59 protein-coding genes and 1 pseudogene (2 of these 60 cut by a window edge) are annotated in these 56,766 nt (G+C 52.4%); 36 read left to right on the top strand and 24 right to left on the bottom strand.

Going from position 1 to position 56,766, the window contains the following annotated elements; translation table 11 throughout:
- On the top strand, window positions 1–22 hold the 3' portion of the coding sequence (asr, locus tag JQ822_RS07205) for an acid resistance repetitive basic protein Asr (RefSeq protein WP_213132988.1). 299 nt of this gene lie to the left of the window's left edge; only the last 22 of its 321 coding nucleotides appear in the window; its start codon lies beyond the left edge, outside the window; it ends in the stop codon at window positions 20–22.
- Here asr and JQ822_RS07210 read toward each other — a convergent pair.
- The gene (locus JQ822_RS07210; RefSeq protein WP_213132870.1) at window positions 7–177 is read right to left on the bottom strand and encodes a hypothetical protein; all 171 of its coding nucleotides are present in this window, start codon (window positions 175–177) and stop codon (window positions 7–9) included. The genes asr and JQ822_RS07210 overlap by 16 nt on opposite strands.
- A gap of 115 nt (window positions 178–292) precedes the next feature.
- On the opposite strand from JQ822_RS07210, the gene JQ822_RS07215 reads away from it, so the two are divergent.
- Window positions 293–1,114 carry a trypsin-like serine peptidase gene (locus tag JQ822_RS07215; protein ID WP_213132871.1) on the top strand — a complete coding sequence of 274 codons (822 nt, stop codon included), beginning with the start codon at window positions 293–295 and terminating at the stop codon, window positions 1,112–1,114.
- A 34-nt stretch (window positions 1,115–1,148) separates the two neighbouring features.
- Here the strand turns inward: JQ822_RS07215 and mdtI are convergent, their stop codons facing one another.
- The 3 genes from mdtI to JQ822_RS24620 form a co-directional block, all read right to left on the bottom strand.
- Window positions 1,149–1,478 carry a multidrug/spermidine efflux SMR transporter subunit MdtI gene (gene mdtI / locus JQ822_RS07220; protein WP_213132872.1) on the bottom strand — a complete coding sequence of 110 codons (330 nt, stop codon included), beginning with the start codon at window positions 1,476–1,478 and terminating at the stop codon, window positions 1,149–1,151.
- Window positions 1,465–1,830 (bottom strand): multidrug/spermidine efflux SMR transporter subunit MdtJ, encoded by a 366-nt coding sequence (gene mdtJ, locus JQ822_RS07225; protein WP_213132989.1) that lies wholly within the window; start codon window positions 1,828–1,830, stop codon window positions 1,465–1,467. The genes mdtI and mdtJ overlap by 14 nt, the downstream gene beginning before the upstream one ends.
- Before the next feature lie 107 nt (window positions 1,831–1,937).
- Window positions 1,938–2,108, bottom strand: coding sequence for a protein YdgV (locus JQ822_RS24620; protein WP_446715003.1), 171 nt, complete (start codon window positions 2,106–2,108; stop codon window positions 1,938–1,940).
- Between the two features lie 136 nt (window positions 2,109–2,244).
- Here JQ822_RS24620 and JQ822_RS07230 point away from each other — a divergent pair, with 136 nt between their 5' ends.
- Window positions 2,245–3,279, top strand: coding sequence for an AI-2E family transporter (locus tag JQ822_RS07230; protein WP_213132873.1), 1,035 nt, complete (start codon window positions 2,245–2,247; stop codon window positions 3,277–3,279).
- A 46-nt stretch (window positions 3,280–3,325) separates the two neighbouring features.
- Here JQ822_RS07230 and pntB read toward each other — a convergent pair whose 3' ends face one another.
- Together pntB and pntA are read right to left on the bottom strand one after the other, a co-directional pair.
- Window positions 3,326–4,714 carry a Re/Si-specific NAD(P)(+) transhydrogenase subunit beta gene (gene pntB / locus JQ822_RS07235; RefSeq protein ID WP_213132874.1) on the bottom strand — a complete coding sequence of 463 codons (1,389 nt, stop codon included), beginning with the start codon at window positions 4,712–4,714 and terminating at the stop codon, window positions 3,326–3,328.
- Between the two features lie 10 nt (window positions 4,715–4,724).
- Window positions 4,725–6,254: a Re/Si-specific NAD(P)(+) transhydrogenase subunit alpha gene (pntA, locus tag JQ822_RS07240; protein ID WP_213132875.1), complete on the bottom strand. Its 1,530-nt coding sequence runs from the start codon at window positions 6,252–6,254 to the stop codon at window positions 4,725–4,727.
- Window positions 6,255–6,779: 525 nt separating this feature from the next.
- On the opposite strand from pntA, the gene ydgH reads away from it, so the two are divergent.
- The 3 genes from ydgH to folM all read left to right on the top strand — a co-directional run bounded on the left by ydgH (window position 6,780) and on the right by folM (window position 10,053).
- On the top strand, window positions 6,780–7,724 hold the full coding sequence (gene ydgH, locus JQ822_RS07245) for a DUF1471 family protein YdgH (protein ID WP_135321752.1): 945 nt from the start codon (window positions 6,780–6,782) through the stop codon (window positions 7,722–7,724).
- Window positions 7,725–7,910: 186 nt separating this feature from the next.
- Window positions 7,911–9,293: an amino acid permease gene (locus JQ822_RS07250; RefSeq protein ID WP_213132876.1), complete on the top strand. Its 1,383-nt coding sequence runs from the start codon at window positions 7,911–7,913 to the stop codon at window positions 9,291–9,293.
- A 37-nt stretch (window positions 9,294–9,330) separates the two neighbouring features.
- Complete coding sequence (gene folM, locus JQ822_RS07255) at window positions 9,331–10,053, top strand: dihydromonapterin reductase (protein WP_213132877.1); 723 nt, start codon at window positions 9,331–9,333, stop codon at window positions 10,051–10,053.
- On the opposite strand, the gene JQ822_RS07260 is transcribed toward folM, so the two are convergent.
- Entirely contained in the window at window positions 10,050–10,385 is a 336-nt protein-coding gene (locus tag JQ822_RS07260) for a GlpM family protein (RefSeq protein WP_213132878.1), read from the bottom strand. The genes folM and JQ822_RS07260 overlap by 4 nt on opposite strands.
- Window positions 10,386–10,502: 117 nt before the next feature.
- On the opposite strand from JQ822_RS07260, the gene rstA reads away from it, so the two are divergent.
- Window positions 10,503–11,246, top strand: coding sequence for a two-component system response regulator RstA (rstA, locus tag JQ822_RS07265; RefSeq protein WP_213132879.1), 744 nt, complete (start codon window positions 10,503–10,505; stop codon window positions 11,244–11,246).
- 243 nt (window positions 11,247–11,489) lie between these two features.
- Window positions 11,490–12,842 carry an L-cystine transporter gene (locus tag JQ822_RS07270; RefSeq protein WP_213132880.1) on the top strand — a complete coding sequence of 451 codons (1,353 nt, stop codon included), beginning with the start codon at window positions 11,490–11,492 and terminating at the stop codon, window positions 12,840–12,842.
- Between the two features lie 55 nt (window positions 12,843–12,897).
- On the opposite strand, the gene JQ822_RS07275 is transcribed toward JQ822_RS07270, so the two are convergent.
- The 3 genes from JQ822_RS07275 to JQ822_RS07285 form a co-directional block, all read right to left on the bottom strand.
- Entirely contained in the window at window positions 12,898–13,926 is a 1,029-nt protein-coding gene (locus JQ822_RS07275) for a HoxN/HupN/NixA family nickel/cobalt transporter (RefSeq protein WP_213132881.1), read from the bottom strand.
- A 122-nt stretch (window positions 13,927–14,048) separates the two neighbouring features.
- Complete coding sequence (locus JQ822_RS07280; RefSeq protein WP_213132882.1) at window positions 14,049–14,879, bottom strand: aminoglycoside phosphotransferase family protein; 831 nt, start codon at window positions 14,877–14,879, stop codon at window positions 14,049–14,051.
- 293 nt (window positions 14,880–15,172) lie between these two features.
- On the bottom strand, window positions 15,173–15,625 hold the full coding sequence (locus JQ822_RS07285; RefSeq protein ID WP_213132883.1) for an SgcJ/EcaC family oxidoreductase: 453 nt from the start codon (window positions 15,623–15,625) through the stop codon (window positions 15,173–15,175).
- A gap of 411 nt (window positions 15,626–16,036) precedes the next feature.
- Here JQ822_RS07285 and rstB point away from each other — a divergent pair, with 411 nt between their 5' ends.
- On the top strand, window positions 16,037–17,338 hold the full coding sequence (rstB, locus tag JQ822_RS07290) for a two-component system sensor histidine kinase RstB (RefSeq protein WP_213132884.1): 1,302 nt from the start codon (window positions 16,037–16,039) through the stop codon (window positions 17,336–17,338).
- 73 nt (window positions 17,339–17,411) lie between these two features.
- Window positions 17,412–18,341 (top strand): DNA replication terminus site-binding protein, encoded by a 930-nt coding sequence (tus, locus tag JQ822_RS07295; RefSeq protein WP_213132885.1) that lies wholly within the window; start codon window positions 17,412–17,414, stop codon window positions 18,339–18,341.
- Here tus and fumC read toward each other — a convergent pair.
- Entirely contained in the window at window positions 18,338–19,741 is a 1,404-nt protein-coding gene (gene fumC / locus JQ822_RS07300; RefSeq protein WP_213132886.1) for a class II fumarate hydratase, read from the bottom strand. The genes tus and fumC overlap by 4 nt on opposite strands.
- A gap of 142 nt (window positions 19,742–19,883) precedes the next feature.
- Window positions 19,884–21,530, bottom strand: coding sequence for a class I fumarate hydratase (gene fumB / locus JQ822_RS07305; RefSeq protein WP_213132887.1), 1,647 nt, complete (start codon window positions 21,528–21,530; stop codon window positions 19,884–19,886).
- A 263-nt stretch (window positions 21,531–21,793) separates the two neighbouring features.
- Between fumB and manA the strand changes: the two genes are divergently transcribed.
- Together manA and JQ822_RS07315 are read left to right on the top strand one after the other, a co-directional pair.
- Window positions 21,794–22,969, top strand: a complete 1,176-nt coding sequence (gene manA, locus JQ822_RS07310) for a mannose-6-phosphate isomerase (RefSeq protein ID WP_213132888.1) — start codon at window positions 21,794–21,796, stop codon at window positions 22,967–22,969.
- A gap of 107 nt (window positions 22,970–23,076) precedes the next feature.
- On the top strand, window positions 23,077–24,585 hold the full coding sequence (locus JQ822_RS07315; protein ID WP_213132889.1) for a YdgA family protein: 1,509 nt from the start codon (window positions 23,077–23,079) through the stop codon (window positions 24,583–24,585).
- A gap of 68 nt (window positions 24,586–24,653) precedes the next feature.
- On the opposite strand, the gene JQ822_RS07320 is transcribed toward JQ822_RS07315, so the two are convergent.
- Window positions 24,654–25,682: a Mal regulon transcriptional regulator MalI gene (locus tag JQ822_RS07320; RefSeq protein ID WP_213132890.1), complete on the bottom strand. Its 1,029-nt coding sequence runs from the start codon at window positions 25,680–25,682 to the stop codon at window positions 24,654–24,656.
- A 170-nt stretch (window positions 25,683–25,852) separates the two neighbouring features.
- Between JQ822_RS07320 and malX the strand changes: the two genes are divergently transcribed.
- From malX to add, 3 genes are all read left to right on the top strand, one after another.
- Window positions 25,853–27,445 (top strand): maltose/glucose-specific PTS transporter subunit IIBC, encoded by a 1,593-nt coding sequence (gene malX / locus JQ822_RS07325; protein ID WP_213132891.1) that lies wholly within the window; start codon window positions 25,853–25,855, stop codon window positions 27,443–27,445.
- A 10-nt stretch (window positions 27,446–27,455) separates the two neighbouring features.
- The gene (locus JQ822_RS07330) at window positions 27,456–28,628 is read left to right on the top strand and encodes a MalY/PatB family protein (RefSeq protein WP_213132892.1); all 1,173 of its coding nucleotides are present in this window, start codon (window positions 27,456–27,458) and stop codon (window positions 28,626–28,628) included.
- 100 nt (window positions 28,629–28,728) lie between these two features.
- A complete protein-coding gene (gene add / locus JQ822_RS07335; protein ID WP_213132893.1) occupies window positions 28,729–29,730 on the top strand; it encodes an adenosine deaminase in 1,002 nt (333 codons plus the stop codon).
- A 47-nt stretch (window positions 29,731–29,777) separates the two neighbouring features.
- Here the strand turns inward: add and JQ822_RS07340 are convergent, their stop codons facing one another.
- Window positions 29,778–30,818: an oxidoreductase gene (locus tag JQ822_RS07340; protein WP_213132894.1), complete on the bottom strand. Its 1,041-nt coding sequence runs from the start codon at window positions 30,816–30,818 to the stop codon at window positions 29,778–29,780.
- A gap of 241 nt (window positions 30,819–31,059) precedes the next feature.
- Between JQ822_RS07340 and blr the strand changes: the two genes are divergently transcribed.
- From blr to gstA, 12 genes are all read left to right on the top strand, one after another.
- Window positions 31,060–31,185 (top strand): division septum protein Blr, encoded by a 126-nt coding sequence (gene blr, locus JQ822_RS07345; protein WP_213132990.1) that lies wholly within the window; start codon window positions 31,060–31,062, stop codon window positions 31,183–31,185.
- A 286-nt stretch (window positions 31,186–31,471) separates the two neighbouring features.
- The gene (gene ydgT, locus JQ822_RS07350; protein WP_135321732.1) at window positions 31,472–31,687 is read left to right on the top strand and encodes a transcription modulator YdgT; all 216 of its coding nucleotides are present in this window, start codon (window positions 31,472–31,474) and stop codon (window positions 31,685–31,687) included.
- 91 nt (window positions 31,688–31,778) lie between these two features.
- Entirely contained in the window at window positions 31,779–32,216 is a 438-nt protein-coding gene (locus tag JQ822_RS07355; RefSeq protein WP_135321731.1) for a DUF2569 domain-containing protein, read from the top strand.
- Between the two features lie 76 nt (window positions 32,217–32,292).
- Window positions 32,293–32,874 (top strand): electron transport complex subunit RsxA, encoded by a 582-nt coding sequence (rsxA, locus tag JQ822_RS07360; RefSeq protein WP_005121199.1) that lies wholly within the window; start codon window positions 32,293–32,295, stop codon window positions 32,872–32,874.
- The gene (rsxB, locus tag JQ822_RS07365; RefSeq protein WP_213132895.1) at window positions 32,874–33,452 is read left to right on the top strand and encodes an electron transport complex subunit RsxB; all 579 of its coding nucleotides are present in this window, start codon (window positions 32,874–32,876) and stop codon (window positions 33,450–33,452) included. Before rsxA ends, rsxB begins: the two co-directional genes overlap by 1 nt.
- The gene (rsxC, locus tag JQ822_RS07370; RefSeq protein WP_213132896.1) at window positions 33,445–35,373 is read left to right on the top strand and encodes an electron transport complex subunit RsxC; all 1,929 of its coding nucleotides are present in this window, start codon (window positions 33,445–33,447) and stop codon (window positions 35,371–35,373) included. Before rsxB ends, rsxC begins: the two co-directional genes overlap by 8 nt.
- Window positions 35,374–36,426 (top strand): electron transport complex subunit RsxD, encoded by a 1,053-nt coding sequence (gene rsxD / locus JQ822_RS07375; protein ID WP_213132897.1) that lies wholly within the window; start codon window positions 35,374–35,376, stop codon window positions 36,424–36,426. It abuts the gene before it with no gap.
- 9 nt (window positions 36,427–36,435) lie between these two features.
- Window positions 36,436–37,056, top strand: a complete 621-nt coding sequence (rsxG, locus tag JQ822_RS07380; RefSeq protein WP_213132898.1) for an electron transport complex subunit RsxG — start codon at window positions 36,436–36,438, stop codon at window positions 37,054–37,056.
- Window positions 37,057–37,059: 3 nt separating this feature from the next.
- Window positions 37,060–37,755 (top strand): electron transport complex subunit E, encoded by a 696-nt coding sequence (locus JQ822_RS07385; protein WP_213132899.1) that lies wholly within the window; start codon window positions 37,060–37,062, stop codon window positions 37,753–37,755.
- A complete protein-coding gene (gene nth, locus JQ822_RS07390) occupies window positions 37,752–38,387 on the top strand; it encodes an endonuclease III (protein WP_213132900.1) in 636 nt (211 codons plus the stop codon). The genes JQ822_RS07385 and nth overlap by 4 nt, the downstream gene beginning before the upstream one ends.
- A 613-nt stretch (window positions 38,388–39,000) precedes the next feature.
- Window positions 39,001–40,506: a dipeptide/tripeptide permease DtpA gene (dtpA, locus tag JQ822_RS07395; RefSeq protein ID WP_213132901.1), complete on the top strand. Its 1,506-nt coding sequence runs from the start codon at window positions 39,001–39,003 to the stop codon at window positions 40,504–40,506.
- 104 nt (window positions 40,507–40,610) lie between these two features.
- Complete coding sequence (gene gstA / locus JQ822_RS07400; RefSeq protein ID WP_213132902.1) at window positions 40,611–41,216, top strand: glutathione transferase GstA; 606 nt, start codon at window positions 40,611–40,613, stop codon at window positions 41,214–41,216.
- A gap of 85 nt (window positions 41,217–41,301) precedes the next feature.
- On the opposite strand, the gene pdxY is transcribed toward gstA, so the two are convergent.
- The 5 genes from pdxY to anmK all read right to left on the bottom strand — a co-directional run bounded on the left by pdxY (window position 41,302) and on the right by anmK (window position 45,875).
- The gene (gene pdxY, locus JQ822_RS07405) at window positions 41,302–42,162 is read right to left on the bottom strand and encodes a pyridoxal kinase PdxY (RefSeq protein WP_213132903.1); all 861 of its coding nucleotides are present in this window, start codon (window positions 42,160–42,162) and stop codon (window positions 41,302–41,304) included.
- Window positions 42,163–42,218: 56 nt separating this feature from the next.
- Window positions 42,219–43,493 (bottom strand): tyrosine--tRNA ligase, encoded by a 1,275-nt coding sequence (gene tyrS / locus JQ822_RS07410; protein ID WP_213132904.1) that lies wholly within the window; start codon window positions 43,491–43,493, stop codon window positions 42,219–42,221.
- Window positions 43,494–43,619: 126 nt separating this feature from the next.
- Window positions 43,620–44,276, bottom strand: coding sequence for a pyridoxamine 5'-phosphate oxidase (gene pdxH / locus JQ822_RS07415; protein WP_213132905.1), 657 nt, complete (start codon window positions 44,274–44,276; stop codon window positions 43,620–43,622).
- A gap of 60 nt (window positions 44,277–44,336) precedes the next feature.
- Complete coding sequence (mliC, locus tag JQ822_RS07420; protein WP_096757145.1) at window positions 44,337–44,660, bottom strand: C-type lysozyme inhibitor; 324 nt, start codon at window positions 44,658–44,660, stop codon at window positions 44,337–44,339.
- Window positions 44,661–44,753: 93 nt separating this feature from the next.
- Window positions 44,754–45,875, bottom strand: coding sequence for an anhydro-N-acetylmuramic acid kinase (gene anmK, locus JQ822_RS07425; RefSeq protein WP_213132906.1), 1,122 nt, complete (start codon window positions 45,873–45,875; stop codon window positions 44,754–44,756).
- A 273-nt stretch (window positions 45,876–46,148) separates the two neighbouring features.
- Between anmK and slyB the strand changes: the two genes are divergently transcribed.
- Window positions 46,149–46,616 (top strand): outer membrane lipoprotein SlyB, encoded by a 468-nt coding sequence (gene slyB / locus JQ822_RS07430; RefSeq protein WP_213132907.1) that lies wholly within the window; start codon window positions 46,149–46,151, stop codon window positions 46,614–46,616.
- Window positions 46,617–46,661: 45 nt separating this feature from the next.
- Here slyB and slyA read toward each other — a convergent pair whose 3' ends face one another.
- On the bottom strand, window positions 46,662–47,102 hold the full coding sequence (slyA, locus tag JQ822_RS07435) for a transcriptional regulator SlyA (protein ID WP_269473706.1): 441 nt from the start codon (window positions 47,100–47,102) through the stop codon (window positions 46,662–46,664).
- A 193-nt stretch (window positions 47,103–47,295) separates the two neighbouring features.
- Between slyA and JQ822_RS07440 the strand changes: the two genes are divergently transcribed.
- The 3 genes and pseudogenes from JQ822_RS07440 (at window position 47,296) to JQ822_RS07450 (ending at window position 50,435) form a co-directional block, all read left to right on the top strand.
- Window positions 47,296–47,532 (top strand): DUF1656 domain-containing protein, encoded by a 237-nt coding sequence (locus JQ822_RS07440; RefSeq protein ID WP_213132908.1) that lies wholly within the window; start codon window positions 47,296–47,298, stop codon window positions 47,530–47,532.
- Window positions 47,533–47,534: 2 nt separating this feature from the next.
- Window positions 47,535–48,398 carry an efflux RND transporter periplasmic adaptor subunit gene (locus tag JQ822_RS07445; protein ID WP_213132909.1) on the top strand — a complete coding sequence of 288 codons (864 nt, stop codon included), beginning with the start codon at window positions 47,535–47,537 and terminating at the stop codon, window positions 48,396–48,398.
- A pseudogene (locus JQ822_RS07450) lies at window positions 48,395–50,435 on the top strand (FUSC family protein). Before JQ822_RS07445 ends, JQ822_RS07450 begins: the two are co-directional and overlap by 4 nt.
- Here the strand turns inward: JQ822_RS07450 and sodC are convergent.
- The 3 genes from sodC to JQ822_RS07465 form a co-directional block, all read right to left on the bottom strand.
- Window positions 50,411–50,932 (bottom strand): superoxide dismutase [Cu-Zn] SodC, encoded by a 522-nt coding sequence (gene sodC, locus JQ822_RS07455; protein ID WP_213132911.1) that lies wholly within the window; start codon window positions 50,930–50,932, stop codon window positions 50,411–50,413. The pseudogene JQ822_RS07450 and the gene sodC overlap by 25 nt on opposite strands.
- Window positions 50,933–51,012: 80 nt before the next feature.
- Window positions 51,013–51,909, bottom strand: coding sequence for an aldo/keto reductase (locus JQ822_RS07460; protein ID WP_213132912.1), 897 nt, complete (start codon window positions 51,907–51,909; stop codon window positions 51,013–51,015).
- A gap of 49 nt (window positions 51,910–51,958) precedes the next feature.
- A complete protein-coding gene (locus JQ822_RS07465) occupies window positions 51,959–52,198 on the bottom strand; it encodes a DUF1289 domain-containing protein (protein ID WP_115258572.1) in 240 nt (79 codons plus the stop codon).
- Window positions 52,199–52,299: 101 nt separating this feature from the next.
- On the opposite strand from JQ822_RS07465, the gene JQ822_RS07470 reads away from it, so the two are divergent.
- From JQ822_RS07470 to rnt, 4 genes are all read left to right on the top strand, one after another.
- On the top strand, window positions 52,300–52,899 hold the full coding sequence (locus JQ822_RS07470) for a TetR/AcrR family transcriptional regulator (RefSeq protein WP_213132913.1): 600 nt from the start codon (window positions 52,300–52,302) through the stop codon (window positions 52,897–52,899).
- A 58-nt stretch (window positions 52,900–52,957) separates the two neighbouring features.
- A complete protein-coding gene (gene nemA / locus JQ822_RS07475) occupies window positions 52,958–54,055 on the top strand; it encodes an alkene reductase (RefSeq protein WP_213132914.1) in 1,098 nt (365 codons plus the stop codon).
- Between the two features lie 97 nt (window positions 54,056–54,152).
- Window positions 54,153–54,560 (top strand): lactoylglutathione lyase, encoded by a 408-nt coding sequence (gene gloA, locus JQ822_RS07480; RefSeq protein ID WP_213132915.1) that lies wholly within the window; start codon window positions 54,153–54,155, stop codon window positions 54,558–54,560.
- A 94-nt stretch (window positions 54,561–54,654) separates the two neighbouring features.
- A complete protein-coding gene (gene rnt / locus JQ822_RS07485; RefSeq protein ID WP_199954810.1) occupies window positions 54,655–55,302 on the top strand; it encodes a ribonuclease T in 648 nt (215 codons plus the stop codon).
- Between the two features lie 71 nt (window positions 55,303–55,373).
- On the opposite strand, the gene grxD is transcribed toward rnt, so the two are convergent.
- Window positions 55,374–55,721: a monothiol glutaredoxin 4 gene (gene grxD, locus JQ822_RS07490; RefSeq protein ID WP_213132916.1), complete on the bottom strand. Its 348-nt coding sequence runs from the start codon at window positions 55,719–55,721 to the stop codon at window positions 55,374–55,376.
- Between the two features lie 331 nt (window positions 55,722–56,052).
- On the opposite strand from grxD, the gene JQ822_RS07495 reads away from it, so the two are divergent.
- Window positions 56,053–56,766, top strand: partial view of a C40 family peptidase gene (locus tag JQ822_RS07495; protein WP_213132917.1) — the 5' portion only. It continues 117 nt past the right edge of the window; 714 of the gene's 831 nt are visible here — the first part of the coding sequence; it begins with the start codon at window positions 56,053–56,055; its stop codon lies beyond the right edge, outside the window.

The following is a 56,766-nucleotide window of genomic DNA, read 5'->3' on the forward strand; positions in this document are numbered from 1 at the left end:
GGCAACTCAACCCGCAGCATAATCCATCAGTAACAACGCTGGCGTCCCCCACGCCAGCATATACGGCGCTAAGTCTTCCTGGTTTAGCGCCGCGTTTCGGAGGGTAAAATGGTGTCCCATTACCGCTTTGAGTTCATTCTTATCACACTGATTATTTGCGGCCTTATTGCTACGCACTTCTATCTTTCCTGAGTGTAGTTACCTGATTTTACTCCCACTTTCCCGCCGTCCCGTCTATAGTATTCATTGAGGGTTTGCTTTTAATAATCATAATTCCCCACCAGAGTATGATATGCATAAAACCATTGCGGTATTACTGGGTTCTATTTGTCTTTCTCCTGTCATTGCGCATGCGGATCGGCCAGCAACGCCCGGCACTGAGGCTGAAGACATTAAAACGCTCTTTTTTGGCCATGACGATCGTGTACAAATTCCGGATCCGACCCAATCCCCCTGGGACGCTATCGGGCAGCTGGAAACCGCCAGCGGTAACCTGTGTACGGCTACGCTCATTTCGCCGCGCCTGGCCCTGACCGCTGGACACTGTCTATTAACGCCCCCTAAGGGCAAACCAGATAAAGCTGTTGCACTGCGCTTTGTGTCAAAAAAAGGCGTCTGGCGCTATGAAATCCACGGCATTGAGGGACGGGTTGACCCTTCACTTGGCAAGCGTTTAAAAGCGGATGGCGATGGCTGGATTGTGCCCCCTTCAGCGGCACCGTGGGATTTTGGTCTGGTGGTGTTGCGTTACCCGCCGTCAGGAATTACGCCGCTTCCCTTATATGAAGGCGATAAAGCCGCGTTAACCGCAGCGCTGAAAGCAGCAGATCGCAAAGTAACCCAGTCAGGCTACCCGGAAGACCACCTTGACGACCTGTATACGCATCAGGATTGTGTGGTGACTGGCTGGGCGCAAAACACCGTCATGTCCCACCAGTGCGACACGCTCCCTGGCGACAGCGGCTCTCCACTGATGTTAAAGACAGATTCGGGCTGGCAATTGATCGGCGTGCAAAGCTCCGCTCCGGCGGCTAAAGATCGTTGGCGGGCCGATAACCGCGCCATTTCAGTGACCGGTTTTCGCGATAAACTGGAAGCCTTAGCGAAGGGATAACAACATGCTGCCCGCGAATGCAGGCAGCGTTATATCAGGCGAGTTTAATCATGATCATGCCGGCCAACAGCAATACGACGCCGATCCAACCTTTATTATTCAGGCGCTGACCAAAAAGCACCCAGCCTGCGGCCAACGTGGCGGCAATCCCGAATCCCCCCCACAAGGCATAAGCCACGGAAAGGTCAATGCCTTTTACCGCCTGGGACAGCGCACTGAACGCTGCCAGCACAGCGACCAATGACAGCACACCATAGGCTTTACGGCGAAAACCATCGGAAAATTTCAAGAAGACGTTAGCGACAATTTCCAGCACGATGGCCATACCCAGCCAGGCACCGTGAACCCACTCAAACTGCTGCATGGGTCACCTCCCTCCTCGGTTTTGCGGGCTTTCGCGTGCCAGATTTAATCAGCACAATACCGAACACCAGCGAGACTAATCCCGCCACTTTCATCACCGACAAGGTTTCGTCAAATAACAGCACGCTAAACAGCGTAATAAATAAAATACCGATGCCTTCCCATAACGCGTAAGCCACGCCGAGGGCGATTTTTTTAACGGCAAAACTGAGAAAAATATACGATAAGGCGATCATTACCAGCATTAAAATAAAGCCTGTATTACCATGGCCTACGCTTGCCCATTTCATCGACAGCGTGCCTGTAATTTCAGCCGCAATGGCCAGACCTAATAAAATCCAGTAAAACATGATGCTTCTCCTGCTTGAGAATATAGTCCTTTGGGCTTACTGCATGCAGCAAACCAAAAAATAAAATCAGATAGCTCGGCGCGTAACGCCAGCTCAGGCAGAAGAAAGGACTAAAGCGCGTTGCGCCAGAGTTGCTCACCTGCAAGCAGGAAAGTAGAGGAGGTACGGAGAAGTGTGGGTAAACGCAAAAACATCCTGAACGTATTGTCCATAATATTACAATTATCCGCAGTGTTGCTTCTCGTCATCGCGGATGATAATTGTCCTCGGTAGTTATACACACGTAATTTGTATCATAGGTTCAACGCGAACTCAAAAACTTTGCACTTCTTTACCCTATCTGTTTGATTTTTGTTATAACCCTTCGACGCAAATCACACTATTATCCAGATTCAGGATAACTATTCAGGAATAAACATGGCGAAACCGATCATCACGCTTAGCGGTCTAAAATTAGTCATTATGTTGGGTATGCTGGTGATCATTTTAACCGGCATCCGCGTCGCGGCCGACATCGTCGTACCCTTTATTCTGGCGTTATTTATTGCCGTGGTGCTTAGCCCTGTGGTCCAGCGGATGGTCAAACTTCGCATTCCACGAGTATTCGCAGTGTCATTACTGGTTGTTATTATTGTGATGCTAATGGTGCTGCTTTTAGCGTATTTAGGGACATCCTTAAATGAATTAGCCAGAACGCTGCCGCAATATCGTTCTTCGCTGGTGATCCCGCTGAAAAACATTGAACCGTGGCTGCAGCGCGCGGGAATTGGCGTTTCTGTCGATGAACTCGTTAAATATATCGACCCTAACGCAGCAATGACGCTGGTGACCAATTTACTGACGCAATTGTCCAATGCCATGTCATCGATTTTTTTACTGCTGCTGACTGTGGTGTTTATGCTGCTGGAGGTCCCGCAGTTACCCAGTAAACTGAAACAGATGATGAGCCGACCGGCTGAGGGAATGGCGGCAATTCAACGTGCAATCGACAGCGTGTCACACTACCTGGTGCTCAAAACGGCCATCAGCATCGTCACAGGACTGGTCGCCTGGGGCATGCTTGCTGCACTGGATGTCCGCTTTGCTTTTGTCTGGGGCCTGCTGGCCTTCGCGCTGAACTATATTCCTAACATCGGCTCCGTGTTGGCGGCAATCCCCCCTATTGCGCAGGTACTGGTGTTTAGCGGATTTTACGACGCCCTGGTGGTGCTGGCGGGCTATCTGGCGATTAACCTGGTATTCGGTAATATTCTTGAACCACGCATCATGGGGCGCGGACTAGGATTGTCTACGCTGGTGGTGTTTCTGTCGTTGATCTTCTGGGGCTGGCTGCTGGGACCGGTAGGCATGCTGCTTTCCGTGCCGCTCACCATCATCGTTAAAATTGCGCTCGAACAAACCGAGGGTGGCCAAAGCATTGCCATTTTGCTGAGCGATCTCAACAAGGCGTGAAATAAAAAACGGCCTCCGCAGAGGCCGTTTCGCTTTTAGCTGACGATTACAGCGCTTTCAGAATTGCATCCACGCTGGCTTTAGCATCGCCAAACAACATGTGGGTGTTATCTTTAAAGAACAGTGGGTTCTGCACACCAGCGTAACCGGTATTCATCGAACGCTTAAACACAATGACGTTTTGCGCCTTCCACACTTCCAGTACCGGCATTCCAGCGATTGGACTTTTCGGATCGTCCAGGGCCGCCGGGTTGACGGTATCGTTCGCGCCAATAACCAGCACGGTGTCGGTGTCGGCGAAATCATCGTTGATTTCATCCATTTCCAGCACGATATCGTAAGGTACTTTCGCTTCCGCCAGCAGCACGTTCATATGCCCCGGCAGGCGCCCGGCAACCGGGTGAATACCGAAACGTACTTTGATGCCGCGAGCGCGCAGTTTCCCGGTGATTTCAGCCACCGGATACTGTGCCTGCGCCACCGCCATGCCGTAGCCCGGGGTGATGATCACCGAGTGCGATTCTTTCAGCATTTCTGCCGTTTCTTCCGCCGTGATCTCGCGATGCTCGCCCGCTTCCTGATCGTCGCCAGTAGAGGAACCGTCGGTACCAAAACCACCGGCAATGACGCTGATGAAGGAGCGGTTCATCGCCTTACACATAATGTAAGACAGGATCGCACCCGAGGAACCAACCAGCGCACCGGTGACGATCAGTAAGTCGTTGCTCAGCATAAAGCCCGCCGCCGCTGCCGCCCATCCAGAATAGGAGTTCAGCATCGACACCACAACCGGCATATCTGCCCCGCCAATGGACGCCACCAGATGCCAGCCAAACGCCAGCGCGATGAGGGTCATCACCAGCAACGCCAGAACCTGCAGGCCCACGCTTTCAGTACGCACGAACAGCACCAGCAGCAGGAACGAAACCACCAACGCCGCAAGGTTCAGTTTGTGACGGTTCGGCAGCATCAGCGGCTTAGAGGAGATCTTACCGCGCAGTTTACCGAATGCCACGATAGACCCCGTGAAGGTCACCGCACCGATGAAGATACCCAGGAACACTTCCGTCAGGTGAATGTTCACCAGAATCGGTTCCAGGCCCGCTTCGTGATACAGGTAGCTGTTAAAACCGACCAGCACCGCAGCCAGGCCGACGAAGCTGTGCAAAATTGCCACCAGCTCCGGCATCTCGGTCATCTCGACTTTCTTTGCCAGACGAATACCGATCGCGCCGCCGATGATCATGGCCACCAGAATCCACGCCACACTGCCGGTTTCCGGGCCAAAAATCGTTGCTATCAGCGCAATCGCCATCCCGGCGATGCCGAAGTTATTACCTTGCTGGGACGTTTCATGTTTAGAAAGCCCCGCCAGACTGAAAATAAACAGGATCGCGGCAACAATGTATGCAGCTGTAACTAATCCTCCAGACATGTGCTACCCCTTAGTTTTTCCGGAACATTTTCAGCATGCGCTGAGTCACGGTGAAGCCACCGAAAATATTAATGCTGGCAATAAGTACCGCGATAAAGCTCAGGAAACTCACCCAGCCACCCTGGCCTATCTGCAATAATGCCCCCACAACGATGATCCCGGAGATGGCGTTGGTCACGGACATCAGCGGCGTATGCAGCGCATGCGACACGTTCCATACCACGTAGTAACCCACCACGCAGGAGAGCGCGAACACCGTAAAGTGGCCAAGGAACTCTTTTGGCGCGACATCAGCAAGCCAGCCAAACAGAATCACGACCAGCGCCATCAGGGCGTATTTACGCCACGGTGAAACCGGTTTTTTCTCTTCTACAGGGGCAGGTGCGGCTTTTGGTGCTGACTGCGGTTGAGCAGAAACCTGGATCGGCGGCGCAGGCCAGGTGATTTCACCGTCGCGAACCACCGTCACACCGCGCACCACGACATCGTCGAAATCCACGGTGATATTGCCGTCTTTCTCTTTGCACAGCAGCTTAAGCAGGTTAACGAGGTTGGTTCCGTACAACTGAGAGGACTGCGTCGGTAAACGCCCCGGAAGGTCGGTGTAGCCAATAACCTTAACGCCGTTCTCGGTGGTGGTTACCTGATTCGCCACGGTGTACTCGCAGTTACCACCATTTTGCGCCGCTAAATCGACAATCACGCTGCCCGCTTTCATCGAATCAACCATTTCGCGGGTAATCAGTTTCGGCGCGGGTTTGCCTGGGATCAGCGCAGTAGTCACGATAATATCGACGTCTTTCGCCTGCGCGGCAAACAGTTCCATCTCGGCTTTGATGAACGCTTCGGACATCACCTTGGCGTAGCCATCGCCGCTGCCCGCTTCCTCTTTGAAATCCAGTTCGAGGAACTCAGCGCCCATACTCTGCACTTGTTCTTTCACTTCCGGGCGCGTATCGAAGGCGCGAACAATCGCCCCCAGACTATTTGCCGCGCCAATGGCTGCCAGGCCAGCAACGCCGGCACCGATCACCATCACTTTGGCAGGAGGAACCTTACCCGCTGCGGTGATTTGTCCGGTAAAGAAACGGCCAAATTCATGCGCGGCCTCAACAATGGCGCGATATCCGGCGATGTTGGCCATCGAACTGAGCGCATCCAGCGACTGCGCACGCGAAATACGCGGCACGGAGTCCATTGCCATTACCGTGACATTGCGCTCGGCGAGTTTTTTCAGTAACTCGGGGTTTTGTGCCGGCCAGAGAAAACTGACCAGCGTGGTCCCTGGATTGAGTAACGGAATTTCAAACTCTTCCGGTGCATTGACCTTGAGGATAATCTCTGACTGCCAGACAGCCTCGCCGTCAACAATTTCCGCGCCCGCTTGTACAAACGCTTTGTCGTCAAAACTCGCCAGTTGACCCGCGCCGCTTTCAACCACGACGCTAAAACCCAGTTTCAGCAACTGCTCAACCGTCTTCGGCGTGGCTGCAACACGGGTTTCATTGGTTAACCGTTCTCTTGGTATGCCAATTCGCATAATGTTCCCTTCCATCTGTATTTTTGATGATGGTTTATCAATGTTCGCAAGCGGCCTGCGCGCACTCACGTAAGAGGTCAGTATTACCCCAACAAAATTAAACAGTAACAAACTCTGTATAACCTACTGAAATTAGCGCCTGTGATCTAGCGCCAAAAAACAGTATTTATTATGAAATTCGCAAAACTGGGATGAATTTACCCGCAGACAGGGATAATGCCCTTGAAATAGCCCGCAAAGGCCGATAATTCGCTCAAGCGAAGCGGCAAAACATGATTAAGCGCCACCACAGAACAATTGGTTAACATTAAATTAACTTATGAAATTCAATCGGTTTATCAGTTTTAGCGCTCAAATGCCGAATTTTTAGACATATCACTAAATGTTATCGATGTTGTTACGACGGCTGGCACGATGAGTGAAAAATGACGCAGACACTGACACAATTTAAATGCAATAATCAGCGACGTTTCTAGTCAATAACAATACCAGTACCTGGTTTGCGCAAGGCGAAGGATTATTTTTATGAAGCTTAAGAACACTCTCCTGGCGTCCGCACTTCTTTCTGCGACTGCTTTTTCTGTAAATGCAGCGACAGAATTGACGCCGGAGCAAGCGGCTGCCCTGAAACCCTATGACCGCATTGTGGTGACCGGTCGTTTTAATGCTATCGGTGATGCGGTTGCCGCCGTATCCCGTCGTGCAGATAAAGACGGCGCAGCCTCCTTTTATGTTGTTGATACCTCAGATTTTGGCAGCGGCGGTAACTGGCGTGTCGTCGCCGACGTCTATAAAGCCGACGCTGAAAAAGCGGAAGCCAACAAGAATCGCGTCATCAACGGCGTTGTAGAATTACCTAAAGATCAGGCCGTTCTGATAGAACCTTTCGATACCGTTACGGTGCAGGGTTTCTACCGCAGTCAGCCTGAAGTCAATGACGCCATCACCAAAGCAGCGAGAGAGAAAGGGGCTTACTCTTTCTACATCGTCCGTCAGGTTGATGCCAACCAGGGCGGCAACCAGCGTATTACCGCGTTTATCTATAAAGAAGATGCGAAAAAACGTGTTGTACAAAGCCCTGACGCAATCCCGGCAGATTCCGATGCCGGACGCGCTGCGTTAGCAGCCGGTGGCGAAGCCGCTAAGAAAGTTGAAATCCCGGGCGTCGCCACTACCGCATCTCCAAGTGCTGAAGTCGGTCGTTTCTTCGAAACCCAGTCAACCAAAGGTGGGCGTTACACTGTCACGCTACCGGACGGTACGAAAGTAGAAGAACTGAACAAAGCAACGGCGGCTATGATGGTGCCGTTTGACAGCATCAAGTTCACCGGTAACTACGGCAACATGACTGAAGTCTCTTATCAAGTTGCTAAACGCGCCGCGAAAAAAGGCGCGAAGTACTACCACATCACCCGCCAGTGGCAGGAACGTGGTAACAACATGACCATCAGTGCCGATCTGTATAAGTAAGCGGCATTTGTAGTAAAATAAGGCGGCTTTTTGCCGCCTTTCGCTTTTTAAGTCACAAATTTTTCCGCAACCGTTGCATGCGCTCTCTTCTCTCCGTAAAATCCCGCGCCTTAGTGGCTTTCACCATTTTTATGCGGTTTGCCAAAATAATTATTCTCTCACTCTCGTTTTTGTCACTGGATACAAATGGAAAAGAAATTGGGTCTGAGCGCACTAACCGCGCTGGTTTTAAGCTCAATGCTCGGCGCGGGTGTTTTCAGCCTGCCACAAAATATGGCAGCGGTAGCCAGCCCGGCCGCATTACTGATTGGGTGGGCGATTACCGGCGCGGGAATTCTCCTGCTCGCCTTTGCCATGCTTATCCTGACGCGCATTCGCCCTGAACTGGACGGCGGTATTTTTACCTACGCGCGTGAAGGATTTGGCGAACTGATTGGCTTCTGCTCGGCGTGGGGTTACTGGCTATGCGCCGTTATCGCTAACGTTTCTTATCTGGTGATCGTTTTTTCTGCGCTCAGCTTCTTTACCGATACCCCAGAATTGCGGTTATTTGGCGACGGAAATACCTGGCAGTCTATCGTTGGGGCATCGGTGCTGCTGTGGGTAGTCCACTTTCTGGTTTTGCGCGGCGTACAGACTGCGGCCAGCATTAATCTGGTAGCGACGCTGGCGAAATTATTGCCGCTCGGCCTGTTCGTCGTGCTGGCCTTTATGCTATTCAAGCTCGATACCTTTACCCTGGATTTTACCGGCATTGCGCTGGGTGTTCCGGTCTGGGAACAGGTTAAAAACACCATGCTCATCACGCTGTGGGTATTCATCGGGGTGGAAGGCGCGGTCGTGGTTTCCGCGCGCGCGCGCAATAAACGCGATGTTGGTCGCGCCACGCTGCTGGCGGTTCTTGCCGCCCTGGGCGTTTATCTGCTGGTTACCCTGCTTTCTCTTGGCGTGGTTGCCCGCCCGGAACTGGCGGAGATCCGTAACCCGTCAATGGCCGGACTGATGGTCAAAATGATGGGACCTTGGGGGGAAATTATTATTGCGGCAGGCCTGATTGTTTCCGTCTGCGGCGCTTATTTAAGCTGGACCATTATGGCGGCCGAAGTGCCGTTCCTGGCCTCCACTCACAAAGCATTCCCGCGCATTTTCGCACGTCAAAATGCGCAAGGTGCGCCATCGGCTTCGCTGTGGCTCACAAACATCTGTGTGCAAGTATGTCTGGTGCTGATCTGGCTCACCGGCTCTGACTACAATACGTTGCTCACGATTGCCTCTGAGATGATTCTGGTACCGTATTTTCTGGTTGGTGCGTTTTTGCTGAAGATCGCCACCCGTCCGATTCATCAGGCAGTGGGTGTCGGTGCATGTATTTATGGCTTATGGTTATTATATGCCTCAGGTCCAATGCACCTGTTACTGTCAGTGGTGCTGTATGCGCCAGGGTTGCTGGTTTTCCTTTACGCCCGAAAAACGCACACGCATGATAACGTACTGAACCGCCAGGAATTGGTATTGATAGGTCTTTTGCTGGTCGCCGCTGTTCCGGCAACCTGGATGTTGATGGGATAAACGTCATACCCATCGTTTGCTGCTAATGGAGATTACGATGGGTAAAAACCCCCCTTTGCCAATACTTATCACCGGCGCAGGCCGTCGCATCGGCCTCGCTATCGCATGGCATTTTCTGAATCAAAAACAGCCGGTAATTGTCAGCTATCGAACACATTACCCGTCGATTGATAGTCTGCAAGGAGCGGGAGCGGTGTGCATCCAGGCCGATTTTTCGACCGACGCCGGCGTACTGGCCTTTGCCGACGACGTAAAAAACCGGACGGATGGATTACGCGCTATCGTGCATAATGCCAGCGCCTGGGTAGCAGAAAAGCCCGGTGCGCACCTGTCTGACGTGCTGTCCAGCATGATGCAAATCCATGTCAACACGCCCTACCTGCTCAACCATGCGCTGGAAAGCCTGCTTCGCGGTCACGGCCACGCAGCGAGCGACATCATCCATTTTACGGATTACGTCGTCGAGCGCGGTAGCGACAAGCATATTGCTTATGCGGCCAGTAAAGCGGCGCTGGACAACATGACCCGCTCATTTGCACGTAAACTGGCGCCGGAAGTCAAAGTCAACGCCATCGCCCCGTCGCTGATCCTGTTTAACGAAAGTGACGACGCCGAATATCGCCAGCAGGCGCTTAACAAATCGCTGATGAAAACCGCGCCTGGCGAGAAAGAGGTCATTGATTTAATAGATTATCTGTTGACCAGCTGTTTTGTCACCGGTCGCAGTTTTGCCGTGGATGGCGGCCGCCACCTGCGTTAGTGCAGTTTTACCCAACAGATAATCAGCAGCCACGCGCTCAGGCCCCAGCACACCACCGATCCGCCGAGCGCGACGGGCAGGCGCATAAATCCGGTGAAATACCACAGTGAAACAAGGTAGATAAAATAGGGAATAATCGACCACATACTGAAGACTATTGTGGTGCGTAATGCGTCGATCCCACGCTCGCTGGCCACGATATAGTGAGCGATCAGCGCAAATGTCGGGAACAGCGGAATTAACCCGGCAATATAGTAATTCTTTGTTTTAGCCAGCACACCAATCAGAACCACTACCAGCGCACCCAGCGCCGCTTTTATAACGAGCCCCATCATCCTGCCTTAACACATCGATAACATCAGCCTCTAGCATAACGGAAGCGTTGTTGTTTAGAAAAGATTAATGGAAGGAAAAACGAGGTCGGTGTATGTTGGCGCTTTATATTCAAAATGAATGATATGAACACCATCGTATTTGTTGAAGATGATCCTGAAGTCGGCTCGCTGATTGCCGCCTACCTTGCCCGGCACGATATCGAGGTTATCCTCGAACCGCGTGGCGATTTGGCCGAAGAGAAGATCCTGCACGTTCAACCCGACCTGGTGTTGTTAGACATAATGCTGCCGGGCAAAGACGGTATGACCATCTGCCGCGATTTACGCGGACGCTGGCAGGGTCCGATTGTTCTGCTGACGTCTCTCGACAGCGATATGAACCATATTCTTGCGCTCGAGATGGGCGCCTGTGATTACATTTTAAAAACCACCCCCCCGGCAGTTCTGCTGGCCCGCCTGCGCCTGCATTTACGCCAGAATGAGCATTCGACTCAGTCGAAAGGTATTCAGACGGCGACCCTAACGCCGCATACCACGCTGCGCTTTGGTACGCTGACTATCGACCCGACCAATCGTTCCGTACTGCTTGCGGGTGAACCGGTCTCTCTGTCTACCGCTGATTTCGAACTGCTGTGGGAACTTGCAACCCATGCAGGGCACATTATGGATCGCGATGCGTTACTGAAAAATCTGCGCGGCGTGAGCTATGACGGACTGGACCGCAGCGTTGATGTGGCGATTTCCCGTCTGCGTAAAAAATTGCTGGATAACGCCACGGAACCGTACCGCATCAAGACCATCCGTAATAAAGGTTATCTGTTTGCCCCTCACGCCTGGGATGACGAACCGCGCAAATAACTGCGACTGGCTGGTTATTTGACCAGCCGAATAAACTATAAACGTTACACTGTCACGTAAATTGTTTACAGGATAAGCATAAAGACCTTGCCCAAGGTTGATCCACACTTTTTGTGTGGCTGCCTGGTTCCCCTCTCCCTATAATCCGTCCCGGTCCTGAGTCCTGATGGCACGCAGGTTTATTTCAGATAATTACATCTCTTTCCGGCATTTCAGGTGCTGAATGAGGCAAGAGGCTACAATATGTTCGTTACTACCGCGTATATCGCGTTATTTTTGGTTTGTTCATGGGCAATATTCAGAATCGACCAAAAAAGTCACTCCCTTTCCAAAAGCGTCTTTATTGCCATTTTTATCGGTGCCGTTATTGGCTTATCACTTCATTTTATTGCTGCCGACAACAGTAAAACGGTTATCGACTGGTATAACATCATCGGTAACGGTTATGTAAATTTACTTAAACTGGTTGCAGTTCCGCTGATATTTATCTCTATTCTCTCGGCGATAAATAAGCTCGAAAACAGCGCCGGCATAGGAAAAATGTCGCTCACCATCGTGGGATGTATGCTCTGTCTGGTGATGATTGCCGGGTTTGTTGGTCTGTTGACCGCCCACATTTTAGGCCTGGACGCCAGCGCCTTTGGTCATATGCAATCCACGCTAACGGCTGATGATGTGAGTAAAACAGCGGCCGTTTCACTGCCTAAACTGGTCACCTCTCTGATCCCCACCAATATCTTCCTCGATCTTACCGGGGCCAGAAGCGTTTCTGTTATCGGTATTGTAATCTTCACTCTGCTCGCCGGAGTGGCACTATTAAAAGTGAAACAAGATGCGCCACAAGAAGGTGAAAAATTAAGCGCAGGCATTAACGCCATCCAGATTTGGGTGATGAAAATGGTGCGCATCGTTATTGCCCTCACCCCCTATGGCGTGATGGCATTAATGGCTGGCGTATTTTCCGCGTACAGGTTTGAACAATTTGCCAGCCTGTTAGGCTTTATTGCCGCCTGCTACATTGCCGTGCTGATGATGTTTATCGTGCATGCGCTGATTCTGCTGCTGAGTGGAAACAACCCCGTTCACTATTTTAAAACCGTATGGCCGGTTTTAACCTTTGCGTTTGTTTCACGCAGCAGCGCGGCCTCTATTCCACTGGCTATTACCGCGCAAGAAAAATTTGGCGTACAAAATACCATAGCGAATATCGCAGCCTCATTTGGTTCCAGTATGGGTCAGAATGGCTGCGCCGGGATTTACCCTGCCATTATGGTTGCGATGATTGCGCCAACGATGGGCATTGACCCACTGTCAGTGCACTTTTTGCTCGCGATGCTACCGGCGATTGCGCTGGGGTCGATTGGGGTGGCGGGCGTCGGAGGCGGCGGAACATTTGCCGCACTGATCGTGCTTTCAACGCTGAACTTCCCGGTCGCTCTGGTGGGGATTTTTATTGCCATTGAGCCGATTGTCGATATGGCGAGGACCGCATTAAACGTAAACGGGTCGATGATGTCGGGCGTGCTGGCTAACCGAATTTTGCATAAAGAAACAGTCGGACAGCCACAAGCAACGCAAGTCAGCGAAGCTGATTAACCGCTGAGAACGATGTCAGATAACAGCCTTCCTGCCAAAGGAAGGCTTTTTTATGCTAGCTGAGCGTTAATCCATCGTAGTTTTTCCAGCGATAATTCAGCGCGGAGAGGATCCAGCAGGAGAGAAATACGGCAATAATCATAAATCCGACATTGCCCATGTGATCGCTCAAATTGCTCACCGTATCCCACATTCCCCCCTGAAGTGAAAACGCATCTGACAGCAATCCCAGCGCTTCCAGTCCGCCAATAAATACCGCCACAATCACCGAGGTTCCGGTAATGGTCATATTGTAATACAACTTACGCTGCGGTTTATTAAAGGCCCAGCCGTAAGCCTCGACCATCAGAATACTGTCAAGGCAATCAATCAGCGCCATACCGCAGGTAAACAGCGCCGGGAACACCAGAATGGACCAGATGGACATTCCACTGGACGCACCTGAGGCAGAAATGCCTAACAGCGAAATTTCCGTGGCAGTATCAAAACCCAGTCCAAACAAAAAACCGACAAAATACATATGCCAGTCTTTTCCCACCAGCCTGAAGGCCGAGCGGAATAACCAGTTCAAAGGACCTGAAACCGTGACCGCTTCCGTGATTCCGTCGTAGGTGCCCGTGCGTTTCAGTTGGCGGAATGCTTTCCACACCTGAATGAAGATGATCAAATTGATGGTCGCCAGAATAAGCAAGAACGCAGCGGAGACGAACGTACCAATCACGCTCCCAACATTCTGAAACCACGTCATATGATGTTTAAACACGCTGGTGGTAAGGGCGATGCCAATACTTGCCAGAACCACTATTGTGGAGTGCCCTAGCGAAAACCACGCTCCCGTAGTCAATGCGCGCTTTTTCTGCTGCATCAGTTTACGCGTCGCGCTGTCGATGGCGGCGATATGATCGGCATCCACGGCGTGGCGCAAACCGTAACACCAGGCGACAAGGCACAGAGCCAGAAGCGAGGTGTGCTGGCTGAATGCTGTGAAAGCCCACAACCATGCCACAATATTTGCGCCAACCAAAAACGCCACCAGCAGCATAATATCCGGGCGCTTTTTACATACTGAAAACAACGGATTCATTGTTTTCGGCCCATTAACTTTTTAATAAAAAACACAACGTAACCTGCCATTTGCTGATTGGTGAATCAAATATTTATCAGCCTAATGATAACGTTTTAGAATTACTAACCCAGTGTCGTAGATCAAAGTTGCAGAGATCCTGAGGCCAGTTCGGTGAGCGCGAGTTCCGCCACGCGCAGGGTTATTTCTGCGTTGCCCCCTTCTTGCAGAAACCACGCTGAAGAGAGACCACACCAGGCCGCAATCCACAGCAGAAGACGCTCGCGTTCAAGCCCGGCTGCCTCTGAGACGATGCTGACGCGTTGGGTGAATCGCTGTGAGTCAATAGCGACAGCAAAACGTGGGTCAGCAAGATCGGGATTGGTGAAAATATTGGCGTAATCAAACCCGCGTTCACCAATGAGCCCTTTAGGGTCGATGGCAAGCCATCCCGACTGACCAAAATCAAGCACATTACCGTGGTGTAAATCGCCGTGCAGTACCGCGACATCTTGCGGGCAGGAGAGCAGCACTTTGGCTGCCCGCGCGCAACGTAGCATGATCCCTCCATGAATGTGTGCTGCCGGTGCAAGATCGCGAAACCAGTGTTCAAGGGGCGTGAGTACAGGTGTTAAGGCACTCGGCGCAACATGGAGTTGACGGGCAGTATGGCAAATGATGCGGCAGGCCTGCTCATCCTGGCCCGCCCGGGACATGTCTGCCAGCGATTGCGTTCCGGTGGCCCGTTCTAAAAGTAACGCCCCTTCCTCATGGGCCAGCACCTTCGCCGCCCCTTCTCCATCCCACCAGACCATTAGCCCACTGCCGGTTCGTTCGCTTGCATCATCGGTGATCTTGAGTATCGCTTTCTGACCACCGTTAATTGTCGTCACGGGTAACAGCTGCGAGGTATGGGTAACGATCGCAACACCATCCGGGATAAGGCCCCATCGGCTGAGCCAGGTACTGAACATATGCTTTCCAAAGTATTGCCCATCATGGTCAGTCTGTGTTCACTGCCATCGGGAACGTTTTACGAAATTTTTGCAGCATTATAGCGATGACAGTTCAGGTCCACACCTACACCTGTACAGAATTTTATGCTAGTTTCAAAAATACAACCTTCGAGAAATGACCAAACCGGTGGTTAGAAAACAGATCGTTTGTCCTGTTTTACACAGAGATACATCATGAAATGCAGAATAAAATAAAAATCATATAAGCGATAAAAACAGGGAGCGCTGAATTCTCGCCCCCTGCACCGTTTTTACCCCTCAGGCATAGCCGAAGAATGATGGGTAGAAATTTTCCACTCTTTACCATCCCATGCGTAAGTGAAAGTATATCGCGCTGAAACGGTGGATTTATCCGCGAAGGTAAATGTGTAAGTACCGGTATCTATCGCCTTGTTGCAACCCAGTCGAATGGTGCGAGTGTCAATTTTCCCTGTAGGTTTCTTCGCCAAAAAATGCTCGAAATAATCAACCCGCTCAGCATCCGTTAAACGGGCTTTATTGGATACCGTGGGCAGTAGCACCGCATCGCTAAGATAATTTTCCGAAACCGTCTTCGCGTTGCCCGTTTTCAACGTCGCGTTCCACTTATCAAACAGCGCTTCGATTTGAGCGTTATCGACCTTCACGCAATCTGGTGCCGACGCAGCAATAGCAGGACCAGACAGAAGGGTAAGTGAAGCAATAAGACCAAATATTTTCTTCATTTTAATCATTCCATTAGTGGTCGTATGGCAATGACGAACCATTGATAACCCAGATGCAAAAATCACATTACATGCCATTATCAATAGAAATCATCAACATACGCTGTGTGTGAAAAATAAAGAGTCCATGAGAGGGAAAGTGATTTAATACAATGAAGTAATGAGAGATTTTAGAGTTATCGCCACTTGCCTAGCCTGTTTAACTTCCTGGTTTATTATAGTTCAGCAGTTGCTCGCTTTCTGTACGTTCTAAGAATTTGAGGCTCCACTACTCATGCAGAAAATATGTATACCGTGTACTCTACCGGGATAAGTGCGCCTGATGGAGTCCGAATCCTGTTTCAGTGGGTGACGTAATCCCTTGACTGCAAAAGCGTATTAGCCAACTCCTTGAGCGCCCGGTGATTTTCTATGAAAAAGCTGTTTGTGCAGTTTTATCTGTTGCTGTTCGTCTGCTTTCTGGTGATGACCCTGCTGGTCGGCCTGGTATACAAATTCACCGCAGAACGCGCAGGCAGACAGTCGCTCGATGACTTAATGAAAAGCTCTTTATATTTGATGCGCAGTGAACTCCGCGAGATCCCACCACGAGATTGGGGTAAAACGCTAAAAGAGATGGATTTAAACCTCTCGTTTGATCTGCGCGTGGAGCCGCTGACTAAATACCGGCTGGATGCCCCCACCCAGCAGCGTCTGCGCGAGGGCGATATCGTCGCGCTCGACGATCAGTACACCTTTATTCAGCGTATTCCACGCAGCCATTACGTTCTTGCCGTCGGCCCGGTTCCCTATCTCTATTTTCTGCATCAAATGCGCTTACTGGACGTCGCGCTGATGGCATTTATTGCCATCTCGCTGGCCTTCCCGGTGCTTATCTGGATGCGTCCGCACTGGAAGGAAATGCTAAGACTGGAAGCAGCCGCACAACGTTTTGGTGAAGGACACCTGAGCGAACGTCTGCATTTTGACAACGGTTCCAGCTTTGAGCGACTCGGCGTGGCATTTAATCAGATGGCGGATAACATCAATGCGCTGATCGCCAGCAAAAAACAGCTTATTGACGGTATTGCCCATGAGCTGCGCACGCCGCTGGTTCGCTTACGCTACCGACTGGAGATGAGCGATAACCTCACTGAGCAGGAATCCCAGGCGCTGAATCGTGATATTGGTCAGCTGGAAGCGCTCATTGAAGAATTGCTCACCTACGCGCGGCTCGACCGACCGCAGAATGAGTTAAAACTCACGGTGCCAAACTTGCCCGCGTGGCTAACTACCCATCTGGAAGATGTGCAAAGCGTTAATCCTGAACGTTCGGTGTGCCTGCGTCATCTGGCCTCCGGTGATTACGGTGCGCTGGATATGCGCCTGATGGAGCGTGTTCTGGATAATTTACTCAACAACGCCCTGCGCTATTGCCAGTCTACGGTACACGTCAGCCTGCTGCTGCAGGGCAATCAGGCGATGCTTACCGTCGAAGATGATGGCCCCGGCATTGCACCGGACGCCCGCGCGCAGATTTTCGAACCGTTCGTACGCCTCGATCCCAGCCGCGACAGGGCCACCGGCGGCTGCGGACTCGGGCTGGCCATCGTCCACTCAATTGCTCTGGCCATGGGTGGCACAGTGATGTGTGACGAAAGCGAACTGGGCGGCGCGCGTTTCACCTTTAGCTGGCCCATCTGGCATCACATTCCTGAATTTTCTGCTGCCTGACCCCTACAGCTCGGTGGTCAGGTGGCTTTGGCTATGTTATAAAAAAGTATGTTGTAACTAAAATGGTAACACTATGGCTCGCTACGATCTCGTTGAACGTCTGAACGGCACTTTTCGCCAGATGGAGCAGGAACTGGCGCAATTTACGGAAAACCTCCAGCAGCATACGCTGCTGATTGCCCGCGTGTTCTCACTACCAGAAATCGCAAAGGAGTCAGAGCACGCCCCGCTGGATGCCATCGACGTTAAACAACATTTAGGCAAAGACGCTGAAAATCTGGCGTTGCGCCACTATCGCCACCTGTTTATTCAACAGCAATCTGAGAATCGCAGCAGTAAAGCTGCTGTTCGTCTACCCGGCGTGCTGTGCTATCAGGTAGACAGCTCTTCACAGGCTACGCTGGAAACGCAAATCCAACGTATCAACCAGTTGAAAACAACCTTTGAGCGTATTGTAACGGTGGATTCAGGGTTGCCGCCCGCCGCGCGTTTCGAATGGGTGCATCGCCATTTACCTGGACTTATCACCCTCAACGCATACCGCACGTTAACGGTAGTCAGAGAACCCGCCACCCTGCGATTCGGTTGGGCCAACAAACACATTATTAAAAATTTGAAACGCGATGAGGTGCTGCAACAGCTGGAAAAGAGCCTGTCCTCACCGCGCAGCGTACATCCCTGGACGCGTGAAGAGTGGCAGGCGAAGCTTGAACGTGAATATCAGGACATTTCTGCCCTACCACAACAGGCTAAACTGAAGATTAAAAGACCAGTGAAGGTACAGCCCATCGCCCGAGTCTGGTACAAAGGGCAGCAAAAACAGGTGCAATATGCCTGCCCGACGCCGCTGATTGCGCTGATTAATAGCGATAACGGTATGAGCGTGCCGGACATTGGTGAGTTATTGAATTACGATGCCGACAACGTGCAGCACCGCTTTAAACCAGAGGCGCAGCCGTTAAGGTTGATTATCCCCCGGCTGCACCTGTATGTTGCGGATTAACTGCCTGGTCGCATACTGCCAACCATCAGTTCAGGACGCACCCAACTGTCGAACTCAGCTTCGCTAAGGTAGCCCAGCGCCAGCGCGGAAGCTTTTAAGGTCAGCCCTTCTTTGTGAGCCTTTTTGGCGATCTCAGCGGCTTTATCGTACCCAATGTGGGTATTCAGCGCAGTCACCAGCATCAGTGATTCATTGAGCAACTGGTCAATGCGCTCACGATTCGGCTCAATCCCGGTCGCACAGTGTTCGTTAAAGCTTTCCATACCGTCGGCCAGCAGGCGGACCGACTGCAGGAAGTTATGGATAACCATAGGTCGGTAGACGTTGAGCTCAAAATTACCTGAGGCCCCGCCAATATTGATGGCGACATCATTCCCCATCACCTGACAGCACAGCATGGTCAGCGCCTCGCACTGGGTAGGATTGACCTTGCCGGGCATGATGGAGCTGCCGGGCTCGTTTTCAGGAATCGCTATCTCGCCAATGCCACAACGCGGGCCGGATGCCAGCCAGCGCACATCGTTGGCGATTTTCATTAACGACGCCGCCAGACCCTTCAGCGCGCCATGGGCGTGGACCAGCGCATCACAGGTGGCGAGCGCTTCAAATTTATTCGGTGCGGTAACAAACGGAGCACAGGTGATCACCCTCAGTTCATCCGCTACCCGGCGAGCGTATTCGGGATGGGTATTCAGCCCGGTACCAACGGCAGTTCCTCCCAAAGCCAGTTCGGCAACGTGCGGCAGGCTGTTTTCAATGTGCTTCAGGTTATGTTCCAGCATTGCAACCCAGCCAGAAATCTCCTGACCCAGCGTCAACGGGGTGGCATCCTGCAGATGCGTACGACCAATTTTGACGATATCCGCAAACGCGTGGGATTTATCGCTCAACGTTTTGGTTAACACCTGTAATTGCGGGATCAGCGATTTCCGCAGTGCCAGCAATGCGGCAACGTGCATCGCCGTGGGGAAAACATCGTTTGAACTTTGGCTTTTATTCACATCATCGTTGGGGTGTATTTTACGCTCCATCCCCCGCACACCACCCAGCAATTCGCTGGCCCGGTTCGCCAGCACTTCATTCATGTTCATATTGCTTTGCGTACCGGAACCGGTCTGCCAGATAGCCAGCGGAAACTCATCAGCGTGTTTATCTGCCAGGACTTCATCTGCCGCCTGCATGATGGCGTTCGCTTTTTCTTCCGCCAGCAGCCCCAGGTCCTGGTTAACCTTCGCGGCGGCACGTTTTGTCAGCGCCAGCGCGTGGATCAGCGAGACCGGCATTTTCTCTGTAGAGATACGAAAATGCTCCAGCGATCGTTGTGTTTGCGCGCCCCAAAGTTTATCGGCCGGGACATCAATCGCCCCCATTGAATCATTCTCGCGGCGTACCGTTACCATTACCTTCCCCTTATATTACCGATTGATTAGGTTATGTTTCGACATTGCCCACTTGCGTTGGTCTTATGAGTATTAACGAGGATAAAACTGTCGTTTGGTGGTTCGTGCGATAAAAAAAAACCGCCCCGGAGGGCGGCTGACGTTACTTAACGCAGCGTGCGCACTGCGACGTCTGAATCTGCTGGAAGAAATCATTGCCTTTGTCATCCACCAGGATAAACGCCGGGAAATCTTCCACTTCAATTTTCCAGATGGCTTCCATCCCCAGTTCCGGGTATTCCACACATTCCAAACTCTTGATACTACCCTGCGCCAGCACAGCCGCAGGACCGCCAATACTGCCTAAGTAGAAACCGCCATGTTTATGGCAGGCATCGGTAACCTGTTGGCTGCGGTTGCCCTTTGCCAGCATGACCATGCTGCCACCAGCGGACTGAAGCTGGTCAACATACGAGTCCATACGCCCGGCCGTGGTTGGGCCAAGCGAACCCGAAGCATAACCTTCCGGGGTTTTCGCCGGACCGGCGTAATAGATAGGGTGATCTTTAACATATTGCGGCAAATTTTCACCGTTATCCAGACGCTCTTTCAGTTTTGCATGCGCAATGTCACGTCCGACGATGATCGTGCCATTCAGTGACAGTCGCGTGGAGACAGGATACTGCGACAGCTGAGCCAGGATCTCTTTCATTGGGCGGTTAAGATCGACGCGTACCGCTTCACCTTCACCAGCCTGACGCAATTCTTCCGGGATGTATTTGCCTGGATTATGTTCCAGCTTCTCTATCCAGATACCATCACGGTTGATCTTGGCTTTGATATTGCGATCGGCAGAACAGGAAACCCCCATACCCACCGGACACGACGCGCCATGACGCGGCAGACGGATCACGCGGATATCGTGAGCAAAGTATTTCCCGCCGAACTGTGCGCCTAAGCCAAGATTCTGCGCTTCTATTAATAGTTCGTTTTCCAGTTCAACATCGCGGAACGCCTGACCATGCTCGTTACCTTCAGTTGGCAATTCATCATAATATTTTGCCGACGCCAGCTTAACGGTTTTCAGCGTGGCTTCTGCCGAGGTTCCACCAATCACAAAAGCAATGTGATAAGGCGGACAGGCTGCGGTTCCCAGCGTACGCATTTTCTCAACCAGGTAATTTTTTAATTTGCCCGGCGTGAGCAGCGCTTTGGTTTCCTGGTACAGATAAGTTTTGTTCGCCGAACCGCCGCCTTTAGCGATGCAGAGGAATTTATACTCGTCACCGTCCACGGTATACAGGTCTATCTGTGCCGGCAGGTTAGTCCCGGTGTTGACCTCGTTATACATATCCAGCGCGGCGTTTTGCGAATAGCGCAGGTTATCCTCGATATAGGTGTTATACACCCCGCGCGCGAGGGCCGCTTCATCGCCGCCACCGGTCCAGACTCGTTGCCCTTTTTTACCAACAATAATCGCCGTACCGGTGTCCTGGCAGGTCGGTAAAACACCTTTCGCCGCGATGTCGGAGTTACGCAGGAATTGCAGGGCTACATATTTGTCGTTCTCGCTGGCATCCGGGTCGCGAAGAATATCCGCAACCTGCTGCTGATGTGCCGGACGCAACATAAACGAAGCATCATGAAATGCCTGCCGTGCAAGGAGGGTTAACGCTTCCGGAGCAACTTTAATGATTTCCTGCCCTTCAAATTCGGCAACGGAAACATGGTCACTGGTCAGCAGATAGTATTCGGTATCATCCTTTTTGAGGGGGAAAGGATGTTGATAATGAAAGGGTTTGTTTGACATTGTGCTCTCACTTACTGCTCGGTCTGGTTATTCTCTGGGCAGATGTTCCATTGCCCTGCTTCCCTGTCGCGGTTCGGGTTGCGGCAGCAACGGCCTTTGCGCAACCAGAATTGCTCAGGGTATTAAAAGCGAGTCACCATATCCTACACAATTTTTTAACAAAAACTGAGACAAGTACGACTTTTTACATGTGCAGGTTACTTCCCCGAGGGTTTCTTGGTTTAATAGTCGGAGATAATTCCACATTGAAACAGGGCTTGATAATGCAAAAACTCATCAACTCAGTGCAGAACTACGCCTGGGGAAGTAAAACTGCGTTAACGGAACTTTATGGCATTGAAAATCCGACCCAGCAGCCGATGGCAGAGCTGTGGATGGGCGCACATCCGAAAAGCAGTTCTCAGGTTCAGAGGGCCGACGGTCAGACGGTTTCTCTGCGCGACGTTATCGAGCACGATAAGTCCGCACTTTTAGGCGATGCCGTGGCAAAACGTTTTGGTGAACTGCCCTTCTTGTTTAAAGTGCTCTGCGCCGCGCAGCCCCTTTCGATCCAGGTCCACCCGAACAAACACAATTCTGAGGTCGGATTTGCCAAAGAAAACGCCGCCGGGATCCCGATGGATGCCGCCGAGCGTAACTACAAAGATCCTAACCACAAGCCCGAACTGGTGTTTGCCCTGACGCCTTTCCTGGCCATGAATGCGTTCCGCGAGTTCTCTGACATTGTGGCGTTGCTACAGCCGGTTTCTGGCGCGCATCCTGCCATTGCTCACTTCCTGCAGGAACCCAACGCTGAGAGTCTGAGCCATCTCTTCGCCAGCTTGCTGAATATGCAGGGCGAGGAAAAATCTCGCGCGCTGGCAGTACTCAAATCCGCCCTTAACAGCCAGCAGGGTGAGCCGTGGCAAACCATCCGCCTGATAGCGGACGTCTACCCAGACGATAGCGGCCTGTTCTCTCCGCTGCTGCTCAATGTCGTTAAGCTCAATCCAGGAGAGGCGATGTTCTTGTTCGCCGAAACCCCGCACGCCTACCTGCAAGGTGTGGCGCTCGAGGTGATGGCCAACTCCGATAACGTACTGCGCGCCGGACTAACGCCAAAATATATCGATATTCCTGAACTGGTCGCCAACGTTCAGTTTGTAGCTAAACCGGCTAATCAACTGCTGACGACCCCTGTTAAAACAGGTAGGGAACTGGACTTCCCGATCCCGGTTGACGACTTCGCCTTCTCCCTGCATGAGCTGTCCGCCCAGGAAGCCACCATCAGCCAGAACAGCGCTGCCATTTTGTTCTGCGTAGAGGGCGAAGCCGTGCTGAGCAAGGGTGAGCAACGTCTGGTACTGAAAGCGGGTGAATCGGCATTTATCAGCGCCAATGATTCACCGGTGAACGTCAGCGGTACCGGTCGTTTAGCGCGGGTTTATAACAAGCTGTAGCAAGATACTGATATTTTTAACAACTCTTGCTAAGCTAGTAGTAGGTCAAAGACATGTCACTCCTCCAGGCGTCTTCAAACGCCTGGTTTTATTTTATGGATATCAAAATGAAAAAAACGCTGGTAGCTGCGGGTGTGGTGGTTGCACTGGGGATCGTCTGGACGGGCGGCGCCTGGTTCACGGGAAAGAAACTGGAAACCCATCTCGCTGAGGTGGTGGCGCAGACAAACGATCAGCTCAAACGTCTTTCGCCTGAGGCGGGCATTGAGCTGAGTTATCAGAACTACCAGCGCGGCGTGTTCAGCAGCCAGTTACAACTGGTGGTGAAACCTGTCGCGGGTCAGGAAAATGCGTGGCTGAAGTCAGGGCAAAGCATCGTTCTGGATGAATCCGTCGATCACGGCCCCTTCCCGCTGTCCCAGCTTAAATCATTGAACCTTATTCCAGCGATGGCCGCCGTAAAAACCACGCTGGTGAACAATGACGTCACAAAGCCGCTGTTTGACATTGCCAAGGGTGAATCCCCTTTCACCATCAATTCCCGCGTTGGTTATAGCGGCGATACCCGTTCTGATGTTTCTCTCAAGCCGCTGAATTACGAAAAAGGCGATGAGAAAGTGGCCTTTAGCGGCGGTGAGTTCCAGCTCAACGCCGACAAAGACGGTAACGTGGTTTCCCTGACCGGTGAAGCGCAAAGCGGTGTGGTGAATGCCGTTAACGAGTACGATCAGAAGGTACAAGTTACCTTTAATAACCTGAAAACGGACGGCTCAAGCTCGATAGCCAGCTTTGGTGAACGTATTGGCGATCAGAAACTGTCACTCGATAAGCTGTCTATTTCTGTCGAAGGCAAAGAGTTAGCCGTTCTGGAAGGCATGGAAATCGATGGTAAATCTGATCTGGTTAACGATGGAAAAACCGTTAACAGCCAGCTGGATTACACGCTCAACAGCCTGAAATTGCAGGGACAGGATTTGGGTAGCGGTAAACTGACGCTGAAAGTAGGCCAGATTGATGGTGAGGCATTACATCAGTTCAGCCAGCAGTATAGCGCCCAAACCAAAGCGCTGATGTCGCAGATTGACATGGTGCAAAACCCTGAGCTTTATCAGCAAAAAGTAACAGAGGCGTTCTTCAGCGCCCTGCCAATCCTGATGAAGGGTGAGCCGGTTGTCACCGTTGCACCGCTGAGCTGGAAGAATGCTAAAGGCTCGACAACCTTTAACCTGTCGCTGTTCCTGAAAGATCCGAACGCTAACCAGGAAGAATCAAAAACGCTGGCCCAGGAAGTGGATCGCGCAGTGAAATCACTGGACGCTAAACTGGCTATCCCGATGGATATGGCGATTGAGTTCATGACTCAGATTGCCAAACTGGAAGGCTATCAGCAGGAAGAAGCGGCAGCGATGGCGAAGCAGCAGGTCAATGGCCTCGCCGCAATGGGTCAAATGTTCCGCGTCACGACGGTACAGGACAACACCATCGGCTCCAGCCTGCAGTATGCGAACGGTCAGGTAACGCTCAACGGCCAAAAAATGCCGCTGGATGAATTCGTCGGCATGTTTGGTATGCCAACGCTTTCCGAACCGGATGTCCCGGCCATCCCGCAGCAGTAATTCTCTTCTGCACGATGCCAGTCACGGCCCGATAACGCGATTTATCGGGCTTTTTTACCTCTGCGACATTACTTCTGCGTCACCAGCCGGGCGGATAACGTCAGATTACGCGAATGCCCCTCATCATTGCTGATTCGCTGCAGTACACGTTCAGCAAGCGTATACCCCAGTTCACGCGCGGGGGTGCTGGCCCAAATAATCGGTAAATCATCCAGGGCGTTCTCAGCCACATCGGCAAAGGCGGCCAGTGAGATCTGCTGTTCAAAATAGCGATCAACGCCAATTTCACCACTCTGACGCCCTGCTTTCATCAGGCCAAACCATGCCCCAACGGCGATGGTTTCGTTGTAGCACACTACCGCGCTGATGGTCGGGTTATGGCGTAGCAGCGCCGTAACGGCTTCTGCGGCCTGCTTCTGGCTGGAGGCGCACTCCAGTACCCAGTCGCTGTGAAAAGGCAGTCCAAATTTGAGCAGCGTAGCGCAATATCCACCCACACGTTCTGCACGGGTCAGCGAGGAACTCTGCCCCCCCAGCCAGGCGATTCGCTGATGACCATGCCCGACGAGATACTCGACCAGTAGCTGTGCTGCCTGCATATTGTCGGGCCTGACGGTGTCGGCATCATCCAGATAGCTGGCGCGTGAAGCAAACACTACTGGGATCCCTTTTTCACCGGCCAGTTGCCGTAACGCGTCGCTGCTGCCCGCCGCTCCGGCGATCACCACCCCATCCACACCCTGGTTGAGTAACATTGAGAAACGCTGGGCCAACTGTTCGCCGTCCTTACCGCCATGCAGTAAAAACACCATCCGCCCCTGAGCTTCTAAGGCTTCCGTCAACCCTGCCGTCAGCTCGGCATAAAACGGCGTCGAGAGATCGCGAACAATTAAACCAATGACCCCACTCTGCCCGCCACGCAGCGCCGATGCCTGGCGGTTACGTACAAATCCCAGTTGTTCGATGGCAGCATTGACCCGTTCTCCTGTGGCGGAAGAGATACGCCCTTTGCCGCTGAGAACCAATGAGACCGTACTGACCGATACGCCAGCAGCCAGCGCAACATCATGGATGGTTATTTTTTTGGCTATAGCCATAAAACCAGAAAGCTCCCTGATAACGTGACAGATAAAACGTTTTATCAATCGTTTATATTTATACGCCCTATTATCGTTCGATAATGTGATTTGTAACGCACTAAAATTAGGTAAAACGTTTTATCTTCTCGCCATCATTTGTTGATCGATTTTTTACAAGGAGTCGTTAGATGACGACGAGAACCACACCAAAAGTAACGTTATGGGAATTTTTCCAGCAGTTGGGCAAAACCTTTATGCTGCCCGTGGCACTGCTCTCGTTTTGCGGGATCATGTTAGGGATCGGCAGCTCATTAAGCAGCCATGATGTCATTACACTGATCCCGGCTCTGGGAAATCCGATGCTGCAGGCGCTGTTTACCTGGATGAGCAAAGTCGGTTCTTTCGCATTTAGTTTTTTGCCGGTGATGTTTTGTATCGCAATCCCCCTTGGTCTGGCGCGCGAGAACAAAGGTGTTGCGGCCTTTGCCGGGTTTGTCGGCTATGCGGTCATGAACCTTGCCGTCAACTTTTGGTTAACGGCCAAAGGTATTTTACCCACCACGGATGCGGCGATCCTCAAAGCCAATAACGTGCAAAATATTCTGGGGATCCAGTCGATCGACACCGGGATCCTCGGCGCGGTCATTGCCGGGATCATTGTTTGGATGCTGCATGAGCGCTTCCACAACATTCGCCTGCCGGATGCGCTGGCGTTCTTCGGTGGTACCCGCTTTGTTCCGATCATCTCCTCGGTGGTGATGGGGCTGGTCGGGCTGGTAATCCCGCTGATTTGGCCGGTTTTCGCTATGGGCATTACCGGACTCGGCAACATCATCAACAGCGCCGGTGAATTTGGTCCGATGCTGTTTGGTACCGGCGAGCGACTGCTGCTGCCGTTTGGTCTGCACCATATTCTGGTGGCATTAATTCGCTTTACTGAAGCAGGCGGCACGCAGGAAGTCTGCGGCCATAGCGTGAGCGGCGCGCTGACTATTTTCCAGGCTCAGCTGAGCTGTCCGACAACTCAGGGTTTCTCTGAAAGCGCCACGCGTTTCCTGTCCCAGGGCAAAATGCCGGCATTCCTCGGCGGTTTACCGGGTGCGGCGTTAGCCATGTATCACTGCGCTCGCCCTGAGAATCGTCATAAAATTAAAGGGTTATTAATCTCTGGCCTGATTGCCTGCGTGATCGGCGGAACCACCGAGCCTCTGGAGTTCTTGTTCCTGTTCGTGGCGCCGGTGCTGTATGTTATCCACGCGCTGTTGACTGGTCTTGGCTTCACCGTAATGGCAGTGCTTGGCGTTACTATCGGCAACACAGATGGCAACCTGATTGACTTCGTGGTGTTTGGCATCCTGCACGGATTGTCCACCAAGTGGTATCTGGTGCCGGTTGTTGCGGCTATCTGGTTCGCGGTGTACTACGTCATCTTCCGCTTCGCCATCACACGTTTTAATCTGAAAACGCCGGGTCGTGATGTCGAAATTGCCAGCAACATCGAAAAAGTCATGGCCGGAACGCCGGGCAAATCGGGCTATAACGTACCGGCCATTCTGGCGGCGCTGGGCGGTGCAGAAAACATCGTCAGCCTGGATAACTGCATCACCCGTCTGCGTCTGTCAGTAAAGGATATGTCACTTGTGAATGTGCAGGCGCTGAAGGACAATCGTGCCATTGGTGTCGTTCAACTCAACCAGCATAATCTGCAGGTGGTGATTGGTCCGCAGGTCCAGTCGGTGAAAGACGAAATGGCGGTTCTGATGAATACCGTGCAGGCATAAGGACAACGATATGTTTGATTTTTCAACGGAAGTGGACAGGCATGGTACGTGGTGCACCCAGTGGGACTACGTCGCCGACCGTTTTGGCTCGGCAGACCTGCTGCCGTTCACCATCTCAGATATGGATTTTGCCACTGCACCTTGCATTCTGGAGGCGCTGACGCAGCGCCTGTCACACGGTGTATTGGGCTACAGTCGCTGGAAAAATGATGAGTTTTTGGCGGCGATTAGTCACTGGTTCCTGACCCGCCATCACACCCAAATTGATCCGCAATCGGTGGTTTACGGCCCTTCCGTCATCTATATGGTGTCGGAGCTGATCCGCCAGTGGTCATCAACGGGGGATGCGGTCGTTATCCATACCCCGGCTTACGATGCGTTTTACAAAGCCATCGAGGGTAACCAGCGAACGGTGCTCCCAGTCGAACTGGAGAAACGTGCGGACGGCTGGTACTGCGATATGGTTGCGCTTGAGAGCGTACTCTCACGGCCTGAGAGTAAAATTCTTCTGCTCTGTAGCCCGCAAAACCCAACGGGAAAAGTGTGGACTCGCGATGAACTCGAAACCATGGCCGACCTGTGCCAACGCCACGACGTGAAGGTTATTTCCGATGAGATCCATATGGATATGGTTTGGGGAGAACACCCGCATATCCCATGGAGTAACGTCGCGCGTGACAGTTGGGCGCTGCTCACGTCCGGTTCCAAGAGTTTTAATATTCCGGCATTAACCGGGGCTTACGGGATCATTGAAGATGCTAATAGCCGTAACGACTACCTCAGTGCGTTAAAAGGCCGTGATGGGCTTTCCTCACCAGCGGTACTGGCGCTTACCGCGCATATTGCTGCTTATCAACAAGGCTCGCCATGGCTGGATGCGTTACGCGACTATCTGGTCGATAACCTGCATTATGTCGCGCATGAGCTCAATACGGCGTTTCCTGAGCTAAACTGGCAGGTCCCGCAGGCTACTTACCTGGCATGGATTGACCTGCGCGCACTCAATATTGATGACCAGGCTTTGCAGGATGCGCTCATCCACCAGCAAAAAGTCGCCATCATGCCGGGGTACACCTATGGTGAAGAAGGTCGCGGGTTTGTTCGTCTGAATGCCGGGTGCCCGCGTGCAAAACTGGAGAAAGGCGTTCAGGGATTGATTAACGCCATCCGTTCAGTGCAATAACTGATGTTGCGCAATGAAATTATTCATTGCGCAACATAGATTTTTATCCTGATTTATTCTTATAATACTGCGCACTTTACCTGTCAAAAAGAGTGCGATCATGATTGATATTTCCCTTCCCTTAACAGACGTCCATCGCCACCTTGATGGTAACATCCGCGCGCAAACGATTCTCGATCTTGGTCGTCAGTTCAATTTAACTCTCCCTGCTCAAACGCTGGACACGCTGATACCCCATGTACAAGTCACCTCGACAGAGCCGGATTTAGTCAGCTTTTTGTCAAAGCTCGACTGGGGCGTGAAGGTACTGGCTTCACTGGATGCCTGCCGCCGCGTGGCATTTGAGAATATTGAAGATGCCGCCCGTAACGGCCTGCACTATGTTGAACTGCGCTTCTCACCAGGCTATATGGCAATGGCGCATCAACTCCCCGTCGCGGGCGTGGTTGAAGCGGTGATCGCTGGCGTGCGTGAAGGCTGCAAGGCTTTTGGTGTTGAAGCCCGCTTAATCGGTATCATGAGCCGTACCTTCGGCGAAGCCGCTTGCCTGCAGGAGCTGGATGCGCTGTTAGCGCACCGCGATCACATTACTGCGTTGGATCTGGCGGGCGACGAACTCGGCTTCCCGGGCAGCCTGTTCCTGTCACATTTTAACCGCGCTCGCGACGCGGGTTGGCACATTACCGTGCACGCAGGTGAAGCTGCAGGCCCTGAAAGTATCTGGCAGGCCATCAGAGAACTGGGCGCTGAACGTATTGGTCATGGCGTCAAAGCCGTCGAAGATCGCGCGTTAATGGATTTTCTTGCCGAGCAGCGTATTGGTATCGAATCCTGCCTGACGTCTAACATCCAGACCAGCACCGTCGCTTCGCTGGCGGCACATCCGCTGAAAACGTTCCTCGAACATGGCGTTCTGGCCAGTCTGAATACCGACGATCCGGCGGTTCAGGGCGTAGATATTATTCACGAATATACCATTGCCGCTCCGGCGGCGGGATTGAGTCGCGATCAAATCCGTCAGGCGCAAATCAATGGCCTGGAAATGGCGTTTTTGAGTACAGAAGAAAAACGTGCACTGCGTGAGAAAGTGGCTGCAGCGTAAGCGTGTTATTGCCGGATAGCGCTAACGCTAATCCGGCATTTACATTATCAGGCAAGGCACAGCGTAGAGCGGTGTTTTGCCGATTCAAGACCTAACTCGATAAGCTCCATAATTTGAATGGCCTGTCGTGCCGGAACCGGGTTTTCGCCATTGCCGTTCAGCGCATCGCGGATGCCCGCATAATAAGCCGGATAGTTGCCCGGCACGGTCAACCAGGTTTCTTCCACGCGTTCTTCACCTTCAACCCGCGTCAGCACGCCATCGCGCATGTCGTACCCCCAGTCTTCCTGAGGCAAACGTTCGCCATTTTTTAAACGTTCCTCCTGCGGATCAAGGCCGTACTTCACATAGCTCCCGCGCGATCCGTGCACGATATAGCGGGCAGACTCAGCGGCAGCAAGCATTGTGCCATGCAGAACCACCCGACGCTGCGGGTAGGTCAAAATAGCGTGGAAATAATCGGTCGCTTGCGCACCAGGACGCAACTGCGCCAGGTCTACCGTCAGGCTAACGGGCAAACCAAACAGGTTGATGGCCTGATCCAACAGATGTGGTGCCAAATCGTACCAGACGCCGCTTCCCGGTCCGCCCTGTTCACGCCAGCGGTCGCGAACCTGGGGACGAAAACGATCGAAGTGGGATTCAAAGTAGGCAACTTCACCCAGCACACCGTCTGCCAGCAGGGCTTTCAGCGTCAGGAAATCACTGTCCCAGCGCCGGTTATGGAAAACAGAGAGTACGCGACCGAGGCTACGCGCCAGCGCATCCAGCTCGCGCGCTTGTGACAATGTCACGGTGAAAGGCTTATCAACAACCACGTGCTTACCCGCTTCCAGCGCCGCTTTCGCGAGCGGGAAATGCGTGTCATTCGGCGTGGGGATCACAATCAGATCGATACTGGGATCGTTAAACAGATGCTTAGGCTCACTCACCACCGCAACAGATGGCCAGTCCGCCTTCACTTTTGCTTCATCACTGCTGGATACCGCAGCCAGTTCCAGCCCCGGGGTGCCCACTATCAGAGGGGCATGAAAAGTTTTGCTGGCATAGCCATAGCCAATCAGCCCAACGCGGATGTTGTCACTCATATTATTGCCTCTCTATTCAGGACCGACCTATTTCACACCATACATCGCAACGTCACAACAGTTTAATAACCTTTACGCGACAAAGGTCGTTATTTAACTTAAGTCAAACATATGCCACTTAGCGTTAACTTGCTGCGAAAAAGTCTTCGAAATCGTTCCCAATGCTCTTGCCGTCTTACTTATTGATAAGTAACATTTGCCCCCTGTGTTTAAGGATAAATCAAAGCAAATGTCGTCAGTAATGAATCGTCTTATTGAGTTAACAGGTTGGATTGTTCTCACGGTCTCCGTCATCCTTTTAGGTATTGCCACCCATATTGACAACTACCAGCCACCGGAACCGACGGCTGCGGTGCAGAAGAAATAACCAATAGCCTTCTTTTTTAACCCAGCAGTCATGCTGGGTTAGGCTGTAAAAGCGTCATTTCTGTCAAAAAAAGCGAATTATGCTGTACCTCACTTAGGCGCTTATTGCCTGCGATTGCGAAGCGCGTTACCCTTTCCACGGGTGCTCATCGTGCCTGCGTGTCTATCAGTACAAACACTCTTATTTTTATCTTTGCACATCGATGCGCTTTTACCTGTGCAACCTTGTTTATTTTTTAATATTCACTACTCCGTTGGTGTTATTTTCTTAATATGGATCTCCTTATATGACTGTTCAGGATTACTTATTAAAATTCCGCAAAATTAGTTCACTCGAAAGCCTGGAAAAACTGTTCGATCACCTTAACTACACGCTCACCGACGATCGCGACATAATCAATATGTATCGCGCAGCGGATCACCGCCGTGCGGAGCTTATCTCCGGCGGGCGCCTGTTCGACATCGGCGAGGTGCCTAAATCCGTCTGGCATTATGTGCAATAAATAAGAAAGTAGCGCTCATCGTTAAAAGCTTTATAATAATCGCCCCAAAATGAATGGCATGATTGTTCGCGCGCGTAACCCTGGAGAAGAGATGACGACACCGGCACAACGTATCGGAGGCTGGCTACTTGGGCCACTGGCCTGGCTGTTAGTGGCGTTGTTGAGCGCTTCACTGGCAATGTTGCTGTATGTGACTGCGCTGGCCACGCCGCAGACATTCAAAACGCTCGGCGAACAAAGTACCGCTAATTTGCTCTTATGGGGCGTTTCCTTTATTACCGCTATCGCCATGTGGTACTACACGCTGTGGCTGACGATCGCGTTTTTCAAACGCAGAACCTGTGTGCCTAAGCACTATATTCTATGGCTGCTGATCTCCGTATTACTGGCGATTAAAGCGTTTGCATTCTCACCTGTACCGGATGCCTTTGCCGTACGCCAGCTTTTGTTCCCGTTGTTAGCTGCGGCGCTACTGGTGCCCTACTTCAAGCGTTCGCAACGCGTGAAAACGACGTTTGTGAACCCGTAATAACCCTACAGTTAACCTGTTGTCGCCTGTTGAAGATTGACAGATAATAGGCGGCTTTTTTATTTCAGGCCGAAAAATGACTGATTACCTGCTGCTGTTTGTCGGAACTGTACTGGTCAATAACTTTGTACTGGTCAAGTTTCTGGGCCTTTGCCCCTTTATGGGCGTTTCCAAAAAACTGGAAACCGCGATGGGCATGGGCCTCGCTACGACCTTTGTAATGACGCTGGCATCGATTTGCGCATGGCTGATTGACACCTGGATCCTCATCCCGCTCGATCTCATCTATCTGCGCACGCTGGCCTTTATCTTAGTCATCGCTGTGGTCGTACAATTTACCGAGATGGTGGTGCGTAAAACGAGTCCTGCGCTGTATCGCCTTCTGGGGATTTTCTTACCGTTGATCACCACAAACTGTGCGGTATTGGGCGTTGCGTTGTTAAATATCAACCTCGGCCATAACTTTTTACAGTCGGCACTGTACGGTTTTTCCGCCGCCGTGGGCTTCTCGCTGGTGATGGTATTGTTCGCCGCCATTCGCGAACGCCTCGCCGTGGCAGATGTTCCGGCTCCTTTTCGCGGTAATGCGATTGCGCTGATTACCGCCGGTTTAATGTCATTGGCCTTTATGGGCTTTAGTGGTTTGGTGAAGCTGTAATGAATGCTATCTGGATTGCCGTTGCCGCAGTGAGTCTGCTGGGTCTGGCGTTCGGCGCTATTTTAGGTTATGCCTCCCGGCGCTTTGCCGTTGAGGACGATCCGGTCGTAGAAAAAATCGATGAAATTCTCCCGCAAAGCCAGTGCGGACAGTGCGGTTATCCCGGCTGTCGCCCGTACGCAGAAGCGATAGGTTGTCAGGGCGAAAAAATCAACCGTTGCGCCCCTGGCGGTGAAGCGGTGATGTTAAAAATTGCTACCCTGTTGAACGTCGACCCGCAGCCCATTGATGGCGATGAACAAGACGTCACGCCGGTGCGTATGCTGGCGGTCATTGATGAAGACAATTGTATTGGCTGCACCAAGTGTATTCAGGCCTGCCCGGTTGATGCCATCGTCGGCGCAACGCGCGCTATGCACACGGTCATGAGCGATCTCTGTACCGGATGTAACCTGTGCGTTGATCCCTGCCCGACCCAGTGTATTGAATTACGCCCGGTTGCCGAAACGCCTGATAGCTGGAAGTGGGATTTGAACACCATCCCCGTGCGCATCATTCCCGTGGAACAACATGTTTAAGCTATTCTCTGCATTCAGAAAAAACAAAATTTGGGACTTCGAAGGCGGTATTCACCCGCCCGAGATGAAGACCCAGTCGAACGGCACGCCGCTGCGACAAGTACCGTTACCACCGCGCTTTGTTATTCCGCTTAAACAGCATATTGGTGCGGAGGGTGAACTGTGCGTAAACGTTGGTGACCGCGTCCTGCGTGGCCAGGCACTGACGCGCGGGCGCGGCAAAATGTTGCCGGTGCATGCGCCTACCTCCGGCACTATTGCAGCTATTGCACCGCACTCCACCGCGCATCCTTCAGCATTAGCCGAACTCAGCGTCATCATTGATGCAGATGGCGAAGATCGCTGGATTGAGCGTGACGGCTGGGCTGACTATCGCGCTCACAGCCGGGAAGAACTCATTGCCCGTATTCATCAGTACGGCGTTGCCGGGTTAGGCGGCGCAGGTTTTCCCACCGGTGTCAAACTGCAGGGTGGCGGAGATAAAATTGAAACGCTGATCATCAACGCCGCTGAATGTGAACCCTACATTACTGCTGACGACCGCCTGATGCAGGATTGCGCCGCCCAGGTAGTGGAAGGTATCCGCATCCTGGCCCACATTTTACAACCGCGTGAGATTCTGCTGGGAATTGAAGATAACAAACCGCAGGCCATTTCCATGCTGCGTGCGGTGCTGGCGGACTCACACGATATCAGCCTGCGCGTTATCCCGACCAAATACCCTTCCGGCGGGGCGAAGCAACTGACACAAATTCTAACCGGGAAACAGGTCCCACACGGTGGGCGCTCCTCGGATATCGGCGTCCTGATGCAAAACGTCGGTACGGCCTATGCGGTCAAACGCGCCGTGATTGACGGGGAGCCGATCACCGAACGCGTCGTGACGCTGACCGGCGAAGCCGTCAGCCGCCCGGGCAACGTCTGGGCGCGATTAGGCACGCCTGTACGCCACCTGCTTGATGACGCAGGTTTTTGCCCTTCCGCTGAGCAAATGGTGATCATGGGCGGCCCGCTGATGGGCTTCACCCTTCCCTGGCTTGATGTTCCGGTCGTGAAGATAACCAACTGCCTTCTGGCACCGTCTGCCAGTGAAATGGGCGAACCGCAGGAAGAAAAAGGCTGCATTCGCTGTAGTGCCTGCGCCGATGCCTGCCCGGCCGATCTTCTGCCTCAGCAGCTTTACTGGTTTAGTAAAGGCCAGCAGCACGACAAAGCAACCAGCCATAATATCGCTGACTGCATTGAATGCGGTGCCTGCGCCTGGGTATGCCCCAGCAATATTCCGCTGGTGCAGTATTTCCGCCAGGAAAAAGCCGAGATCTATGCCATAAGCCAGGAAGAAAAACGCGCCGCAGAAGCTAAAGCGCGATTTGAGGCCAGACAGGCGCGCCTGGAGCGCGAAAAAGCCGCACGTCTTGAGCGCCATAAAAGCGCCGCTGTCCAGCCTGCCGCGAAAGACAACGATGCCATTGCTGCCGCACTGGCCCGCGTGAAAGAAAAACAGGCGCAGGCGTTGCAGCCGGTTGTCATCCAGGCGGGTGAGAAACCGGATAATAGCGCCGTCATTGCCGCCCGTGAGGCGCGTAAAGCGCAGGCACGAGCCAAGCAGGCGGAACGTTCGCCAAATGCCGAGAGCAACATGGACGCCGATCCGCGCAAAGCCGCAGTAGAAGCCGCTATTGCCCGCGCCAAAGCGCGTAAGCTTGAGCAGCAGTCCGTCGCCGAGACGGCTGAACCGGTCGATCCGCGCAAAGCCGCGGTAGAAGCCGCTATTGCCCGCGCCAAAGCACGTAAGCTTGAGCAGCAGGCCGTCGCCGAGACGGCTGAACCGGTCGATCCGCGCAAAGCCGCCGTTGCGGCCGCTATTGCACGCGCTCAGGCTAAAAAAGCCGCCCAGCAGCAGGTTGTTAACGAGGAATAAATGGTATTCAGAATCGCAAGCTCTCCTTATACCCATAACCAACGCCAGACATCGCGTATTATGATGCTGGTGTTAATTGCTGCGTTACCGGGGATTGCCGCTCAGCTTTGGTTCTTTGGCTGGGGAACATTGGTACAGATTATCCTCGCCTCCATCAGCGCAATTGCCGCTGAAGCAGGCGTATTGAAACTGCGTAAGCAGCCGGTTGTTGCTATTTTAAAAGACAACTCTGCGCTGCTTACCGGGTTACTGCTTGCCGTCAGCCTTCCGCCTCTGGCACCCTGGTGGATGGTGGTATTGGGCACCGTATTTGCCGTTATCATTGCTAAACAGCTGTATGGCGGCCTCGGGCAGAACCCGTTTAACCCGGCGATGATTGGCTATGTGGTCCTGCTTATTTCCTTCCCGGTGCAGATGACCAGTTGGCTCCCTCCACATGAAATAGCGGCCACGGTGCCAGGTTTTATTGACGCCCTGAACGTCATCTTTAGCGGGCATACTGCCAGCGGCGGTGATATGAACACCTTGCGGATGGGCATCGACGGCATTAGCCAGGCGACTCCGCTTGATACGTTCAAGACATCGTTACATGCAGGACACTCGGTTGAACAGGTTATGCAGTACCCTATTTACAGTGGGATGCTCGCAGGTGCAGGTTGGCAGTGGGTAAATCTGGCCTGGCTGGCAGGTGGTGTGATCCTGTTGTGGAAAAACGCTATTCGCTGGCATATTCCGGTGAGTTTCCTGCTGTCGCTCGCCGTCTGTGCGACGTTAGGCTGGTTTTTCTCGCCGGACACGCTGGCTTCGCCACAGTTGCATTTGCTCTCTGGCGCAACCATGCTCGGCGCATTCTTCATTCTTACCGATCCCGTTACCGCATCAACAACCAACCGTGGTCGCCTGATTTTTGGCGCGCTTGCTGGTCTGTTGGTATGGCTGATTCGCAGTTTTGGTGGGTATCCGGATGGCGTGGCCTTTGCCGTATTGCTGGCAAATATCACGGTTCCCCTGATTGATTATTACACCCGCCCTCGCGTGTACGGACATCGCTAAGGACAACATATGCTGAAAACGATTCGTAAACACGGTATCACTCTGGCACTGTTTGCCGCCGGCTCTACGGGGTTAACGGCGGCAATCAATCAACTGACCAAGTCCACGATTGATGAGCAGGCAACGCTGCAGCAAAAAGCGCTGTTTGATCAGGTTCTGCCGAACGGCCGCTACAATAACAGCCTGCGCGACAGCTGTTATCTGGTTACTGCACCTGCATTAGGCAAAGGGACGCACCGTGTTTATATCGCCCGTCAGGATGAGCGTCCGGTCGCGGCAATTCTGGAGGCCACCGCGCCAGATGGCTACTCCGGCGCAATACAACTGCTGGTCGGTGTCGATTTTAACGGTACCGTGCTGGGTACGCGGGTCACTGAGCATCATGAAACACCGGGTCTTGGTGATAAGATTGAGCTACGTTTGTCCGACTGGGTAACTCACTTTAGCGGTAAAACGATCTCTGCTGAAAACGACCCGCGTTGGGCTGTAAAAAAAGATGGCGGCGACTTCGACCAGTTCACCGGTGCGACCATCACTCCCCGCGCGGTGGTTAATGCAGTGAAACGCGCAGGCCTGTATGCGCAAACGCTGCCTGCGCAACTTCCTCAACTTCCCGCCTGTGGAGAATAAACCATGAGCGAAATTAAAGACGTTATTGTTCAGGGACTGTGGAAAAACAACTCCGCGTTGGTACAGTTACTCGGCATGTGTCCGCTGCTTGCGGTCACCTCTACTGCCACCAATGCCCTCGGGCTGGGACTTGCCACGACGCTGGTTTTAACGCTAACCAACCTGACCATCTCCGCCCTGCGCCGCTGGACGCCGTCTGAGATTCGTATTCCAATCTACGTCATGATCATCGCTTCAGTGGTCAGTGCCGTGCAGATGCTCATCAACGCCTACGCCTTTGGCCTGTATCAGTCTCTGGGGATCTTCATCCCACTGATTGTTACCAACTGCATTGTGGTCGGCCGTGCCGAGGCTTTTGCGGCGAAAAAAGGCCCCGCACTCTCCGCTCTGGACGGTTTCTCCATTGGTATGGGGGCAACCTGTGCCATGTTTGTACTGGGTTCACTGCGCGAGATTATCGGTAACGGCACGCTGTTTGATGGTGCTGACGGCCTGCTGGGTAGCTGGGCCAAAGTACTGCGCGTTGAGATCTTCCACACTGACACGCCGTTCCTGTTAGCCATGCTGCCGCCAGGCGCGTTTATCGGGCTGGGGCTGATGCTGGCCGTGAAGTATCTTATTGACGAGAAGATGAAGAAACGTCGCGCGGAGGCTGCTGTGGCAGACACTCCGGCGGGTGAGACAGGGAATGTGTCATGAACAAAGCAAAACGGCTGGAAATACTGACGCGTCTACGCGATAACAATCCGCACCCCACCACTGAACTCAATTTTACGTCGCCGTTTGAGCTGCTGATTTCCGTGCTGCTTTCAGCACAGGCGACCGACGTCAGCGTCAATAAAGCAACGGCGAAGCTGTATCCCGTCGCCAATACCCCTGCCGCAATGCTGGAGCTCGGCGTTGAGGGCGTTAAGTCGTATATCAAAAAAATTGGTCTGTTCAACAGCAAAGCGGAAAACGTGATTAAGACCTGCCGCATTCTGCTCGAACAACATAATGGTGAGGTTCCGGAGGACAGAGCGGCACTGGAAGCACTGCCAGGAGTCGGGCGTAAAACCGCCAACGTGGTGCTGAATACCGCCTTTGGCTGGCCAACCATCGCCGTGGATACCCATATTTTTCGGGTCTGTAATCGTACACAATTCGCACCAGGAAAAAACGTCGAGCAGGTCGAAGAAAAGTTGCTGAAAGTCGTTCCCGGTGAATTTAAAGTCGACTGCCATCACTGGTTAATTCTTCATGGCCGCTACACCTGCATTGCCAGGAAGCCGCGCTGCGGCTCCTGTATCATTGAAGATCTCTGTGAATTTAAAGAGAAAGTCGACATCTGATCAGAAGGGGTAACGCCCGTTACCCTTTTTTACCATAACGATTAGTTATGCACTCCCCAGCCGTTTATCTCCCGACAATGATGCCGCGCTTAAGCACATATCTAATGTAATATTCTTGTCTATTAGCGCCTGAGCAGGTTAATCGTTTTTTTAGTAGTAGAAATTTCTATCCATACGTGAACAGGATCACATTGATAACATCATGTTAAATATTTTTATATTCATAGTTAAAATTACAATCAAATGACCTGAACCCTGCGATTCGATACAAAACATTACACTGGCTATTTTTCAGATAATGGCCTATATCACTGGATTCAACGCTTAATAGCAGAACATATCGCCAATCTGCGGTTTTCGCCCCGGTTAAACAGTGTAAAAATCTGCCATTTTTCAAATGAAGAAATTTAACGCTAGATAACATTTCGCAGCCCCGACGATTTAACCAGATGGGATATATGTAACAGAGTATTACAAACCACTTGTCTGAATGGTCAAGATAGTGAACATTACTTGCCGTTTCCCCTCCCACTATAACAATCGGACGGATGAACTTGACTCATCACGTACCTGAACACCCCCGTTGATATGGGATGTAAAAAAAGAGGTAAAAGTGTCTACTGCAAACAATAAACCAACTGAAAGCGTGAGTTTAAACGCCTTCAAACAACCAAAAGCGTTCTATCTCATTTTCTCAATTGAGCTGTGGGAACGTTTTGGCTACTACGGCCTGCAAGGGATTATGGCCGTCTACCTGGTAAAACAGCTGGGTATGTCAGAAGCGGATTCCATCACTCTTTTCTCCTCCTTTAGCGCCCTGGTTTATGGTCTGGTTGCCATCGGCGGCTGGTTAGGTGATAAAGTTCTGGGAACGAAGCGTGTCATTATGCTGGGTGCCGTTGTTCTGGCCATCGGTTATGCACTGGTTGCATGGTCCGGTCACGATGCGGGTATCGTTTATATGGGTATGGCGGCCATCGCGGTCGGTAATGGCCTGTTTAAAGCAAACCCATCTTCCCTGCTCTCCACCTGCTATGCAAAAGATGACCCGCGTCTTGATGGTGCATTTACTATGTACTACATGTCCGTCAACATCGGTTCATTCTTCTCGATGCTGGCAACGCCGTGGCTGGCAGCACGTTACGGCTGGAGCACCGCGTTCGCCCTGAGCGTCGTAGGTATGCTGATCACCGTTGTTAACTTCGCATTCTGCCAGCGCTGGGTTAAACAGTACGGTTCTAAACCTGATTTTGAGCCGATCAACTTCCGTAATCTGCTGCTGACTATTGCTGGCGTAGTGGTGTTGATCGCTATCGCGACATGGTTACTGCACAACCAGGGTATCGCACGTATGGTCCTGGGCGTCATTGCTCTGGGTATCGTGTTTATCTTCGGTAAAGAAGCTTTCGCCATGAAGGGTGCCGCGCGTCGTAAAATGATTGTCGCCTTCATTCTGATGCTGGAAGCGATTATCTTCTTCGTACTGTACAGCCAGATGCCGACGTCACTGAACTTCTTTGCGATTCGTAACGTTGAACACTCTATTCTGGGTATCGCGTTCGAACCTGAGCAGTACCAGGCGCTGAACCCGTTCTGGATCATCATCGGTAGCCCAATTCTTGCCGCTATCTATAACAAGATGGGTGACACTCTGCCGATGCCAACCAAGTTCGCTATTGGTATGGTGCTGTGTTCCGGTGCGTTCCTGATCCTGCCGCTGGGTGCAAAATTTGCGACTGACGCGGGCATCGTTTCTGTTAACTGGCTGATCATCTGCTATGGCCTGCAGAGTATCGGTGAACTGATGATCTCCGGCCTGGGTCTGGCAATGGTGGCACAGCTGGTTCCACAGCGTCTGATGGGCTTCATCATGGGTAGCTGGTTCCTGACCACTGCCGGTGCCAACATCATCGGTGGTTACGTGGCTAACATGATGGCGGTCCCAGAGAACGTGACTGACCCGCTGATGTCCCTGGAAGTCTACGGCCGTGTGTTCCTGCAGATTGGTGTTGCAACGGCGGTTATCGCTGTTCTGATGCTGCTGACTGCGCCGAAACTGAACCGTATGACTCAGGACGACGAAGTAAGCGAGAAAGCCTCTAAGGCCGCGACAGCGTAATTCTCAGGGAAACTTATTTTCAGGCCGCTAACTGATGTTAGCGGCTTTTTTTTTGCCTGAGGTAGCACTACCATACGATATACCTCAGCCAAAAGGAGTTACCGATGAAACTGTTCTACAAACCGGGCGCTTGTTCTCTCGCTTCCCACATCACGCTGCGTGAAAGCGGTAAAGATTTCACCCTGGATGGTGTTGATCTGATGAAGAAACGTCTGGAAAACGGCGATGATTTTTTCGCGGTAAACCCAAAAGGACAAGTTCCTGCTCTACTGCTGGACGACGGTACGCTACTGACCGAAGGCGTGGCCATCATGCAATATCTGGCCGACACGGTGCCAGACCGCCAACTCCTCGCCCCCACCAGCAGCCTCTCACGCTATAAAACGCTGGAGTGGCTTAACTTTATTGCGACAGAACTGCATAAAGGCTTTACGCCATTGTTCCGTCCCGATACACCGGATGAGTACAAACCGACCGTACGCGCGCTGCTGGAGAAAAAAATGCAGTATGTAAACGAGTCACTGAAGGACAATCCATGGATCTGTGGTCAGCGCTTTTCCATTGCGGATGCCTATCTGTTTACCGTGCTACGTTGGGCGTATGCCGTAAAATTGAATATGGAAGGATTAAGCCATATCGAGGCTTATATGACACGCATGGCTGAGCGTCCAGCGGTGGCCGCTGCGCTTAAAGCGGAAGGGTTGAAGTAACTATTGTTGTCGGGTGGCGCTAACGCTTACCCGACCTACAGCCAAATGTAGGCCCGATAAGCGTAAGCGCCATCGGGCAATTCACTCAGAGCAGCGTGGCGCTGAAATAGTGTTCGGGTTTAGCAATACGATCCTGCGCGGCAACCACCTGCAGTTCATACTCATGCATCTCTTTGGTGGCAATCATAATCTCGTACACTGCCGCCGTCACATGTTCAAGTGCTTGCTGCACCGTCGCGCCCTGTAACAGTTTCACCAGCAGCAAACCGCTGGTCACGTCACCGACGCCGACAGGTTGACGCGTGCCAAAATCAACTAACGGACGGCTGATATGCCATGCCTGCTCAGCGGTGACCAGCAGCATCTCGAAACGGTCGGGGCTCATCCCCGCACGGGCAAGATGCTTCACCAGCACGACTTCTGGCCCCTGGGCAATCAGTTCACGCGCCGCTAACACCGCCTCATTGACGTTGTTCACCGCATGTTCACAGAGAATCTCAAGCTCGACCAAATTAGGTGCGATAACATCGCTGGCCGGTAATGCATGGCACACGTGGAACTCGGCGACACCCGGCGCCACGATACAGCCTTTTTCCGGATGCCCCATTACAGGATCGCAGAAATACTTTGCCTGAGGATTAGCAGCCTTCACCTGGCGGACAATCCCCAAAATATGTTCGCCCTGCTCTGCAGAACCGAGGTATCCACTCAGTACCGCATCACACGTCTTGAGTTTGTCGATATCGGCAATACCCTGGACGATGTCTGTGAGGTGGCTGGGCGGCATCACGCAGCCTGTCCATTTGCCATATTGCGTGTGGTTGGAAAACTGAACGGTATTAAGAGGCCATACGTTAGCACCAAGACGGCGCATCGGAAATTCTGCTGCACTATTGCCCGCATGACCAAAAACAACGTGGGACTGGATGGCGAGGATATTTTTCATTTTTTTTACCCGAACAAAAATAAGGGAGTGATTTCTCACTCCCATTACTTAACGCATTATTTCCAACAAATTAGACAATAGTTCTTTTTGCCACGGCGCAATAAGGTGTAACGACCGAACAAAATATCACTGTCCTGGAAGAAATATTCCGGATCAGACTGCTTCTCGCCGTTGATGGTCACCGCATTCGACGCGATGGTCTTACGCGCCTGGCCGCGAGACGGTTGCAGCTCGGAATCAACCAGCGCCTGCATCAGATCGGCACCTTTGTCCATTTCAATCATCGGTACGCCATCTTGCGCGAGCTGTTCGAAATCTGCTTCGCTGAGATCGTTCAAGTTACCGTTGAACAGGCTTTCGGTAATGCGTTTCGCCGCCACCAGACCTTCTTCACCGTGAACCAGACGCGTAACCTGCTCCGCCAGAACATACTGGGCACGTGGTGCTTTACCGCTGTTCTTGTCTTCTTCTTCCAGCGCATTGATCTCTTCAATATCCATGAAAGTGAAGAATTTAAGGAAGCGATAGACGTCAGCATCGGCGGTGTTAATCCAGAACTGGTAGAACTTGTACGGACTGGTTTTCTTCGGATCCAACCAGACTGCGCCGCCTTCCGTTTTACCGAATTTAGTCCCGTCTGCTTTGGTGATCAGCGGAACCGTCAGGCCGAACACCTGGTTCTGGTGCAAACGGCGGGTCAGATCGATACCGGAGGTAATGTTACCCCACTGATCAGAGCCCCCAATTTGCAACGCCACGCCGTGCAGTTTGTTCAGGCAGGCGAAGTCGTACCCTTGCAGCAGGTTGTAAGAAAACTCGGTAAAGGAGATCCCCTGATCGTCACGGTTCAGACGCTGCTTCACCGCTTCTTTGTTGATCATCTGGTTCACAGAGAAATGCTTGCCGATATCACGCAGGAAAGTCAGTACGTTCATACCGCCAAACCAGTCGTAGTTGTTCGCAGCAATTGCAGAGTTGTCGCCACAGTCGAAATCGAGGAACGGCGCAACCTGTTTGCGGATTTTATCCACCCACTGCTGCACGGTATCTTCGGTATTCAGTTTACGCTCGGCGGCTTTAAAGCTCGGGTCACCAATCAGACCGGTTGCACCACCTACCAGTGCGACAGGCTTGTGGCCCGCCTGCTGGAAGCGTTTCAGGCATAACAATGGAACCAGATGCCCCAAATGCAAGCTGTCAGCGGTAGGATCGAAGCCGCAATAGAGCGCGATCGGGCCTTGCGCCAGTCGCTCTGCTAACGCTTCCTCGTCCGTCACCTGGGCCACCAGCCCCCGCTCTTGCAATTGTTTAATCAAGTTACTGCTTGCCATCAAAATCTCCATGTATAAAACGACTGCACCTTTGCCGGTACACGACTTTTCGCCTGATGCGAAAGAGACATAGAATAAAGCGCCGGATTGTTCAGTACCAGCGCTTAAAACAAGAATTTTGCATCTTTAGGGTGCCAGACGATCGATTTTCCACGTGTTATCTTCACGCTGGTATAAAAAACGATCGTGTAAGCGGTTTTCGCCGCCCTGCCAGAACTCCATTTGCTCAATGCTCACACGAAAGCCCCCCCAGAAACTCGGCAACGGAACTTCCCCTTGCTGAAACTTCTGCTTCAGTTCAAGAAATTTACTTTCAAGAATACCGCGCGCGGAGATACGACTGGACTGTTTTGATACCCAGGCGCCAATCTGGCTGTCACGAGGACGACTGTGGAAATACTTCACCACTTCGAGCGTGGAAAGACGTTCGGCCTTGCCGATAACCATCACCTGCCGTTCCAGCGTATGCCAGGGGAACAGCAGGCTAATGCGAGGATTGTGCTCAATCTGGTGCGCCTTACGGCTGCCCATGTTGGTATAAAACACCAACCCCTTGTCATCATAATGTTTGAGCAGCACGATGCGCTGGTACGGCTGACCGTTCTCATCAACGGTGGCGACGACCATGGCGGTAGGATCGGCGAGTTTGGCGTCACAGGCTTGCCCCAGCCAGCGCTCAAAAAGCGCAAGCGGCTCGGCGGGAAGATCGCGGCGGCGAAGACCGCCTTTCGTGTATTCACGGCGCAGATGCGCGATTTGCTGCAATTCGTCGTTATCAGACATGATGTTTGGGCTACGGATTGTCAGTGGGTGGCGCTATTGTGCGCCGCCCAGGTGAAAATCTCAACGCTTCGGGTTCTGTAACTGACAGTTATTTAACACAACTCTGTCACGTTTGTAGACCGTCGCGCTGTCTCCTTTAGACCAGAAGACGTAGATGCCATCGGTGTACCGTGCGCCCGATGCCGATACACCCTGTTTAAGATTTACTAACTGGTTATCATAAACAAAGCTCGCCGTTTGTTGGGTATTATTCAATTTCACGGTCAGCGGTTTTTCGTCACAACGGTATTCGAGGGTATCCGTTTGCATACGCTCGACAAATTGGTTGTAGACACTACAACCGGTAAGCAGTACCGGCAAACATACCAATAACAGTTTTTTCATAGCCCTATCCTGAAGACATTCCTGGTCCCGGAGGGTGATAACACCCTCCCTAACATCCCTAGTTTACCGGCATTGTCGCCAGGATAATTTCAGTTAACTCTGAGTTCGCGGATTTGCAGGGAAAATAGCGCCTAAAACGCTGGGCTCTGCCGCACCGGTTACTGAGGGTAAATTGCCCGGCAATCCCGCCAAAGTTCGCCACGCCAGCCAGGCAAAGGCTAGCGCTTCCATATCATCACCGCTAATGCCAGCCTCATCGGTAGAGGTGACCTCTGTACCCGGCAACAATGCCGCCAGGCGCATCATCAACAACGGATTACGGCTTCCTCCGCCACACACCATCAACCGCTCGCAACCGCCGCTTAACAAAACCTGCTCGGATATGGTCACGGCCGTGAGTTCGGCAAGCGTCGCCTGCACATCGCGTGGTGCCATCCCCGGAAACTGCGCCAGATGACGTTCTATCCAGCCGTAATTAAAGTACTCGCGACCAGTGCTTTTGGGTGCCGGTGCAGAAAAATAGGGATCGCTCAGCATACTTTGCAACAAAGGAAGAATCACCGTTCCTTCGCAGGCCCACTGCGCGTCTTTGTCGTAGGGTTGTCCACATTGCCGCCAGATCCAGGCGTCCATCAGCATATTACCCGGTCCGGTGTCGTATCCCCGTACCGGCTGCTTTGGAATCAGCAAAGACAAATTAGCAATACCGCCGATATTCAACACCATTCGACGCTCCGTTGGATGCGCCAGCAGCGCCTGATGGAAAGCCGGAACTAACGGCGCTCCCTGCCCGCCCAGCGCCATATCACGCCGGCGAAAATCACCAACGACGGTAATTCCGGTACGCGCCACGATCTGGTTGTTGTCACCAATTTGCAGCGTATGCGGCGCGCTGCCCGTCGGCTCATGCCAGACGGTTTGACCATGGCAGCCTATCGCGACGATATCCTGCGGCTTTAATTTTTGCTGCGCCAGCAGCGCATTTACCGCCTCGGCAAACAGACGGCCCAATTGCGTGTCCAGTTGACCATACTGCGACAGCGTGAGCTGCTGCCCTTGACAGATATCGAGGATGGCCTGTTTCAAATGGATGGGGATGGGCAAGGTCAGACTCGCCTGCTGCGCGACCATCGTTTCATCTATTGCCGCCAGCACAACATCAACACCATCAAGGCTGGTTCCAGACATAACACCGATAAAACGGCCCGATTTCATACGTCATCCTTTTAGACAAGTTAGCCTTGACACTCAACCATAAAGTGCTAATTAATTCCATGCTTCGTTGATGATTTTTAATGGCAAATCATGACAATGGTCGCTTAATTACATCAATTATATGAATGATTCGTTTATACTCGGTTGATCCGATTTCGGTTAAGATTTTCATATTGCTCCAGTAGAACATGTGACCTTAGGCTCACAAATGCCATATAATTGAACCATGAAGGGTGCTCTATTAGCGTTTCGTGGTGTAAAGGAGAGTTATAAATGATTAAACGTGCACTGATTGTTTCATTAATGGGATTATCTTTAGCGGGTTGCGTTAACAACGATAGTCTTTCAGGTGACGTGTATACCGCATCCGAAGCGAAACAGGTTCAGAACGTGACCTACGGTACGATCGTTCATGTTCGTCCGGTGCAAATTCAGGGTGGTGATGACGCTAACGTGATCGGCGCTATCGGTGGTGCGGTGCTCGGTGGATTCCTCGGTAACACCGTCGGCGGCGGTACCGGTCGTTCATTAGCCACGGCGGCAGGTGCGGTTGCGGGCGGGGTTGCAGGTCAAAGCGTGCAGGGTGCGATGAATAAAACCCAGGGTGTGGAACTGGAAATCCGTAAGGATGACGGTAACACCATCATGGTGGTGCAGAAACAAGGCGCAACCAAATTCGCTTCGGGCCAGCGTGTTGTGATGGCGAGCAACGGCCGCGAAGTTACCGTTTCTCCGCGCTAATCGAATTTACGTGTGGTCATGACCGGCCACACGTAGATTTTCGCATCAGCCCTGCGACTGTAGCTCAATGATGTTGTGTTCCAGTCGGGCAACCAGCTTAATCAGCAGATTAATTTCCTCCGTTGAAATCCCTTCCAGAATCTCACCGCGCGTTTTGTTGATTACCGCTTCCATATCAGCAATCAGCGGTTCGGCTTTCTCCGTCAGTTTAATTCGCTTTGCCCGACGATCGCTGGCGCAAGTCTGTCGTGAAATGAGTCCTTTTTCTTCCAGTTGGTCAAGCGTACGCACCAGTGAAGGCTGCTCAATACCAATCGCTTTAGCCAGCTGAATCTGCGATTGATCCGGCGGCAACTGATGAATGTTGTGCAGCGTAACCCAATGCGTCTGCGTCAACTCCAGAGGTTTTAGGCGATGGTCAATCAGAGCACGCCAAATGCGCACCAACCGTGCCAGATCAGAACCTAGTGGCGATTCCAATTTCATCTCCTTATAATTAGCTTGCTAAGTTATTGTGCTGATTTTAGAATAGTGTGCAGCATTTATATTCCCAAAACAAATGTATTGCCAAATTTGCTTACCGGATGACATTTTTTCAGACATTATGCGTTAAAGAGACGTATTGTCCCTTTTTTTGCTAAACCTATAGCAACGCTCTCTTCCGCCAAGGATTTTACCCGTGAAGTTTATGTTTAATGCAACAGGATTGCCCCTACAAGATTTAATGATCGGTGCATCTGTCTACTTTCCTCCACTTTTCAAAGCGTTTATCCCCGGGTTTATCCTCTGGCTTGTTGTTCATCGCCTGCTACGCGACTGGATGTATTCCGGCGAAATCTGGCATCCCTTGTTAATGGATTTGTCGCTCTTTGCGCTTTGCGTGTGTCTGGGCTTTGTTATGCTGATTGCGTGGTGATTATGTCGCTCAAAACCATCAAATACTTCTCCACTATTATAGTCGCTATTGCCGCCGTTCTCGCGGGGTGGTGGATGTGGAATTATTATATGCAGTCCCCCTGGACGCGCGACGGCAAAGTTCGCGCGGAGCAGGTCAGTATCACGCCGCAGGTTTCCGGAAGCATCACCAACCTCAATATTAAAGATAATCAGTTTGTTAATGCTGGCGACGTGCTGTTTGTTATCGATAAGACGCCGTTTCAGATTGCGGAACTGAATGCGCAGGCGCAGCTGGCCAAAGCGCAGTCCGATCTGGCAAAGGCCAACAACGAAGCCAATCGCCGCCGCCATCTGTCGCAAAATTATATCTCTGCCGAGGATCTGGACACGGCCAACCTCAATGTAAAAGCGATGCAGGCGAGCGTTGGGGCCGCTGAGGCCAGTTTGCAACAGGCCCGGTGGCAACTGACTCAAACGGAAGTAAAAGCACCGGTCGCCGGTTGGGTGACAAATCTCTCTACGCGCCGTGGTGATTACGCGACTACCGGTAAGCCCCTGTTTGCCCTGGTCGACAGCCACTCATTTTATGTGATGGGATATTTTGAAGAAACCAAGCTCCGCCATATTCGTGAGGGCGCACCGGCGTTGATTACGCTGTACAGTGGTAACGTAAAGTTACAGGGTCACGTTTCCAGCATTGGCCGTGCCATTTACGATCAAAGCGTGGAGAGTGACTCCGGCCTGATACCCGATATCAAACCAAACGTACCGTGGGTACGACTGGCGCAACGGGTGCCCGTGCGTATCGAGTTTGACGCTCTACCGCACGATGTCACGCTGGTTTCGGGCACAACCTGTAGCGTGTCCATCGGTCAGCAAAAATGAAACGGCTTCACCTGACGTCAGGCAATTTGCCGTGGTTTAAAGCCACCGCCGCACAGTGGCGTTACGCACTGCGTAATACCATCGCGATGTGTCTGGCGTTAACGTTCGCCTATTACCTGAATCTGGATGAACCCTACTGGGCAATGACCTCCGCTGCGGTGGTCAGTTTTCCCACCGTGGGCGGCGTCATCAGTAAAAGTCTGGGACGCGTGGCCGGCAGTTTGCTGGGTGCTACGGCGGCGTTGATCATTGCCGGACATACTCTCAACGAACCGTGGCTGTTTCTGCTCAGCATGTCAGTATGGATTGGCGTATGCACCTGGGCCTGCGCGCACTTTGCCAATAATGTGGCTTATGCGTTTCAACTGGCAGGCTACACCGCGGCCATCATTGCGTTTCCGATGGTGAATACAATTGAGATCACACAGCTGTGGGATATTGCCCAGGCGCGGGTGTGCGAAGTTATCGTCGGGATACTCTGCGGCGGTATGATGATGATGATCCTGCCCAGCACGTCCGACGGTACCACGCTGCTGACGGCGCTGAAAAATATGCACGCGCGTTTGCTGGAACATGCCAGCCTGCTCTGGCAACCCGAAACCACCGATGCGATCCGTTCAGCGCACGAAGGCGTGATCGGCCAAATTATGACCATGAATCTGCTGCGTATTCAGGCATTCTGGAGCCACTACCGCTTTCGCCGGCAGAATGCCCTACTCAATTCGCTGTTACACCAGCAACTGCGGATGACCAGCGTGATCTCCAGCCTGCGCAGGATGCTGCTGAACTGGCCTAATCCTCCGGCAAATACCCGGGACATCATCGAACAGCTATTAAGCGCGCTGGTGAAATCAGAAACCGACAGCTATACCGTGGCGCGCATTATTGCCCCTCTGCGTCCTGTGGATCAACACGACTATCGACACATTGCCTTCTGGCAGCGGCTGCGCTATTTCTGTCGCATCTACCTGCAAAGCAGCCATTATCTGCATTTGCTGGAAAACGGCGTGACCGCCGAGCACATCAGCGTGAATCGCACCCCAGCTCTGGCTCGCCATACCGACAATGCTGAAGCAATATGGAGCGGGTTACGCACCTTCAGCACACTGATGCTGATCGGCGCGTGGAGCATTGGCGCACAGTGGGAATCCGGCGCGGGCGCGCTGACGCTGGCCGCCATTAGCTGCGTGCTGTATTCCGCCGTTGCCACCCCGTTCAAATCACTCTCGCTGCTGATGCGCACGCTGGTGCTGCTGTCATTGTTCAGTTTTGTGGTGAAATTTGGCCTGATGGTGCAAATCACCGATTTGTGGCAATTCATTCTGTTTCTCTTCCCGCTGCTCGCCACCATGCAGCTGTTAAAGCTACAAATGCCCGCCCTGGCCGGACTTTGGGGGCAGTTGATCGTTTTTATGGGATCGTTCATTGCCGTGACCAATCCGCCGGTGTATGACTTCGCCGATTTTCTGAATGATAATCTGGCGAAAATTACCGGCGTGGCGCTGTCGTGGCTGGCCTTCGCTATCTTGCGACCGGGTTCAGACGCCAGAAAGAGTCGACGTCATATTCGCGCCCTGCGTCGGGATTTTGTCGACCAGCTCAGTCGGCATCCGTCGCACAGTGAACATGAATTCGAATCGCTGACCTATCATCATGTCAGCCAGCTCAGTAACAGCCAGGACGCGCTGGCGCGGCGGTGGTTATTACGTTGGGGAGTGGTACTGCTGAACTGCTCGCATGTGGTGTGGCAACTACGCGCCTGGGAAGCGCGTTCCGATCCATTAGCCCGTGTCAGGGATGTCTGCATCTCTCTCCTACGCGACGTGATGAGCGAGCGTGGCGTACAGCAACGTCCGCTGAATGCCACGCTTAGCGAGTTACAGCGCATCTGCGATGCGCTTGCTCACCATCACCAACCTGCTGCCCAGGAACTGGCAGCCCTCATATGGCGACTGCATTGTTCACTTTCTCAGCTTGAACAGGCCCCGCCGCCGGGTACGCTGAGCGGGTGATTATTTGATGACACCACAGGCGTAGCGCATGCCGCCACCGCCAAGCGGTTTCGGCTGATCGGACATATTATCGCCGCCCACGTGAACCATCAGCGCCTTACCTTTAACCTCATCCAGTGATTTCAGACGTGGAGCAATAACTGCCGTCGTGGCGTTTCCTTCGGCATTAACAACCAACAAAGGCAAATCGCCCAAATGTCCGGCACCTTCCGGGCCTTCATGCTTGCCGGTTTTATGTGGATCAAAATGTCCGCCCGCAGCTTCTGCAGCCGAGGCTTTACCCTCTTTGATAGCAGGCTGACAGCTACCATTAGCATGCACATGGAAACCATGTTCACCCGGCGGCAGTGCCTTCAGATCTGGCGTAAACTCCAGCCCTTTCGCGGTTTCAGCAATGGTCACTGAACCAATCGACTGGCCAACGCCTTGCGACGTCACCAGGTTCATCTCAACTTTCTCACTGGCAGCCTGCGCGCCAGCGCAGGCCAGTAAGGTGATGATGGCTAAACTCAAACGCTTCATACGACCTCCGTCACTATGTGTCTGACTGATAAGTGTAAACCAGTGACGCAATTTTGAGCGACGGAACGCCGAATATGCGATTACGGTACGTCGTAACCCAGTGCGGCCTTACGGATGCGGAACCACTGCTGACGAGACATAGCCAGAGACTCAGACTCAATGGCAGCGCGAACACGCTCAATTTTTCCTGAGCCAATAATCGGCAGCGGTTGAGACGGTAGACGTAAAATCCACGCGTACACCACCTGCTCAATGGACTGTGCGTTCAACTCTTGCGCTACCGCGGCAAGTTCATTGCGCAGCGGCTGGAAGTAATCGTCATTGAACAGTCGTCCCCCGCCAAGACAAGACCAGGCCATCGGACGAATGCGCAGTTGTTGCAGTTGATCTAACGTACCATCCAGCAGGAGCGGCTGATGCACCGGTGAAATTTCAACCTGGTTGGTTGCCAGCGTAAACGGCAGACGCGATTGCAGCAGTGAAAACTGTGCGGGTGTAAAGTTAGACACACCAAAGTGGCGCACTTTGCCGCTATGATGCAGTTTTTTAAACGCCTCAGCCACCTCGTCAGCATCCATCAGTGGATCGGGGCGGTGGATCAGGAGCAGATCAATATGATCGGTCGCCAGCAGTTTCAGCGACTGCTCCGCACTGGCAATAATATGATCGCTGTCGGTGATGTAATGACCCAGGGTATTTTCCGCACGCGCGGTGGTGGCGATACCGCATTTGGTCACAATCTGTATTTTTTCGCGCAGATGCGGAGCCAGCTTCATCGCCTCGCCAAACGCCGCTTCGCACTGGTATCCGCCGTAAATATCCGCGTGATCGACGGTGGTGACGCCCAGATCCAAATGTTCCTCAATAAAGCTGACTAACTGTCGCGCGGACATATTCCAGTCCATCAACCGCCAGTACCCCATGACAAAGCGAGAAAATTCCGGGCCTTGCGGCGCAATAGTAATACGCTGAACCATAGCAGCTTCCTTATAAATGAATGTGCATCGAGTATACGCAATTACGCTTTTAAAAGAGTGAGGGTTGTTGCGGTTCTTCCGGTGGGCTGGGTTTGTTTGCACGTAATTTACGCATCAGACGCTGGCGACACAGGCGTAGCACATCCTGCTTTTCGGCATCGCTCATTTTCTGCCAGTTAAAACGCTCATCCCGGCTACGAAAACATCCCCGGCAAAATCCGCGTTCGTCGGACTGGCAGATCCCGCGGCACGGGCTCTGGACGGGGAAAAACTCCAGCTGTTCGGCCACATCCCCTCCTTTAGTAAGATTGATATACCTATTGAAGACGTTAACTGAATTTCTGGCAAGCGCTATTGCATTAGACCGACTGGTCTATTACACTCCATGCCATGAACAAAGCAACTGAACACGACACACGCGAACATCTTCTGGCGACCGGCGAGCAGCTTTGCATGCAGCGTGGTTTCACCGGTATGGGTTTAAGCGAGCTGCTGAAAACCGCCGAGGTGCCCAAAGGATCGTTTTACCACTATTTTCGCTCTAAAGAAGCGTTCGGTGTTTCCATGCTTGAGCGCCATTACGCAGCCTACCATCTGCGGCTGGCCACACATTTTGAGTCAGGCGCCGGAAACTACCGCGACAGAATTATCGCCTACTATCAGGAAACTCTGAATCAGTTTAGTCAGCACGGCATGATTAGCGGCTGCTTAACCGTAAAACTGTCTGCCGAAGTGTGCGATCTCTCAGAAGATATGCGTACAGCGATGGATACCGGCGCGCGGCACATTATTACCCTGTTGGCGCAGGCGCTGGAAAAAGGTCGCGACACACACTGTCTGTCGTTTACCGGCGAACCATTGCAGCAGGCGCAGGTGCTGTATGCGCTGTGGCTGGGGGCCAATCTGCAGGCCAAGATGTCTCGCAGTGCCACCCCGCTGGAAAATGCGCTGGCACACGTTAAAACCATCATTGCAACGCCTGGCGTTTGACAGGCGTTTTTATTTACTCAATTACTAGACGACCGGTCTATTCATATCTGGAGTTAATATGTCATCTGAAAAATTGTTTTCCCCGCTGAAAGTGGGCGCTATCACGGCGGCAAACCGCGTCTTTATGGCCCCGCTGACGCGCCTGCGTAGTATCGAACCTGGCGACATCCCGACTCCGCTGATGGCCGAGTATTATCGTCAGCGCGCCAGCGCGGGTCTTATCATCAGCGAGGCCACGCAGATTTCCGCCCAGGCAAAAGGTTACGCCGGAGCCCCTGGCATCCACAGCGCAGCGCAAATTGAAGCCTGGAAAAAAATCACCGCTGCCGTCCATGCGGAGCAAGGTCATATTGCCGTACAGCTGTGGCATACCGGTCGTATCTCTCACGTCAGCCTGCAGCCAAACGGACAGCCGCCGGTTGCCCCTTCCGCCCTCAGCGCCGGGACCCGTACCTCGCTGCGCGATGAAAATGGCCTGGCCACACGTGCCGATACCTCTATGCCGCGCGCCCTGGAAACCGAAGAAATTCCGGGGATCGTCAATGATTTCCGTCAGGCGATCGCCAACGCACGCGAGGCTGGATTTGACATGGTTGAGCTGCACTCTGCCCATGGCTATCTGCTGCACCAGTTCCTGTCGCCGACCTCTAACCAGCGTACCGATCAGTACGGCGGCAGCGTCGAAAATCGCGCGCGTCTGGTGCTGGAAGTCGTCGACGCCGGGATCAAAGAATGGGGCGCAGACCGGATTGGTATTCGCGTGTCCCCTATCGGTTCATTCCAGAACGTCGATAACGGTCCAAATGAAGAAGCCGATGCGCTGTACTTGATTGAACAACTTGGCAAGCGCGGTATCGCTTATCTGCACATGTCCGAACCCGACTGGGCCGGCGGTGAGCCGTACAGCGATGCATTCCGCGAGAAAGTTCGCGCACGTTTCCACGGCCCGATTATTGGCGCCGGGGCCTACACGCCAGAAAAAGCAGAAGCGCTGATTGAGAAAGGGTTAATCGACGCCGTCGCCTTTGGTCGCGCCTATATTGCTAACCCGGATCTGGTCGCCCGTCTGCAACGCAAAGCGGAACTGAACCCGCAGCGCGCGGAGAGTTTCTACGGCGGTGGCGCGGAAGGTTACACCGATTATCCGACCCTATAACGTCACAAACCCCGTTCTGTCATTGATAGCGGCGCAACATCGCCGCTATACTAAAACAACATTTTGAATGTATTAGCCATTTTTAAAGGGGAAAAAGATGCGTTTACTTCATACCATGCTGCGCGTAGGTGACCTGCAGCGTTCTATCGAGTTTTATACCAACGTGCTGGGCATGAAGCTGCTGCGTACCAGTGAAAACCCTGAATACAAGTATTCTCTGGCGTTTGTCGGTTACGGTTCTGAAACCGACGAAGCCGTCATTGAGCTGACCTACAACTGGGGCGTCGATAAATACGACCTGGGCTCTGCGTACGGCCACATTGCCCTGAGCGTAGACAACGCTGCAGAAGCCTGCGAGCGCATTCGCCAGAACGGCGGCAACGTGACGCGCGAAGCGGGTCCGGTCAAAGGCGGTACGACGGTTATCGCATTTGTAGAAGATCCGGACGGTTACAAAATCGAACTGATCGAAGAGAAAGACGCAGGCCGCGGCCTGGGTGACTAATCTCCCCTCGGGCGCAGATCGTCTGTGCCCGTAGTTTTATACTCATCATTTTGTCATAATACGCGCTGCAATTTTCCCGTATTAAGAGACCCAGATGTCCGATAACGCTCAACTTTCCGGTCTGTGTGACCGTTTTCGTGGTTTTTATCCTGTCGTCATTGACGTAGAAACAGCAGGATTTAACGCCAAAACCGATGCGCTGCTCGAAATTGCAGCCATCACGCTGAAAATGGATGAACAAGGCTGGCTGATGCCGGACATGACGTTACATTTCCACGTTGAACCGTTTGAAGGGGCAAATCTGCAACCGGAAGCTCTCGCGTTTAACGGTATTGATCCGAGTAATCCGCTACGCGGCGCGGTCAGCGAATATGACGCCCTGCACGCCATCTTCAAAATGGTGCGCAAAGGCATCAAAGACAGCGGTTGCAATCGGGCGATCATGGTGGCGCATAATGCCACCTTCGACCACAGCTTCATGATGGCGGCCGCAGAACGCGCCTCGCTGAAGCGCAATCCGTTTCACCCGTTTGTTACCTTCGATACCGCAGCCCTGAGCGGTCTGTCGCTGGGACAAACCGTGCTGTCTAAAGCGTGTCTGGCAGCGGGTATGGAATTTGACGGAAATCAGGCGCACTCTGCCCTGTACGACACCGAACGGACGGCGGTGCTGTTTTGCGAAATCGTTAACCGCTGGAAGCGCCTTGGCGGCTGGCCTCTGCCAGTGCCTGAAGAAGCGTAACGCGTCGCGAGTCAGGACGGATCACAGGCATAAAAAAAGCGACCGGTCGGTCGCTTTTTTGTCTCTGCTGATTACTCAGCGTCCGGCTCTTCGGTTTTGTACTTCGCCGCAGTGTCTTTGATAAGCTGCTGCAGCTCACCGCGCTGGTACATTTCGATTAAAATGTCGCAGCCGCCAACCAGCTCACCATCAACCCACAGCTGCGGGAAGGTTGGCCAGTTTGCGTATTTCGGCAACTCGGCGCGAATATCCGGGTTTTGCAGAATATCAACATAGGCAAAGCGTTCACCACAGGCAGACAGCGCCTGCACGGCCTGAGCGGAAAAACCGCAGCTTGGCAGTTTTGGAGAACCTTTCATGTACAGGAGAATCGGGTTTTCAGCGATCTGGCGCTGGATTTTTTCGATAGTGGTGCTCATTATCTTGCTTCCTTAACTTCTTTTACGGCAGTAGTCTGACATTGTAACGGGTCAGACAGGCAACGGAAAATAACATTTTCATTACGGTTATTATTTTATCGCCAGTCGCTAAAAGTTGCATTCATAATCTTACTTACCCTTTTAACCGCAGGGATTTGATTATCTCATCGCCAGATCCTGCATTAATTGCTGTTTTTTTTTGCGGTCGGTTGCGAAACAGAGTTTTAAACAAAAAAAGCTATTAACTTTCCCTGTTTCTATAGATTAGAATCATCAAGTTTTGAAAATCACACGCAGGCATGATAGACCTGCCTTAACAGAGGACTGCTCAGTGGCGCGGATAAACCGAATCTCGATCACGCTCTGTGCTTTGCTTTTTACCACACTCCCTTTTACGTCAGTGGCCCATGCTTCCAGGCAGGCCAGGGCGACCCCTACTGTTTCTCATACCATCAAAACGGTAGATAAAAAGAAAAGCGCGACAGCCAGTAAAAAAGTGACACAAACCACCAAGAAAACGGCTAAAAAGACCACCAGCAAGACCAGCACCAAAACCGCTTCCTCTTCCAAAAAACGCACTGCGACTCCGGCAAAAGCAACTAAAACAGTCAACCGTCGCGGTAAAGCTGCGACTGCCCAAACCGCGGCTGTGACCTGGACTGAAAAATGCACGCCGCGCAAAGGTCACAAACCTCGTTGTGTAAAAGTAAAATCGACAGCCCCGGCGGCCCTTGCTGATACCCATAAAGTTAAAGTGCAAAAAGCGACCAAAACCGCCATGTCCACCCTGATGAATCAGATCGGTAAACCCTACCGCTGGGGTGGCTCATCGCCAAGAACCGGTTTTGATTGCAGCGGTCTGGTCTATTACGCGTATAAGGATCTGGTTAAGTTCCGTATTCCACGTACCGCCAATGAAATGTATCACCTGCGCGACGCGGCACCCATCGACCGCGACGAGCTGAAAAACGGCGATCTGGTCTTCTTCCGCACGCAGGGCCGCGGCACCGCCGATCACGTTGGCGTTTACGTCGGCAACGGTAAA

Source organism: Citrobacter sp. FP75 (assembly GCF_018342065.1).
In the GTDB taxonomy this organism is placed as follows: domain Bacteria; phylum Pseudomonadota; class Gammaproteobacteria; order Enterobacterales; family Enterobacteriaceae; genus Citrobacter.

Bases quoted from the DNA above. Each gene is read 5' to 3' on its own strand.
- JQ822_RS07215 (WP_213132871.1), top strand. From the start codon at position 293: ATGCATAAAACCATTGCGGTATTACTGGGTTCTATTTGTCTTTCTCCT.
- mdtI (WP_213132872.1), bottom strand. From the start codon at position 1,478: ATGCAGCAGTTTGAGTGGGTTCACGGTGCCTGGCTGGGTATGGCCATC.
- JQ822_RS07230 (WP_213132873.1), top strand. From the start codon at position 2,245: ATGGCGAAACCGATCATCACGCTTAGCGGTCTAAAATTAGTCATTATG.
- pntB (WP_213132874.1), bottom strand. From the start codon at position 4,714: ATGTCTGGAGGATTAGTTACAGCTGCATACATTGTTGCCGCGATCCTG.
- pntA (WP_213132875.1), bottom strand. From the start codon at position 6,254: ATGCGAATTGGCATACCAAGAGAACGGTTAACCAATGAAACCCGTGTT.
- ydgH (WP_135321752.1), top strand. From the start codon at position 6,780: ATGAAGCTTAAGAACACTCTCCTGGCGTCCGCACTTCTTTCTGCGACT.
- JQ822_RS07250 (WP_213132876.1), top strand. From the start codon at position 7,911: ATGGAAAAGAAATTGGGTCTGAGCGCACTAACCGCGCTGGTTTTAAGC.
- folM (WP_213132877.1), top strand. From the start codon at position 9,331: ATGGGTAAAAACCCCCCTTTGCCAATACTTATCACCGGCGCAGGCCGT.
- JQ822_RS07260 (WP_213132878.1), bottom strand. From the start codon at position 10,385: ATGGGGCTCGTTATAAAAGCGGCGCTGGGTGCGCTGGTAGTGGTTCTG.
- rstA (WP_213132879.1), top strand. From the start codon at position 10,503: ATGAATGATATGAACACCATCGTATTTGTTGAAGATGATCCTGAAGTC.
- JQ822_RS07270 (WP_213132880.1), top strand. From the start codon at position 11,490: ATGTTCGTTACTACCGCGTATATCGCGTTATTTTTGGTTTGTTCATGG.
- JQ822_RS07275 (WP_213132881.1), bottom strand. From the start codon at position 13,926: ATGAATCCGTTGTTTTCAGTATGTAAAAAGCGCCCGGATATTATGCTG.
- JQ822_RS07280 (WP_213132882.1), bottom strand. From the start codon at position 14,879: ATGTTCAGTACCTGGCTCAGCCGATGGGGCCTTATCCCGGATGGTGTT.
- JQ822_RS07285 (WP_213132883.1), bottom strand. From the start codon at position 15,625: ATGAAGAAAATATTTGGTCTTATTGCTTCACTTACCCTTCTGTCTGGT.
- rstB (WP_213132884.1), top strand. From the start codon at position 16,037: ATGAAAAAGCTGTTTGTGCAGTTTTATCTGTTGCTGTTCGTCTGCTTT.
- tus (WP_213132885.1), top strand. From the start codon at position 17,412: ATGGCTCGCTACGATCTCGTTGAACGTCTGAACGGCACTTTTCGCCAG.
- fumC (WP_213132886.1), bottom strand. From the start codon at position 19,741: ATGGTAACGGTACGCCGCGAGAATGATTCAATGGGGGCGATTGATGTC.
- fumB (WP_213132887.1), bottom strand. From the start codon at position 21,530: ATGTCAAACAAACCCTTTCATTATCAACATCCTTTCCCCCTCAAAAAG.
- manA (WP_213132888.1), top strand. From the start codon at position 21,794: ATGCAAAAACTCATCAACTCAGTGCAGAACTACGCCTGGGGAAGTAAA.
- JQ822_RS07315 (WP_213132889.1), top strand. From the start codon at position 23,077: ATGAAAAAAACGCTGGTAGCTGCGGGTGTGGTGGTTGCACTGGGGATC.
- JQ822_RS07320 (WP_213132890.1), bottom strand. From the start codon at position 25,682: ATGGCTATAGCCAAAAAAATAACCATCCATGATGTTGCGCTGGCTGCT.
- malX (WP_213132891.1), top strand. From the start codon at position 25,853: ATGACGACGAGAACCACACCAAAAGTAACGTTATGGGAATTTTTCCAG.
- JQ822_RS07330 (WP_213132892.1), top strand. From the start codon at position 27,456: ATGTTTGATTTTTCAACGGAAGTGGACAGGCATGGTACGTGGTGCACC.
- add (WP_213132893.1), top strand. From the start codon at position 28,729: ATGATTGATATTTCCCTTCCCTTAACAGACGTCCATCGCCACCTTGAT.
- JQ822_RS07340 (WP_213132894.1), bottom strand. From the start codon at position 30,818: ATGAGTGACAACATCCGCGTTGGGCTGATTGGCTATGGCTATGCCAGC.
- blr (WP_213132990.1), top strand. From the start codon at position 31,060: ATGAATCGTCTTATTGAGTTAACAGGTTGGATTGTTCTCACGGTCTCC.
- ydgT (WP_135321732.1), top strand. From the start codon at position 31,472: ATGACTGTTCAGGATTACTTATTAAAATTCCGCAAAATTAGTTCACTC.
- JQ822_RS07355 (WP_135321731.1), top strand. From the start codon at position 31,779: ATGACGACACCGGCACAACGTATCGGAGGCTGGCTACTTGGGCCACTG.
- rsxA (WP_005121199.1), top strand. From the start codon at position 32,293: ATGACTGATTACCTGCTGCTGTTTGTCGGAACTGTACTGGTCAATAAC.
- rsxB (WP_213132895.1), top strand. From the start codon at position 32,874: ATGAATGCTATCTGGATTGCCGTTGCCGCAGTGAGTCTGCTGGGTCTG.
- rsxC (WP_213132896.1), top strand. From the start codon at position 33,445: ATGTTTAAGCTATTCTCTGCATTCAGAAAAAACAAAATTTGGGACTTC.
- rsxD (WP_213132897.1), top strand. From the start codon at position 35,374: ATGGTATTCAGAATCGCAAGCTCTCCTTATACCCATAACCAACGCCAG.
- rsxG (WP_213132898.1), top strand. From the start codon at position 36,436: ATGCTGAAAACGATTCGTAAACACGGTATCACTCTGGCACTGTTTGCC.
- JQ822_RS07385 (WP_213132899.1), top strand. From the start codon at position 37,060: ATGAGCGAAATTAAAGACGTTATTGTTCAGGGACTGTGGAAAAACAAC.
- nth (WP_213132900.1), top strand. From the start codon at position 37,752: ATGAACAAAGCAAAACGGCTGGAAATACTGACGCGTCTACGCGATAAC.
- gstA (WP_213132902.1), top strand. From the start codon at position 40,611: ATGAAACTGTTCTACAAACCGGGCGCTTGTTCTCTCGCTTCCCACATC.
- pdxY (WP_213132903.1), bottom strand. From the start codon at position 42,162: ATGAAAAATATCCTCGCCATCCAGTCCCACGTTGTTTTTGGTCATGCG.
- tyrS (WP_213132904.1), bottom strand. From the start codon at position 43,493: ATGGCAAGCAGTAACTTGATTAAACAATTGCAAGAGCGGGGGCTGGTG.
- pdxH (WP_213132905.1), bottom strand. From the start codon at position 44,276: ATGTCTGATAACGACGAATTGCAGCAAATCGCGCATCTGCGCCGTGAA.
- mliC (WP_096757145.1), bottom strand. From the start codon at position 44,660: ATGAAAAAACTGTTATTGGTATGTTTGCCGGTACTGCTTACCGGTTGT.
- anmK (WP_213132906.1), bottom strand. From the start codon at position 45,875: ATGAAATCGGGCCGTTTTATCGGTGTTATGTCTGGAACCAGCCTTGAT.
- slyB (WP_213132907.1), top strand. From the start codon at position 46,149: ATGATTAAACGTGCACTGATTGTTTCATTAATGGGATTATCTTTAGCG.
- slyA (WP_269473706.1), bottom strand. From the start codon at position 47,102: ATGAAATTGGAATCGCCACTAGGTTCTGATCTGGCACGGTTGGTGCGC.
- JQ822_RS07445 (WP_213132909.1), top strand. From the start codon at position 47,535: ATGTCGCTCAAAACCATCAAATACTTCTCCACTATTATAGTCGCTATT.
- sodC (WP_213132911.1), bottom strand. From the start codon at position 50,932: ATGAAGCGTTTGAGTTTAGCCATCATCACCTTACTGGCCTGCGCTGGC.
- JQ822_RS07460 (WP_213132912.1), bottom strand. From the start codon at position 51,909: ATGGTTCAGCGTATTACTATTGCGCCGCAAGGCCCGGAATTTTCTCGC.
- JQ822_RS07470 (WP_213132913.1), top strand. From the start codon at position 52,300: ATGAACAAAGCAACTGAACACGACACACGCGAACATCTTCTGGCGACC.
- nemA (WP_213132914.1), top strand. From the start codon at position 52,958: ATGTCATCTGAAAAATTGTTTTCCCCGCTGAAAGTGGGCGCTATCACG.
- gloA (WP_213132915.1), top strand. From the start codon at position 54,153: ATGCGTTTACTTCATACCATGCTGCGCGTAGGTGACCTGCAGCGTTCT.
- rnt (WP_199954810.1), top strand. From the start codon at position 54,655: ATGTCCGATAACGCTCAACTTTCCGGTCTGTGTGACCGTTTTCGTGGT.
- grxD (WP_213132916.1), bottom strand. From the start codon at position 55,721: ATGAGCACCACTATCGAAAAAATCCAGCGCCAGATCGCTGAAAACCCG.